Genomic DNA, 56,224 nt, shown 5'->3' on the forward strand with positions numbered 1-56,224 from the left:
GGGGCGTGGTCACCCATGTGGTGCACGAATTGATTCCGGGCAAGCTTACCGCGCTGCTGCGCAGCCGCGACTAGGGGAGGGGCCATGTTCGGATTAGTTGACGGCAACAACTTCTACGTGTCCTGCGAGCGGGTTTTTCAGCCCCGCCTCGACGGCCGCCCTGTCGTGGTCCTGAGCAACAACGACGGCAACGTGGTCAGCCGCTCCCCCGAGGCCAAGCAGCTCGGCATTGCCATGGGCGCCCCGTACTTCGAGGTGCGCCAGCTGCTGCGCCAGCACCAGGGCCACGCCCTGAGTTCCAACTACGCCCTCTACGGCGACATGTCGCGCCGGGTCATGGCCCGCCTGGCCGACCAGGTGCCGGCCGTGGAAGTCTACAGCATTGACGAGGCCTTCCTGGACCTGCACGGTCTCACCACCTTCTGCGGCACCCTCGACGTACGCGCCCAGCGCATCCGCCGCGACGTGCTGGCCTGCACCGGTATTCCTACCTGCGTGGGCATGGCCCCCACCAAGACCCTGGCCAAAGCCGCCAACCGCCTGGCCAAGAAATACCCCGAACTACACGGTATCCTACGCCTCGATACCAACAGCCGCCGGGAGCGGGCCCTGCGGGCCCTGCCCGCCGCCGACGTCTGGGGCATTGGCCGCCAGTGCGCCCACCTACTCACGGCCCACGGCATCCGCACGGCCTGGGAACTGGCCGGCGTATCCGAGGCCTGGGCCCGCAAGCACCTGGGTGGGGTCGTGGGGTGGCGCCTCATCCAGGAGCTGCGCGGCCAGCCCTGCCAGGGCCTGCAGCCCTCCGAAGATGGCACCCTGGCCCGCCAAAGCATCAGCTGCTCCCGCTCGTTCGGCCAGCGCCTCACCGCCTTCGACGACCTCTGGGGCGCCGTCACCACGTACCTCAGCCGCGCCGCCGAAAAGCTGCGCGCCCAGGGCGACCAGGCCCACATCCTAACGGTGTTCATCAGCCAGGACCGCTACGACACCTGCCTGCCGCCGCCCTACACCCGCTCCACCACGCTTACCCTGCCCAGCGGCCCCACCAGCAACACCCTGCAGCTGCTGGCCTACGCCCGCCATCTGCTGGAACGACTCTACGAGCCGGGCCGCCAGTACGTGAAAGCCGGCGTCGTGCTCGACGGCCTGGAGCCCCCCGGCCGGGGCCAGCAGCTGAGCCTGTTCGCCCCGCCCGCTGGAGCAGTGCTACCCGCCCCCGACGCCGGCCGCGCCCAGCAGCTCATGCGCAGCCTCGACGCGCTCAACCGTCAATTCGGCCGCGGCACCGTGCGCCCCGCCGCCACCGCCGTATCGGGCGACCAGCCCGCCCCCTGGCTGGGCAAGGCCCAGCACCGTAGCCAGGCTTACACCACCCGGTTTGACGACCTGATGATTATCCTCTAACCTAACTTGTTGCTGCATGCCTACCCGCAAAAAAGCTTCGCAAACCCTTGTCCTCGATGCCGACCAGGTAGAAGGCGTGGAGCAAGTAGACGCGCCCGACCACGCCGATGACGTAGTAGCCTCCCTTTGCCCCAGCTGCGGTGAGCTGCTGGCCTGGCACGAGGTGGCTTGCAGTCCTGCTGCGGCTTCGACTTCCCCATCGGCTACCGCCGAGCAGAATGTTGAGGACGCTCCTGTCTTAACCCGCAGCGGCTTTGCCTTCGCGCTGGGCCAGCCCGTGCAGCCCGCGCCCGAGGCTCCAGCCAGCCCCGTTGTCTGGCGTGGGCAAGTCAAAGCGCGCCACCCCCGCACCGGCTTGGTGCACCGCGTCAACGTGTACCGGCTCGACAACGGCTATTGGGACTGCTACTATGAGGCAGAATTGTCGGTCGCGTGACCGGTTCTTTTTGCCGAACCGTGCGAGTTGCTGAATTTTAGCGGGAATATGGCATTACGGACCTGCGCATCATCGGAGTTTGCGAATGATACAGGCCTTTGCCTACCGGTAAACTCCTCTCACCTGCATGAAACTTATTCAATCCCACGAGGTGCCGAGCAAGCTGCTTGACGTTATCCTATCGGCTCAAAAAGAACTGGTCATCGTATCTCCTTATGTCAATCTAACCTATACCAAGTCCGTTTCCAACGCCCTGGTAGCTGCCCGCAACCGCGGCGTGCAGATAGCTTTTTACATCCGGGAGGATCAAAACAGTGCCGTAAGCAAAGAGCAGGTGCAAAGTATGGGCATTATGCCCCGGCCTATTCCCAACTTGCACGCCAAGCTGTATTACAACGAAACGGCGGGCATCCTCACCTCGCTCAATCTGCTGAGCAGCTCCATCGGCAACTCCATTGAAATCGGTGCCCAACTGGAAACTCCCGAGGAACTGGCCGAGCTGCGCCGCTTCGTGGAGCAGTTTATCGCTCCTTTCGACCCTGAATCGTTACCCGCCATTTCCCCTTCTAAACCAACCTCGGCGGCAGTACCAGCGCCGATGAGCCGCGAGGAGCGCGAGTTTGCGGAGCAAGAGTTCGGCGCCATCCTGGCCGACTACCTGGCTTCCCATGTGGACCGGCGATGCTCCATCGAGGGCAACCCCAAACACTTATCCATCCGGGCACTCGGCAATACCTTTTCGGTGAACATCGAAGGTTATTCCAGCCCGAAGCTGATTGTGCAAGGCATTCTGTCAAGCGCTGAAGCAGACCGTTTCCCCATAAAATCCGCTAAACATTTTCGCCTGCAAGACTTCGATTACTCCGTGAAGCGGGGAGGCAAGGGCTACTACGACCAGGCGCAGGCAGTGCGAAAAGCGACGCTTTCTGCCGGCACCTTCAACAAGCTCAGCTACGCAGAAAAAAAGCAGCTGCTGCCGCACATTGCCGAAATACTGACAGCTACCCGCAACTTCAAAGACGATTACAGGAATTAAATTTTATTTGCTTCATGCCCCGTTACGTAGCCTTTAGCACTGAGCAAAATCAGCGTGACAATAACCCTCTGCAAGCCTACGCATTGAGTGGCAGTGACTTGCTTCCTATGTATTTCGGTGCTATTAATAGTGTTAATATCCTGCTAGGTGAGAATAATTCGGGTAAGAGCCGCTTCATGCGTGAAGTAATGCGCAGTGTAGATGTTAAAACTATAATTGACAATGGAAATATTGTTAATATCTCAGATGTCGCTCGACTTATAACTAAGAAAGTCGATAATATAAAAAAGGATCTGGACGTAGTTGTTAAAACAAAAAATACTACGAGGAGTAGTAGTTTTGAAAACTCATTCGGAAAAATACTTGCTAATTTCATTGTCTCAAAGAGACAATGAAATTAGATTGAATGAATATTGGAGAAAATTAGAAAATATTGTTCGGAGTATATTAAAGTTTCATGACAGCTTGGGCACAGGGTTGCAAACAGCTATTGACGATGAGAAATTAAGTAATGATATAACTGAGCTTGTCGTTAAAGTAGAGAAGATACGAAACGTCTTCAAAGAAATAGCTGCGGGAACATATCATCATCACAGCAATGGGCATCTTTATAATCACGAACATCATGGCTTTATATTTTCCCCTCCGTTCTGGAAGCAAGATGTATACGGAAGGCCGTTGAATATTACGGAGGCTGCAGAGGGCTTTATGGATGAAGTCGGTAGCATTATATCTGATTTGTCCGCCGTTCAAGCTGAAATGCGCCAACTGAATTCTACGGTAACCAGCCCCACTTCGCGCACTTACATTCCGACCCTCCGCACCGCCCGCACGCTGATTGCCAACAACAAAGCCCGGTTGGAATCCACGAACGACATCTTTCTACATACTACCCAGCACGACTACGACTTAGCCGAGTCGGGAGTAATCGTTGATACCGGTTTCGGGCTGTACGAAGCCGTTGACACCACCCGTAACGCCCGACATACCGGACGCACCAATTTCAAAGCGTTTGAGCAGTTTCTGTCCACCACCTTCTTCAACGGCAAGACGGTAGAGGTAGTGGCCGAGCGGGTGCGGGATGAGCGGGGCGGCAATATTCTGGTATCCGTGGCAGGGGTGGAGCGTGATATTCACGACCTGGGCGACGGTATTCAAGCCATTATCATGCTCCTATACCCGCTGTTCATCGCCCCCGACAAAGCGTGGTTCTTTATCGAGGAGCCCGAAACCCATTTGCACCCCGGCTTTCAGCGCCTGTTCATCGAAACCATTACGTCTAATAGCATCCTGCGCAAAAAGCAGCTCACTATATTCCTTACTACACACTCCAACCACATTCTGGATTTCACCCTCGACGGTGCCAGCCTCATTAACCTTTTTACCTTCCGCCGCCAAGAGGGTAGGGGAGGCCGCTCATCCTTCCAGATTCAGCTGTCCGCGCCCCACGACCTAGAAAACCTGAATGCGCTGGGCGTACAAAACTCCTCCGTGTTCCTGGCTAACTGCACGCTCTGGGTCGAGGGTATCACGGACCGACTGTACCTGCGCGCCTACCTGCAAGCATACTGGAAGCACTTGCAGGAGCAGGGCAAAACGGTGTCGTTGCTGGAAGGCTTGCACTACACCTTTCTTGAATATGCGGGAGCCAACGTGGAGCACTATTATTTCGACAACTTGGCACCGAACGGCCAGATAACTCCGGCCATCCTTGGCAAAATCCGGGCTCTGTCCGTTGCGAACCGCATCATGCTCATTGCCGATCAGGACGCCGGCAAGCAGACGCGCCACGAGGTCCGCACCCGCCAACAACACGCTGGGTTTGTCTACCACATCCTGCCGGTGCGAGAAATTGAAAATTTACTCACGCCGACAGTCTTGGTGGCTGCTTTGCAAGGGTTGTACAAAAAACAATCATTCGACGCCACTGGACTTAAGCAGAGTGAATACAGGAATAAGTACGTCGGCACATACCTCCGCGGCAAGTTCCCAACCCTGCCCGATGGTTTTGCACCGGCCAAGGGCAGTGGCAGCATCGGAAGCAGCATGAAGCGCAAATTTGCCGAGGAAGCAGTGAAGCATATCACCTGGGAATCTATGAGCCCAGCCGCCCGCAGCATCACCAAGGAGGTACATGAGTTCATCATGGCTCACAATCCCCGCTTGGGTTCTAACTAGGTACTGCCTATCTGCCTGGTCTCCACTCCGCTGAAACTTGCTAGTTTCGCACTCCGCCCGTCCCGCTAATAACCTATTGCCTGCCAAGTCTAGTTGCCTGTAACACCGTAGTGTTTCCTTTGGTACTATCCCATGCCGGCTACTCCCGACCTCATTACCTGGACCTTTAAGGGCCACCAGTATAATGTCCTGCAAGGCCATTACGGCTTTCAGCAAGGCACCGACCACGTAGGCCGACCTAGCACCACCGTACGCCCACTCGTCGTCACGCTCACCCTCGACGCCTCCGACGAAGACGCCCGCCTGGCCGCCTACATGCTCGACCCCTACCAGCGGGCCAGTAGCCAGTTGGAGCAGCGCCGCTCCGACGGCTCGGTGCTGCACCGCCTCCACATCCAGGCGGCCCACTGCGTAGGCCTGCGCGGCCACTTCCACCCCGCCGATCCGGCGGGGTGGCCGGGCGAAACGCTGACCCTGCGCCTCACGGCCGCCGCCCTTACCCTCGATGGGGCCACCATCGAGTCGCATAGCGTGCTGCCCTGGGATGCACCGGAAGAAGTGCGTCGCCGTGCCCGCATCCTCGGCGACGAAACCAACCTGACCGCCGCCCGCGCCGTGCCTAAGCCTAGTGGCAAACCATTACGGGTGCAGGTCCCGGCCCCAAGCGTGCCGCCTCTGCTCACCAGCAATGCCGATAAAGGGGTGTATGGGGAGCATATTTCCGACGTCTACATGCGGGCTCAGGGCCATACCAAACTCAACGATGGCGGCGTTCTGACGCCCCGGCCACCCGGTGGGGCTCCACGTGGTAACGGCATTGATGGAGTGTGGAAGCACGGCCACCCGCCGCCCGACTATATCATCACCGAAGCCAAATATGGCTCCTCCCGCCTGGGCATGACGCAGGACGGCCGTCAGATGAGCAACGGGTGGGTGGCCGGTAGCAACCGGCTGCGTAATGCCGTAGGCCGGGCCAACGAGCTGCGGGTGCTGGCCGCTATGCGCCGCACCGGCTCGGTAGAGAAGCGGCTGCACCACATTGACGCCGCCGGGCAACTGACCGAAAAGATTATTCTATGAGCCGCAACACGATGATAACGCGCGAACCGCTTCAAACCGCCGCCTACTTCGACCGCGACATTCAGTTGCTCCAGGACGAGTTACTGGCAGTAGAGGAAGACAAGCAGCTGCCGGCCGCGGAGGTGCAGCTGGATATGGTGTATTTCTGCGAATTCAAGTACCGCTACGAACTGCTGTTTCTACACTACTCACGCGGCGCCTCCCTGGAAACGCTGGCTGCCGACTTTCCGGCTATGGTGGCAGCACTGGAGGCCTATAAGCAGCAGCCCGCTAGCGAAGACATCTTTTTCAACGGGGAACTAGACGAATATACCCTGGCGTTGGCCTTGGTGTCCATGGCGCTGCTGCTCCACGTTGAGCGGGACGTGTTTGCCCGATTGGTGGCGGGTATCGGGGCAAACGGACAAGACTACCTGGTGGAATGGCTGATTGGTCGCCGCCTGGAAAACCGCCCCAGGGTCAACCGCTTGTTGTTTCCCAAAGTGTACGGCCGGTTGCGGGATGCCATTCAGGGCCCAATGGATTTGCAATCAGCTTTGCTGACATCCTATCTGGGCGGCTGGTACGAGAGCATGAACACCACTTGGTACAACGCCCACCTGGGCGCCGATGGCGGCTTTACCGGCTACTGGTGCTGGGAAGCTGCTGCCGTGGCCTACGCATTGGGTGCCGATGATACCGAGCTGCAAGCTATGCGCTTCTATCCCAAAGATTTGGCCGACTACGCTTTCGGCCGCGTCAAACGACCGGCATAAAAACAAAGAAGCCCGGCCTCTGGTGCCGTCTACCGGCGAGAGCTCACGGTTATTCATTAGGATTCCCACTGATTGCAGAGTGCTGACGCTGACTGCCGGTACCTACGTGCTGCGTCTCACCGGCTCCAACTCTGCCCCCCTGCATACCCGCCTGGTGCTTACTCAGTAGGATAGGAGCAGCATCAACTCAAATAAAACGGCCACCCAATAGGGGTGGCCGTTTTATTTGATCTATAGAATATCAGGTACTTATCCGTGTTCTACATTCCACACCTGCACGCCAGTACGGATGGTGAAAAGCGAGCCAGTTAGGAGATATAGAGAGGGAAGATTTATTCAATTTAAATACTGAAGACCCCCCGTATAAACAAGTTGGGTTTGCTCGCCGCGCCCGGTTCGCGGCAGGCAGCCGCCACGCGGCTGCGCAAATCAAGCGAATACGGTTTCATGTTCCACTCTACGTAGCAGCCCGTAGCGAGGACGAACTGTTCCCGAATCTGCTATAATTGTCGCTACTGCCCCCTGATACTAAAATATAAAACCCACAATTTTATTTTCTTTGTGGCTGAATGGTCTCTCTGTGTATAGTTGTCTCGGACTATTGTTTTCGTGTTTAATCGTAACGTTTACACTTTAGAATACTTGTTAAAAATGTACAAAAGAGTCACGAGCGTGCCCTGGGCGCTTGTACTTCTAATCAGTTTACTGACTACTCAAGTAACCTGGGCACAGTCTTCCGTTCCTTGTGGTGACTTAGTGACCCTGAGTGCGCCTGTTCCTAGAGCCAACGCGAATATGGGAACGGCAACCAGTGTCAGTTCCCGGTTCGCAATTGCTTCCAGCACCTTTCTTGGGCAGGCGGCAGGCGAGGCCCATATCTACGAGTACATAGGGGGCGTATGGGTGTTTCGTCAGACGCTTGCTCCAACTGGTTCTTTGCCAGCGGACTTCTTTGGCGGTAGTCTGTATATCGATGACGTAACCGCCTTGGTCGGGGCCTATGGCTATACGCGCCCAAGCACCCCTCCTTCCGCAAGTGGAGCGGTTTACGTATTCACCCGTACGGGCTCTATCTGGACGCAAACCGGGCTAATTCTTAACCCCTCAAGAACTCTGGGTAGCTTCGGGTGGACGCTGGACAAGAGTGGATCAACGGCAGTGGTGGGCTACAACACCGGGCTGGGAAACGGGGAGGTACACCTGTTCCGCCAACCTGCCCAAGCCACCGAGCCTTGGCAGCGCATTACCACTTTTCAGGCGCCAACCAGCAGTGTCAATTATGATTATGGCTATAGCGTTGCAATTCACGACAATGAGCTGGTTGTGGGGGCAGTAGACCGATTCGGTCAGCGTCAGGCATCCGCCAGCTTTTACCACCAGACGTCCCCAGGTAATTGGCAGTTAGTTCAAACAGAGGTGTATCCGAAGGGGCAACTCACCGCTACTACCGTGGCAGTGCATGGGCGTTTTGCTGCCATTGGCTCCGATTCAAATATTGGGGTGCGCATCTATGAGCGAACGACCACGGGCTGGCAATTGCGCCAGACCCTTTTTAGCCCGGATGGTCCCCGTGGCAGATATGGCCAAACAGTATCCATGAATGGTCATGTCTTGCTGGTCAGTAACGGTATTGGCCCGGTTGACTCTTCCCCTGGCGTAGTCTACCGCTACGAGCTTGCGCAGAATACGTGGACTCTGCAGCGGCGATATGAGCCCCCACAACCCCGTGCGTTCGATGGCTTTGGTGCATCCTCCGATGTAGATGACAATTCCGATAACATAATTATTGGGGGCGTCAGCCGCCTGTCGGGAGGTATGCAGCGGGCTGGACAGGCCTTTGTCCTCGGGCAACCAGCCATACAGCCCGCCGGACCTTTTTGCCTTTCTAACCCTCCAGTAGCCTTACAGGCTTCTGCCACGGGTGGAGTCTGGTCCGGCCCAGGCATCAGCAACCCGGCAACTGGCCAGTTCTCGCCTACGCTGGCCGGGGTAGGAACGCACCAGATAATCTACTCCCTCCTCAGCGGCAGTTGCCAGTTCCAGGATACAATAGCTATTGCAGTGGGAGCAGAAGTGCAGATTCTGCGGCCAACCCTTCCTGCTTTAACTTGTTTGCGTGATACCGTGATTCAATTGCGAACAAACCTACCGGGAGGCACCTGGCAAGGGCCTGGCTTGTTGCCCGGAAACACCGGCCAATTCAGTTCCGCACTGGCCGGTCCCGGACGACATACGCTTACCTACCTATCCGCTAACGCTGCGGTTTGTCGCTCCCAGGATACACTCAGCATAGCTGTCGTCCCGCCCTCGGTCCGTATTCTGTCCCAGCCTCCGGAGCTATGTCGCCTCGATACCGCCTTGGTGCTGCGGGCATCCGTAGCCGGAGGTACCTGGAGTGGCCCTGCCGGCAGCGTTTCCGCAACGGGCCTCTTTAATGTGGCCACGGCTGGCCCCGGACAGCACCTTGTTCGCTACCACCTCGGCACCGGCCGCTGCGCCGCCGCCGATTCACTGACTATCACCGTGCGTCCGCTGCTGACGCCGCAGCTGCAGCCTACCGGTCCGTTGGTGTTGCGCTGTGGCACAACATCTACCGAGTTGCGACTGGCTGCGGCCCCGGCCCCCGGTAGTGCTGTGCAGTGGCAGCAGGCACCGGGGCCCTCAGGGCCGTGGCAGCCTGTTAGTTCTACCTCGAATATTTCTTGGACGGCCACGCAGGCTGGATGGTACCGGGTCCAAACTACGAGCGACAATTGCCAGGCCGTTTCCGCCCCGGTGCAGGTACGTATTGAACCCCTCTCGGCCCGACAGATTCCCAACATCTTTACGCCCAATGCCGATCAGGTTAACGATGTGTTTGAGTTGCGGCTGCCCTACGCCCGTACGTTCCATCTGCAAATCTTCGACCGATGGGGGCGGCTAATTTTCACTTCCCGACAATATGGCAACTTCTGGGACGGGCTAGGAGCGGCCGATGGCGTCTATTATTATCTGGCCAAATACACGACCGACTGCGACGCGGCTGAGCAGACGGTTAAAGGTCACGTCACGCTCATGCGGTAACGAATCCTAATGTTGGGTAGGCTTTTCCATTTATCCCCGCTTACCACAGGCAACCCAAGGGGCAGCACCCATTAGTCTCGGACTTAACAAATAGGCGCGGAGTTTTTGCGAGCCACTCCCAGAGAACGGCTCATTCCATAATGCCTGACAGGCTAGCCGCTGGGTCCTATCACCGCGAAAGGCAGGCGAAGATGACGGGCTTCAACGGGTTTCTCGGAGGGGTGCAGTTTTTTGAGATAGTGAACTACAAAAACAGCCACCCAAGGGGTGGCCGTTTTTGTATTCCCTGAATCCTGTCTTACAAAGAAACTCCATCCTCGCGCTCCACAATTTCCGGCCTCCGTGCCAGCTCCTGACTACTCGGCTCCACTGCCACCGACGACACGGCCGCCGCCACACTCCCCGCCAGCACTAGGTACCCACCAATGGTTACGACCACCGTCGGCAGCGCCACCGGCGCCGTGGCAATGACGCCGCCCACCGCCGCCAACACCGCCCCAATGGTGCGCACCTTGCGAAAGAACCGGGGCGTGGGTAGCGTCACCCGGTCCAGAACCGTTAGTTTCTTGTCCATAATTGAAAAGGAAAGAAGAGTGAAAAACGGGCTGCCACCCGGCCGCCCGGTTGTGCTCAGGCCCCCTGGGGGCCGTTGTGTTGTTCCAGCCGGGCCAGAATCCGGTCGGCCCACCGGTTGCGCTCCACTTGCTCCTTGTAGGCGTCCGAGAGGTTGCGGGTGCGTTCCTCCACCAAGGCCATCGTTTTGTCGATGTGGCCCAGCCGCTCGGTGAGCTTGAGCACCAGCTCGGTCATCTGCTGGCGCAGGGCCTCGCGCTGCTCCAGGCTTTCGGTGCGCAGCCGCTCGATGTCCAGGCGCAATTCGTCGCGCAGTTTGGCCTCCCGCGCTACCGCCGAGACGTGGTACTCGTCCACGCGCAGAGTTAAGGCCTCCGACTTCTGCTCATTCGTGCGGCAGGTGGCTTTCAGCGTTTCCACGTCGCGCCAGCTCTTCACGAAGTAGAGCAGCACCGCCACCGAGCCGCCAACCACGGACGTTACCACGCCCCAGTTCTCCAGCACCAGGTTAGCCACGGCCCGGCCCTCCCTTCTGCGGCATCAGCACCTCAAAATGTGGCCGGTCCTGCATCTTCCAGTCCCCACCCCACACTACCCGCGCGTCGGCGTACTTCATCAATCGTGCAAACTTGCGCAGCAGCAACCCCGACCACGACACCGATCCATCCGCCAATACAAAGGCCACATCTATAGCCGGCGTGGGCGGGCCCTGATTGTGGTTGGATTCGCCGCCCCGCTTATAGGTCACGATTGGCCCCGGCTTGGAACGGCCCTGCGCGTATAGCTCGTTTTGGCGCTCCGGGCTCCGGTAGCACTCTGTGATGATGGGCCGCCCAAGCAACGACAGTACCGGGTCACCCAGCCACCGACTCAGCGCATGCGCGTAGGCCGCCGCCAAGTGCGGTGCAGCCTGGGCCAGTCGCACGGCTTGGGCAGCCCCTTGTTTCGGGCTTAGTGTCGGTGGCCGACGAGGCAGAGAAGGCGTAGCAGCAGGCATGACGCATTTTGATGTAGTTAACACTGTAAAGGTTATCTATGTTACATTAAAATGCAATAGCCTGTTGTCGCGTATTTGTGTAAGCATAATTGTACTTTGGTGGGCGCTGCCTGCGGCCCGGGCTGTTCAGGGCTCCGCTTCGCTGCGGTGCTGCACACCCGGCCGGGGCCCCGACGCTGCCGGCCCAGTAGCCCCGACGGTAGCCGCCGCGACGCCCCGTCCGGCCCTTCCCATCCCTAGCGCATCCCGGCCGATTCTGCCTGCTCCGGCGGCGACGTTGTTGTTCTGCGCGGCGGCCCCGGGCCCGAAAAAGGCCCCCGGCCGCCGCTACCAGCGCCCACCGCCCCGGCCCGCCTCCCGCTGGTCGGCCCGCCTCTTGCCTGCCCCATGTACACCTTGCGCCCGCCCCCCGCACCGGCCCAGGCGGCCCATTCGCAAGGTCGCCGGCTCCCGTTCGTCTCCACCTCCCAAGCGGGCCGCCTGGCCGTTTTCCACCCGCAGTTACATACCCGTCACATAAGAAAACCCCGTTTTCAGCCGATACAGACCGAAAACGAGCCGCAAAATCACATAACCGTCACATAAGAATGCAGCCCAGAAGCGGCTAGGGCGGCTACAGCGGCTGCTCAGACAACAGGCCTTGACTCTGGCTCACAGGTACACGCCGCATTGGGCTTCGCGCTTTGAAGAACGTTTCGCGCGGCGGCTTTCATGCCCCGCCTTCCGCTGGTCGGCCGGGCATCGGCCTCGGCCCCAAGCGCAGCTTCAGCGGCTTGCAGCGGCGGCAGCGGCTTAGCGACTTGGGGCCTCATAAGGTGCCCTTCGGGCGAGTGTTTTTCTGGGGGCGGCCCCCCAGACCCCCAATCATTCAGTGGTAGCAGGTCGGCCGGGCCACCCCACCGGCCCGCCACAGCGCCAGCGGGGCACCGCCACGCCACGCGCAGGCGCAGGCGTCGGGCGGTACTCGGCTAGGGTTGGCGGCTGTGCGTGTCGTAGGGGGCTTAGTTTGACCGCACCGGCCCGGCTGTGGACCACCCAAGACATTCCCGGTCTGGGTACCATGGCTTGGTTTGACCGCACCGGCCCGGCTCAGCTGCACCCGTCAGCTTCGGCGGTAGTGGCCACCACCGCCACCCACAGCGGGGCAGGCCTACAGGCCCAGCCCGCCGGCCACTGGGCCCGCACTGGGCGTCGGCTTCACCAGCCACTCCAGCCGCTTGCCCAGCCGGGTCGCCTTCCGGGCCGCGTCCAGTGTGCCCCGGCTCACCCCGTCCCAGCACACCAGCACCAGGTCAGCATCGGCCACTATCCGCCCGTTGCGCACCAGCGGGGCAGCGCGGCCGTGGGCGGCATAATCGGGCAGGTGCTCGGTCAGGGGCACCAGGTTGCGCATGGCCCAGCTGGCCGCCAAGGCGTCCACGCCAGCGGCCCCGCCGCTCACCACTTCGGCTAGCTCGCCGGCACCGTGCAGGGCATCTAGGCGGGCCAGCAGGGCGGGACAATGCGCCAGGGCGCGGCTGCCCACCACACCTGCTATTTTTTGTATCTTTTTCATATAACAATATACGTATTTGCTTACTGTTTTGATGTAAAATTCAGTACATTGTTTTCCTGTTTTAATATATAATTTTACATCAAAATGCGTATATTTGGGTAGTAGTTCGGGAGAGGCCCGGACGCCCGCGCTGCCAAAGGCCACGGCCGCGCACTCTACACCTAACATCTACAGGCTATGCTTACCCCCTTGCAGTTCTCGCAGCTCGTTTCCGCCGCTTGGAGCGGCCCGGCCGTGGCCCACCATGCCACCATTAGCCATTATGTGGCCCCGGGCGGTTACCACTATACCCAGTACCAGGTTTCCTACCACCCCAGTCAAGGTGGCTGCCACTTCTCGCAGCAGGAGTGCCCGTTCCAGGCCGTAGCCGCCGCCGTAGCCGCCGCCGCTGCGGCCGGGGTTCCGGTCAGCCGCCACCACGCCCAGCGCACCATTGCCCGCACGGTCGCCGCCCTGTGCGGGGTACAGCTCACCCGCCCCGGCTTCGCCTGCCGGGCCCGCCGCCACCGTGTAGCCCGCTTGCTTTATGCGTAGCCAGGCCACCACCGTAGCACCCGCCCCGGTTGGGGTGGGTGGCTACAACCGCCGCCGCTGCTTCCCCGAGCGCGAAATGCAAGTGCCGCTGTTTGGCGGGCTGCGTCAGGTGCAGGCGGCCGTTTCCTACTATGTGCAGTGGGTTTCCGCTGATGAGTTCCAGTGGTCCAGCCGCAAGCAGCCCCACGTTCGGCTGCGCGGCGTGTACTGCCTGCGCACCAGCCGCCTGCTTTATGTTGGAGCGGCCCGGGAGCAGGCCCTACAGGAGCAGCTAGAGGCGCAACTATTCGAGGAGGGCCAGCTATGAGCACCACCCCCGCAACGCAGGCAGGCCGCTGGTACGCGGCCTGCCTCTACGCCGGCTTTTGTGGGTGGGCCGTAGTGCGCGACGTAGCCCAGCCCGGCACCACGTTTGGCGGCCCCGGCCGCTACCAGCAAGAGGCCGCGCCAGAAGCCTACGCCACCCACGAGCAGGCCCAGGCCGCCGCTGCCGCCCTGAATCAGCCGGAGCCCAGCCGCTGGGACGATATGCAGCCCGCCGACTGGGACGAGGACGACGACACCCCCCACGACTACGGCCGTGACTACGCGGAGAAGCTACAGGGCGACTTCTACAGCCAAGCATACGACTGACACGGCCACCGGGGGCCACGCCGACAAGTGGCCCCATTCCTTTATCACCATCAACTACTTCCCCCATGGCCAAACAACCCACTACCGCCCCCGCCACTACCGTTACGCCCACCGCTACGGCCGCCACCCCCACGCCCAGCCGGGCCTACCTCACCGCCACCGTGAACGAGGAAACGGGCGAGGTGACCGAAACCAGCCGCTTCCGCTACCTGCCCGGCCACCCCAAGCAAATCCGTGCCGACCTCAAAGCCGGCGTGTTCAACGTCGGCGGCTCAACGGTGCTCGGCAAGACGCTCAGCTTTATTCCGGTAGCCCTGCGCATCTTCGCCGACAACATCCTCAGCATGGGCCGCAAGGTGTGGGCCGAGCTGTTTTTCGTGGACGAATCGGGCGCCGTCTGCGCCGTGCTGTTCCACGGCTACAGCGTCGAAAACCTGCAAAAGCTTAACGCCAGCCTGTTCTATGACGACCTGAAGCTGACGGATGTAGTACTGACCTGCACCCCGCAGAAGAAGCAGACCGAAAAGGACGGCAAGCCCGCTACCTACTACATCGTAGAGTTCAGCTATACCCCCGCCGACCCGGGCGAGGTGCAGGCCCGCCAGGAGTTTGCCCAGGATTTCGACCTCTACCGCGAGGAAACCCTGACCGGCACCGCCGAGCTGCGCATCTGCCAGGGCTACCGCCTGCCGGCCACCTACCATGCCGAGCAGCCCGCCCAGCTCGACGCCGCGCCGGCCGCCGAAGCTGCTACCGTAACTCAGTAATTCACCGGCCCCCGACCCGCCACTAGCAGGGGAGGGGGCCACTTTTTTCTATCCGCCATGTTTCACACCGTCACTGCCCACCCCGGCATCACCCAGGCCGCGCACCGCGCCCTGCCCTTCGTCAGCAATACCGACCTGAGCAACCTCAAAAACGAGGCCCTGGGCCTCACCCGCACCGGCAACCCCCAGGCCCTGAGCTTCGGCGTTGCCTTCCACGAAGCCGTACTGGAGCCCCACCGCTACCACGCCCCGCAGGACCTACCTCCGGCACAACTACAGTTGCTCGATACGCTGGCCGCCGCCGTACGCCGCCAACGCTACTGCCGCGACCTGCTGTACCGGGGCACCGCCGAGCTGACCCACACCGCCACCCACACCGAAACCGGCCTGACTGTCAAGATTCGCCCCGACCTGCTGGTGGTGACGCCCCGCCTGGGCCGCCGGGTGTTGGTAGACTTCAAAACTACCTCCTGCCAGGACTACGCGCACTTCGTCGGCACCATCGAACAGTACGACTACGACCGCCAGGCCGCTTTCTACTCCGACGTGCTGGGTGCCGACAGGTTCCTGTTCGTGGGCGTGCAGAAGAAGGCGCCCTATGCTATTTGGCTGGTGGAGCTGTCGGCCGACGCCTACAGCATGGAGCAGGGCCGCAAGAAGTACCGCCGGCTGTTGAAGCTCTACGCCGAGCAGGCGGCAGTACCGGTAAGCCTGGCCCACCTCTAACCACAGTGGCCACTCCCGCCGGCCCCGCCGCCTGCTCCGGAAACACCACGGGCGGCAGCGGGGGCCAACAACTACACCACAGAAAAAGCCGGCCCCCACGATGGGAGCCGGCTTTTTTCATACTGGTTTCCTCGGGCTACCCCTGAGTAGTCGGGATGGTAAACGGCAGCACGGCCGCGTTACCGTTGCTGTCTGCTGCCTTCAGCTGGTGCATGGACCCGGGCGTTAGGCCGTACACGTTGATAAGTTGGCTGCCGTAGCTGGCCACTACCTGGAAGCGCGCATCATCGTCCACTGTGATGAGGCAGGGCGGGTTACCCGGAGCATTGAACTCCTGCCCGTACTTGATGTCGAACGATAGTTCGTACTCGTCGCTGCCGACTTTGGAAAAATACAGCCCCTCCAACGACATGGCCGAGGCCGGATTCACCCCACCCGAAGCCGTAATCACCGCCCCCGGCAGCTCAAAGCCCGGCGTCAGGGCATCCACAATGTAGCAGCTATCCTGCACCAGTTGCGTAAGCGAGTTGAACGAGCTGGTAGGCTTGAATACTGTATAGCCGGTACCCGCCCCGTTAAAGCCGTAGATAGCCCGCACCTTGTTTTTCCAGGGTGCCGCGGCCAGGGCCACGTTAGCACCTGCGAACAGAATACCCGTCAGGTTTTTCGTGATGTTGTTCATCGTATGGAAATAAGTGAAAAGGTGAAAAAAAGCCGGCCCCGGCTACTGCCCGGGCCGGCCTGCAGGATAGGGAGGCGGCCCTGCTTACATCTGCACAGCTGCAAAGTTCACCACGGCCGCGAAGCTGCCCGTATGAGTTACTCCGCCCGTCGTGAAGCTGAATAGCTTGCCGGTATAGCGGTCCAGGCAGGCCACCGAAGCCACCTGCTGACCACCCACGAACACGTCCATGGTAGCTGGTGCCGAACCTCCATCAGGCAGGGCGTTGAAGCGCAGCACGTCCCCGGCTGAGGCCGCCAGCGTTACGCCCGCACCTTCCCCGTTCGGCCCGTTCAGTGCCGTATCATAAAGCGCTTCCACGCTGCCGCCACCGCCGGGGGCACCATCCGCCGGCTTCTCCCCGAACACCGCTTCCGGCGCCAGTATGGCCCCGCCGTTCCCGTTGGGTGTGGGGTTGAACAGCTGAGGTTCTGCGCCTGGGGTGCTTTCGGCCATCAGCCCGCTGAGCTGTCCACCCAGGTTCGCTACCCGCACCTCATGCACCAACAGCGTTTCCGTGCTGATGTCCACGCCATACAGCGTATTGAGCCGGTTGATGCGGATACGGGCGTCCTCGGCCCCGGCCAGCGCAGCCACGAGAGCCGTGGCATATTTTCGCACGCGGGCGTCAAAGCGGGCCCGCAGTTTCAGCGCATCCTTCGTGCGCTTGTCGGCTTGTTTCTGATAGGCAGTTCTCGTTGCCATAGTTGTGGTAAGTCGAGTTGAAAAAATACAATCCAAGCGGCAGGCTGGGTGCCAACGGCTTCTGGTAGGCTTCTCCTAGCTTCCTCCTAGTCTTCTCCCAGCCGCCCCTTCTGGCCTAAACACAAAACTGCCCCGACCAGTGAGCCAGTCGGGGCGGTCTGTCTGCCTGCTAGTAGGCTACTTGCGCCTGCGACGTGGACGAAGCATCCGAACCGTCCGCCCGATGGGCGAAGGCAAAAGCCATCAGGTTAGCGGCCTGGACACCCGCCAGCGAGTCATCTTCCATAACGATGCTACCATCACCACGGGTAACGTCCTCGTCCGAGGCAGCCACCACGCGGCCCGTAGCTTTGTTCACCACCACGGCCTTCACAACGTCCGTTTCCAGGGCCGTGTTGCTATTGGTGTTGTCGGCGAAGCTCACCGTTACCTTGCCGCCCTGGGCGTCCAGTACGGCGCCCACGCCGGCCAGCGGCTCCACCGAGCCTCCCGACAGCACCAACTTCGAGTAATCGATGCTGGCTACATGCATAGCGTCGGCCGTGGTGTTGATGAAGTTCAGCTGCACGAAGCGGTTGTAGGCCGATTTGCCCCCCTGCGAAAGCAGGCCCATTTGGGCCGCACCCGCGAACTTGCGGAACAAGTCGGCCAGCAGCTTAAAGCGACTGCGCGTGTTCTGCTGCGCGGGCGTATTACTGTTGTTGCTGGCAATTTTCTGCCGAATCTGGTTGCCGGAAGCCCCGCCCGAGAAAGTGAGGTTGCCCAGGCTACCCGTAATGTTGCCCAGCGGGCTGTAAATGCGTGCCATAATGGAAGGGAAATGAGATGAGAGAAAGAGAAAATGTTGGCTGACTATTCGCGCAGACGCCTAGGGCAGCCAACCCAGGCCCGCGCTTTTTCTTGCTTGTTGTAGGCCCGCCACACCCCCGGCCGGACTGCCAAAGCCGTACCGCACTGCCACAGGCCCCGGTACGTGTGCCGGGCCACTTGCTGCAGCACCGCCCAGCGCGGCGTAGGCTGGCCGGGCTCGTAGGCCCAGGCCCAGCCCCGTGCCACCAGCAGGCTGTCTACCCGCAGCCACCGCCGACTGCCCCCGGCCATCAGCACGCCCACCCGCAGCCCCGTCAGGGGCCGCCCGTAGGAATCGGGCGCCCCCCGATCCGCCTCCAGCAACCGGCCCCGCAGCAGCCGCGCCACCGAGTCGGCCGCTTGCCGGCCGAAGGGCTGACTCAGCTCCGGCGCGTCCACCCCGCGCAGCCGAACCCGAACCAGCCCGGCCGGCAGCAGCACCTCGTAGGTGTCCCCGTCCAGTACCCGCTGCACACTCCCATACTCCGGACCTGAACCTCGGCGAGCGGCCGCGGGTGTTAGCCTCGGGGCCGGCGGCTTCGCCAGCACCGAGGCCCGTACTACCTGTCTCACGGACCAGGAAGTTGCTGACGTACATAGAAGTGTGAAAAACAGGGCTTTCATGGACGCAAGTATAGATAAATTTGCACTAAAATAGACAAAATGTACAGTGAAATGAAATTCTGGCCTCCTTAAAGGTCCCGGATAGTGCCCTATGCTTGGCTCCTTGCCCCTCCCTCTGTTTTTCCTGTTCTGCCCGACGACACCGCCACGTACAAAAACGGCCCGCCAAGTGGGCGGGCCGCATAGGTGAAGCCGAGGGAGGTGTTCAGGCCGCCGCGGGCTCCACGGCGCAGATTTGGCTATCCAGGGCCCCCGCGTTATCCGAGGTAGCCCCCTGACCGTCCCAGATGCGCCGCATGGTCTGGTGCTGGAAGTCCTCCATAATCTTGGCGTACACCAGCGTGGTCTTAATGTTGGCGTGGCCCATAATGCGCTGCAGCACCTCCACCGGCATCCCACGGAGCAGGCTTTGTGTGGCGAAGGTGTGCCGGGCCGTGTGCATGGTTACCAGCTCGCGCAGGGCCGCCGCTCGCTTGCGCACCTGCCCACCCATTACGTCCACCTGTTCCACCGCCCGCTCCAGGCCCGCCAGCAGTGCAATCCGCTTCAGGTACCGATTCATCACCTGGTTCTGATACACCGGCAGCAGCCGCGCCCCGGCCCCAGCCCGCTCCGGACCCGCGTACCGCTCCAGCAGCGCCGCGGCCGCCGCGGTCAGGTACACGCTGACTTTCGTGCGGGTTTTGGTCTGGGTCAGCCGCAGCACCCGCCCCGAGCCATCGGGCAGCGCCTCCACATTGCCCCCGTGCAGCTGCAGCACGTCCGAGTAGCGCAGGCCCGTGTAGCAGCAGAACAAAAACACGTCCCGCACGGGCGCCAGCGTCGTCGGCAGCACGGCCACCCGCAGCCGTTCCAGCTCCTGAGCCGAGAGAAATACCTTGTCCGTTTCCTCGTAGGCCACCCGCAGCCGCCGCGGCTCCACTTGCAGCCGCTGCCCCCGCTCATCCCGCAGGTAGCCGAACAGCCGCCGCAGGTCCTTGCCCACGGTGTACAGGGAGTTCGGGCTTAGCTCCCGTTCGGTGCGCAGGTAGGCCAGCAGGGCGTCATGCGTGGCCAGGTCGTAGCCGCTCACCGTCAGCTGCCGGCCGGCCCACGCCTCAAAGTCCCGCAGCCAGTTACTCGTCACCAGGTAGTGGCGCAGGGTATTCCACATCAGCCCGCGCCCGCGCATCACCTCCCGAAACCGCCGCAGCTCCTCCACCACCAGCAGTTCTGGAGCAGGCTGCTCTACTGCCGCCGGCCGCAGCGCGGCTTTGAGCCCGGCTACCGTGGGCACCTCGCCCGCGGCCCGCACCCCGCGCCACCATTTCAGCACGTTGCCCGCCATCAGCTTCAGTAGGTCATTTGCCTCTTCGGCCAGTGGGTAGGAGCGGCGGAATTGTTGCCGGTCCTCGTTCCAATCGGCTGGCTTGCACTTCTCGCCCGTAGAGCAGGCCAGCCGCGCTCCATCAAAATACACGACCATTTGCACCGGGCATTCTCCGGCCTTGTTTTGCTTCTGCTTGCGCAGCACGAATTGGGTAACCATACTGGGTAGCGTATAGGGTAGCGTGGTTCACGCCCCGAAGTGGAAGATTCGCGCCCAGGAGTACCGATGCCCCCAAACGCAAAAAACCCGGAAACCGGCTTTCGCAGCGCGAGAAGCAAGTTTCCGGGCATTCCGGTATGGTAAAGATGAGCCCCCTGCCGGGATCGAACCAGCGACCTACTGATTACAAGTCAGTTGCTCTACCAGCTGAGCTAAGGAGGCGTTAAGGTGGGACAAAAGTAGTAGTTGAACGGAAAGGAGCAAAAGGTTTAGCTAGAAATTCTACGCGAATGGAAGTAAGTGCCTGAGCTGCCGAAAAATAAAAAACGCCTTCGGCACAAGACCAAAGGCGTTTTCTGCGGTGGTAGCGCCAAGCAGGGGGTTAGCTTCGGATAAGGCGCAGCTGTTTTTTCAAGCCATCTATTTGCGCCTGCGCTTCAGTGATGCGGCCCTGATACTCTTCGCGCAGCTGATTAGCATTTTTAGAGCGGGCAAAAAACTCCAGGTTGGTCTTCAGAGTGGAAATATCGTTTTCCAGCTCGTTGATTTCCCGCCGCAGGGCCTGTTCTTTCTTATACAAGTGCTGCTGGGCGTCGGGGCCCGCTTTGAGGCGCTCTACCTGCAGAGCCAGCAGCAGATCCTGCCGCTCAGAGGCTGGCAGGCCCGGCACCTTGTCCAGGTATTTTGCCATCAGGCTCTGGAATTTTTCCTCGGCGCGGTCGGCGTGGCGGGCGGCTCCATCAAAAGCACGCCACGCCTGCACTAGCTCCTGAAAGCCCTCCACGGTGCCGGGCTGGTCGGGGGAGAGGGCCGCAACTACCTCGGCTATCTGACTCAGGTGCTGGGCCTGCTCCTGACCAAGCTGCTGGGCTTGGTGCTCCCGCTGGCGGCTTTCCTCTTTCTTGCGGTCGAAGAACGCGTCGCAGGCCGTGCGGAAGCGGTTCCACACTTTGTCGGACTGCTTTTCCGGAACCCGCCCAATGAGTTTCCACTCCTTCTGCAGCCGGATAACGGTTTCCCGGGTTTCTTCCCAGTTCGGATTCTGCAGGGCGGCCTCGGCCTGTTCGCACAGGTCCAGCTTACGCTTCAGGTTAGCGTTTTTTTCCTCGTCGAGGGCCTTGAAAAATTGATTCTTACGCTGAAAGAATCCTTTGTACGCCCCCCAGAACTGCTTGTTCATGGCCTCGGCCTTGTCGCGCGGCACCAGGCCGGCCGCATCCCAGGCTTCCTTCAGCTTCTGCAGCTCATCGGTTTTGGTGCGCCACTCATTCACCCGTTCCGTCTGGAACTCGGCGTAGGGCCGAAGCTGGTCGAGCAGGGCCGTTTTGCGCTCCAGATTGGTATTCTCCTGGGTTTGACGCGCCGTGAGAAATTCCTTCTTGCGGTCATGCACCTGCTCGGAGGCCTGCAGAAAGCGCTGCCAGAGCGTTTCGCGCTGCTCATTCGGGACGGGGCCGATGTGCTTCCACTCCTCGTGCAGCTGCCGCAGCTCCTGCAGCGCCTTGTTGATGCTGGGTTGTTGCTGCAGGGCCTCGGCCCGGGCAATGAGAGCTTCCTTGGCTTCCAGGTTGCGCCGCCGGTCCAGCTCTTTCATTTCAAAGAACAGGCCGCGGTTGTTGTAGTAAATATCCAGCAGGGCATGGTAGCTGTTCCACAACTCCTGGGCCTCTTTTTGAGGCACCGGACCGGTGGCTTTCCAGTCGTTTTGCAGGGCCTTAATGCGGGCGGAACTGTCCTTGGTTTCGGCCGATTCCACTAACTGCCGGAGCTGGGTGAGCAGCTGCTGTTTATGGGCCAGGTTTTTGGTGCGCTGCTCATCCTCTGCTTTGGCGTCGCGGGCGCGGTTATCCCGGAATTCCTGGAGCGCTTTGGCTAGCTCAGCCTGGCCGGCGGGCCCGGCGTAGCTGAATTCTTCGGCCGGGCCACCCTCGGCCGTAAAGCGTTGCCGGGCCGCCGTGCGCTCGGCTTGCAGGGCCGTGTCGTAGAGGCGGTGCAACTCAAAAATCTGCTTCCGGTTCTGGCGGGCATCGGGGCGCTGAAGCAGGGAAAGCAGGTGAGCGGCCTGCTCCGGCAGGGAGAGAGTAGCAAAATCGGGGGCGCCCGGTTCGGGCACGTATTCTTCGTCCTCGTCCGTTGAAGCCGCCGCGTCGGAAGAAGTAGGCAGTGAGCCTACCGTAGGCGCTGCCTCCAGGGCAGCTTCCACGCTTTGGGTGGCAGAAACTTCTACCACTGGAGTTACGTGGGGTGGTTCGGCTTCAGCAGGCGTGGGCGGAGCGGCCTCCTGCAGGGGCGGGGAGGTTGGGTCAGGGGTAGAGGCCACCGGCGCCGGGGGGGTAGGCGCGCCGTAGTGAGCAACAGCGCGGGCTTCGCCGGCCGAGTGGATGGGCGCGGCCGCCGCGGCGGCTTGGGCAGGAACGTGAGCGGCTGACTCGGCCGTTGCCGCCGCTTCCGGGCTTTCGGCATCCGTTGCGGCGGGGATGGAAGCCGGAGCGGTAGCTGGCGTACCAGGCTCAGCACTGGCCGCGGCCGGAGCCTGCCGGCTGCGGATTTCGGCTAGCCGGCGGTCCAGAATGCTCTGGGGCGATTCCGCTTCGTTGCCGGAATCAGTAGGGGTAGGGGCGTCTTGTTCGGGTAGCATAAAAGTCAGCAGAAGAACCCCGGAAAAGGGGGAGTGGGCGCTTAATTAAGGCGGGGGTCGGTGGGGTAGTTGGACAAAACGCGGTAGCGGCCGCCTTTTTCGCGCAAAATGGACCGCCAGAAGGCATCCGTGTCCAAAGTAAATACTTTCCCGGCAGCATTGGGATGCACAATCCAGACATTTTCCCGCACTTCCTCGGCCAGCTGCCCGGCCGTCCAGCCCGAGTAGCCCATGTACAGGCGCACGGTGTCGGGCCGGATAGTACCGGCCAGCAGATGGTCGAGCAGGGGAGCAAACTCGCCACCCCAGTACACCTCCTGGCCCAGGCTTTCGGCCTGGGGCAAACCGGGCTGCTGGTGCAGATAGTGCAGTGTATCGGGCTGGACGGGGCCCCCAATGCCGAGCGGTATGCGCGCGGCCGGCAGGACGCTGCCCCCGGGCAGCTCCAGCACGTCGCCGAGCTGCAGGGTAGCGGGCCGGTTCAGCACCAGCCCAAAGGAGCCCTCGTCCTCGGAGTGACTGCACAACAGCACCACGGTGCGCTCAAAATTGGGGTCGCCCAGATACGGCTGGGAGATTAACAAACTACCCGGACGAAGACGCGGCATGGGGACAACAATTTAGTGAAGGAAGGCCAGGGCGGGAAGAAAAGAAAGGATGTTCCAGGCCTGGGGGTGGGCGCGAAGCTGCTGGCCCCGTAGCAGAAAGTACGCGAAGCAGGGGGGCAGAGGTTCCGGCCCCCGGGCCTATTATGCTACCTTGCGCCCGAATTAGTTGTTTTAGGCAGTAGTGGTGCTGCGTGTTGGCCCTGCTGTTCGTATTCCGGTCCTACTTCTTATTTCCATGACTGACTCGCAACTGGCCGCCCTGCGCCAGACGTATTCCCAACGCACCCTCACCGAAGCAGACGTGCGGCCCCATGCCGTGGAACAGTTCCGGGTCTGGCTCGACGAGGCTATTGCGGCCCAACTGGAGGAGCCCACGGCCCTGACCCTGGCCACCGTAAACGAGGCCGGGCAGCCGGCGGCCCGGGTTGTGTTGCTTAAAGGCCTGCCCAACGACGAAGGGTTTCTGTTTTTTACCAACTACGATTCGCGCAAGGGACAGGAACTAGCCAGCTCGCCCCTGGCGGCCATGACGTTTTTCTGGCCGGGCCTGGAGCGCCAGGTGCGCGTAGAAGGGCGGGTGGAAAAGGCGCCGGAGTCTGTTTCGACGGAATACTTCCAGAGCCGGCCGCGGGGTAGCCAGGTCGGCGCCTGGGCCTCGCCCCAGAGCCAGCCGATTCGGAGCCGCGAGGAGCTGGAGCAGCGTGAGCAGGAAGTCGAGCGGCGCTTTGCCGGTCAGGAGCCGCTGCCGCGCCCTCCCCACTGGGGCGGCTACCTGCTGCGGCCCCAGCGCGTGGAGTTCTGGCAGGGGCGCCCCTCCCGCCTCCACGACCGGATTGTGTACGAGCGGGTGGGCCTCCAGGACTGGCGCCTGAGCCGGCTGGCACCCTGAGGCGGCGGCCGCGGCTGTGGCCTCAGGTGCAGGAAGGCAGCGGGCGGGGTAGGGAAGCGGCCCTGCCCAAGCCGGCCGCGCCGTCCTTGGTGGCTACCTCATCCTCTTTATTTCTTCACTACCTCATCACTTACTCCGTTGCCTGATATTCAACCCGTCCGGGGCTGGCGCTACCATCCCACGCTCAGCCAGCAGATTGACGAGTATGTTTCGCCCCTCTTCGACGTGGTATCGCCGAAGCAGCGGGAGGCCTTGTACCGTAACCCGCTCAACAGCATTCATTTATCGGTGCCACGGGGCGAGCACCCGGCCGAGGCAGCGCGCCAGCGCCTGCTGCAATGGCAGCAGCAGGGCGTGCTGGTGCAGGATGAGCTGCCGGGCATCTACGCCTACTATCAGTATTTCCGGCTGCCGGGCAGCCCCCGCGAGTACTGTCGGAAGGGGTTTATGTGCCACATCCGGGCCACGGAGTGGGAGGAAAACGTGGTGCTGCGTCACGAAAACACCCTGCCCGTGGCCGTTAACGACCGGGCCGAGCTGTTGGCCTGCACCCAGTTCCAGACCAGTGCGACCCACGGCCTCTACCGCGACGAGGACTTCGAGCTGGAAGCCTACCTGGACGAGGCCATCCGGAACCCGCTGTATCAGACGGAGGAAGACTACCAGGGAGCCCGCGATGTGCTGGCCGTAATTCAGGACGCGCGCGTGATCCGGCGGTTTCAGCAGGTGCTGGCCGGGCGGGAGGTGATTCTGGCCGACGGGCACCACCGCTACGAGGGCTCCCTGGCCTACCGGCGGGCCCGGCGGGCGGCGGCCGGCGCGGCGTACACCGGTGCGGAAGCCTGGAACTTTCACCTGATGTACCTAACCAACGCCGCCGCCGACGACTTACGCATTCTGCCTACCCACCGGCTGCTGCTGGAGCTACCCGGGGGCCTGACGACGGAGCAGCTGCTAACCCGCCTGACGCCCTACTTCACCCTGCTGCCCCTCGATGACCCCTACGACCTGCCCGAGCGTATTGCGGGCAAGCCGTGGGCCTTTGGCCTGTACCTGGGCCAGGGGCAGAGTTACAAGCTGCGCCTGCGGCCGGAGGTACACCCCCACCTGGACTGGGCCACTACCCCCGAAGTAAAAGCCCTGGATCTGACGGTGCTGCATTACTTCGTGCTGGAAAAAGCCCTGGGCATCGTCGGCCCCGAGGCCCAGCGCCAATGGACCGGGGTAGCCTACGTGCGCAGCTTTTCCGAGTGCCTGAGCCGGGTAGACCGGGGCGAGGCGCGGGCCGCCCTCATCACCAATGAGGTGAGCATGGCGGAAGTGGAGCGCGTTTGCCATTCGGGGGCGGTGATGCCGCCTAAGTCCACCTTTTTCTATCCCAAAACCATCGGCGGATTTCTGTTCAGCAGCATCCGCGACGAGGAAACGACTTCGCCCTTTTATGCTGCCTTCCGCTCCTGATGTAACGGCCGCCCCGCTGGCGCCCCGGCTCCGGCTGGTGCTGGCTTCCAACTCGCCCCGCCGCCGCCAACTGCTCCGGGAGCTGGGCCTGAGCTACGAGGTGCGGCTGCGGGAAGTCGAGGAAAACTTTCCGCCCCACCTGGTTCGGGCGGAGGTAGCCGAGTATCTGGCCGCCCACAAAGCCGCCGCTTACGCGCCTGATCTGGCCCCGGATGAGCTGGTTATCACGGCCGACACCATCGTGTGTCTCGACCACGACGTGCTCAACAAACCCGCCGACGCGGCCGAGGCCGTGCAAATGCTCCAGCGCCTGCAGGGCCGCGCCCACGACGTGTATACGGGCGTGTGCCTGCTCTGCGGCGACGGCCGCCGGGTGGTGTTTTCCGACCAGACCCGGGTGCACTTCCGCTCCCTTTCGCGGGCAGAAATCGAGCATTACGTGGCCACCTACTCCCCCCTGGACAAGGCCGGCGCCTACGGGGCCCAGGATTGGATCGGGATGGTGGCCGTAACCCGCCTGGAGGGCTCTTACTTTAACGTGATGGGGTTGCCCGTGCACCGGGTTTGGGAGGAGCTGGAAAAACTGGGGGCCGTACGTCTCGGATGATAGCGGTGAGGGGGCGTGTGGCGAAGAGCCGCCGGTGCCCCGGGCGCGCATGTGGCCGGGATTAGCGTACTTCGTGGTCTGGCTACTTTACTTGTTCTGCCCGTATGCTGCCCGTTTCCGCCCCTGCTTCCGTTCTGCACCGCCTGCGTCAGGAAACCCAGCCCTACCACGCTGCCCTGGAGCAGAGCGCGTTCAACCGCGCGCTGATGGCGGGCACCATCACCTCCGACGTCACGACGCATTTTCTCTCCCGGTTATACGGCTTTCTGCGACCCTATGAGGCCGCGCTGCGGGCGCATGCGTTTCCGGCCGAATGGGAGGTAGCGGCCCGCTGCCGGGCCCATCTGATTGAGCAGGACCTGGCGCAGGCCGCCGGCTTGCCCCAGTGCCCCGACATGCCCCCCCTGCGCACCCGGGCGCAGCTGCTGGGGGCTCTGTACGTGGTGGAGGGCTCCACGCTGGGCGGGCAGATAATTACCCGGCAGTTGGCCCGGGCCGGCATTACCGCCCGCACGTACTTTACCGGGTACGCCGAGCAGACCGGGGCCCGGTGGAAAAGCTTCTGCGGGCTGCTGAGTGCCGCCGCCCTCCACCCAGCCGACCAGGACCAAGTGGTGCAGTCGGCTATTGTTACGTTTCAAAAGCTACACGCGTGGATCGAGCAACCGTAATTAACTCTGATGAGCCCCTGCTCAACGCACCCGTCACCTTGACCAACTGCGACCGGGAGCCCATTCACATTCCCGGCTCGGTGCAGCCCTACGGGTTTCTGCTGTGCCTGGCGGAGGACACCCACCGCATCGTGCATGCCAGTCAGAACACCGAGCAGCTGCTGGGCCTGCCGGCCCGGCAGCTGCTCGGTGAAGGGCTGGAGCTCTTGCTGAACCCGGAGCAGGTAGCCCAGGTCCGGGGGCAGTTTGCTACCCTCACGGAGGCTGCCCGGCTGCTGGGCGTGCGCCTTGACCGGGTGCCGGATCAGCCTTTCTACAAGCTTATTCTACACCGCTACGATCAGCTGCTGTGGCTGGAATTTGAACCCGTAACTGAAACCGCGACCAGCGTGCTGGATCTGCCGGCCCTGAACGTTACCCTAAGCCAGATGCTGACCGCTACCTCCGTGCGGGAGTTCTGCCAGCGGGCCGTGGACGAGGTACGCGCCCTTACCGGCTTCGACCGGGTGCTTATGTACCGCTTTGCCGAGGATGCCAGCGGGGAAGTGGTGGCGGAAGCCAAACGGGAAGACCTGGAGCCCTACCTGGGCCTGCACTACCCCGCCACCGACATTCCGCCGCAGGCCCGGGCGCTGTACCTCAAGAACTGGCTGCGATTTATTCCGGATGTAGCCTACCAGCCGGCTCCGCTCGTGCCCGTGCTCCACCCCACGGCCGCCCGCCCGCCCGACATGACCCACGCGGTGCTGCGCAGCGTATCGCCCGTGCATCTGGAGTATCTGCGCAACATGGGCGTGGCCGCCACCATGACTATTTCCGTGATTCAGGAGGGCCGCCTCTGGGGACTCATGACCTGCCACCACCTCACCCCCCGCCTGATCAGCTACGAGCTGCGCGAGCTGTGCTTGTTTGTCGGCAAAACGTTCTCGGCCCTGCTGGCGACCAAGCAGCAGCACGACGATTACGCTTACCAGCTGCACATCCGCGAAACGCAGGCCCGGCTGTTTGAGCAGGTAAGCCGGCACGCCAACTTCATGGAAGGCCTCTACCGGCACACGCCCACGGTGCAGGATGTCATCGACTGCGGCGGGGCCGCCATCTGTTTTGAGGGCGACATCATCACGCTGGGCACCACCCCCACCACTGACCAGATTCAGGCCCTGCTTCAGTGGCTGCGGGAAAACGTGCGGGGCGATGTATTCAGCACGGATTCCTACGTGCAGCACAACCCTGCCGGGCTGGAGCTGCGCGCTACGGCCAGTGGGCTGCTGGCTATTGCCCTGGCCCATGAGCCCGGCGACTACATCATCTGGTTTCGGCCGGAGCAGGTGCAAACCGTGACCTGGGCCGGCAAAACCCAGAAGGCGCAGGTGCTGCAGGATGGGCAGCTGTACCTCTCGCCGCGCCAGTCATTTGAGGCCTGGAAGCAGACGGTGGACAATACCTCCGCCCCCTGGCGCCCTCTGGAAGTGGCCGCCGCCGGGGAAATCCGCCTTCACCTCTCGGATCTGCGCCTGAAAATAGTGAATGAGCTGCAGGCCCGGGCCGCTATCCTCAGCCGCCTGAATGCGGAGCTGGAGCGCAGCAACAACGAGTTGGATTCTTTTGCCTACGTGGCCTCCCATGACCTGAAGGAGCCCCTGCGCGGGATTCACAACTACTCTATCTTTCTGCTGGAAGACTACGCCGACCAGCTGGACGCCGACGGGGTCAACAAGCTCCAAACCCTGGTGCGTCTCAGCCAGCGCATGGAATCCCTGATTGAGTCGCTGCTGCAGCTCTCGCGGGTAGGGCGGCAGGAACTGGTTATAGCCGAAACCGACTTGGGTGAGGTGGCCACGGAAGTGCTGGAGCTGCTGCAGCCCCGCCTGGAGGAATTGCATACCACTGTCAGCGTGCGGGGCCCGCTGCCGACGCTGCGCTGCGACCGAATCAGGGTGCAGGAGGTGCTGGCTAACCTGCTGACCAACGCCATGCGCTACCACGACTCGCCCGAGGGCCGCGTGACTATTGGGCTGGCTCCGGCCGGCACGCTGGGGCCCCGCGGTACCGGGAACCCTGAGGACTATCACGTGTTGTATGTGCGCGATAATGGCATTGGCATTGACCCCAAGCACCATCACACCATTTTTCGAATCTTTAAGCGCCTGCATGCGCAGGATAAATACGGGGGCGGTACTGGCGCCGGTCTGGCCATTGCCCGTAAAATGGTGGAGCGCCACGATGGCGAAATGTGGGTAGAATCCGTACCAGGTCGTGGAGCTACCTTTTACTTTTCTCTCTCAAAGCATTTATAAAAGTGATTACCTCATTTCTTAAGCCCATTCTGGTGGTGGAAGACAGCGTGGAGGATTTTACGGCGCTGGGGCGGGTATTCCGTAAGCAGGCGCTGCCCAATCCGCTGTTGCGCTGCGAAGACGGCGACCAGGCCCTGGAGTATCTGCAGGGCTACGGCAAGCACCCCGGCTGGCCCCCAACGCTGCCCGCCTTTGTGCTGCTGGACCTGAACCTGCCCGGTACGGATGGGCGCACGGTGCTGGGCATTCTCAAGCAGGACCCGCGGCTGCAGTCGATTCCGGTTATCATTTTCAGCACCTCCTCCAGCAGCCACGACGTGGAGGAGTGCTACCGCTTGGGGGCCAACAGCTACCTCACCAAACCGATTGAGTACGCTTCGCTGGAGGAAAAAATGCAGGTGCTGGTAAGCTACTGGCTGAAAGCGTCGGAATTACCCCCGATGAGCCAGGCATGAGTGGAGCAAAGAAGATTTTGCTGATAGATGACAATGAGCAGGACCGTATGCTCTACAAGCGTTATCTGCGCAAACACCTGGGGCAGGAGCCGTTCCAGGTGTACGAAGCGGCTTCCGGAGAAGAAGGTCTGACCGCCTTTCAGGCCCGGCAGCCCGATTGCATTCTGCTGGACTATAACCTGCCCGATACCGATGGCCTGAGCCTGCTGCTGGCCCTGCAGCGGCTGGCCCCGCCCAACACGTTGTGCGTGGTGATGATTACGGGCGGCGGTAGCGAGCAGCTGGCCGTGCGCGCCCTCAACAACGGGGCCCTGGATTACCTCGTGAAGCAGCACTTTGATCAGGAGCTGTTGGGCAAAACCGTGGTGCACGCCATCGAAAAAAATGAATGGCGCCAGCGCATCAGCCAGCACCACACCCAGCTGGAGGTCGTCAATCAGCAACTGCGCGATTCGCTGCGGGAGCTCACCGAAACGCGCCGGCAGGTGCAGGAGTTTAACCAACAGCTGCAGCGCGCCAACGAGGAGGTGCAGGCCCGCAACCGGGCCCTGGATGCGGCCAACCAGGAGCTGGCCCGCACCAACGCCGACCTCGATAACTTCGTGTACGCCGCCTCCCACGACCTGCGGCAGCCCGTCAACAACCTGCAGGGACTTTTTCAGGAGCTGCGGCGCTCGGCTACTTTCCACGACCCCGAGGAGGCCTACGTGCTGCGTCTGGTGGAGGAATCGTTGCGCGACCTGTCCACCACCATTAACGGCCTGACAGCCGTGGTGCAGGAGGAGCGCCCGCCCGGCGGGGGGCTGACCGAGCCGGTGGATCTGGCCGGCCTGACGGCGGATGTGCTCCATACCCTGCGCCCCCAGCTGCTGGAAACGCAGGCCACCATCCGGACGGAATACACCGCCTTGCCCCGGGTGGTATTTGTGCGGGCTAACCTGCGCACCATTCTGCTTAACCTGATTGCAAATGCCCTGAAGTACCGGCACCCGGCCCGCCTGCCGCACGTGAGCCTGCGCAGCTGGGCGGCCGCGGGGCAGGTAGTACTGGAGGTAGCGGATAACGGCCTGGGCATAGACCTGGAGCGCCACGGTCCGGAGCTGTTCAAGCTGTTTAGGCGCTTTCATCACCAGGCCGGCGAGGGAACCGGGGTAGGGCTATTTCTGGTAAACCGGCTGGTGCAGGGGCAAGGCGGGCGCATTGAGGTGGAAAGCCAGCCCGAGGCGGGTACCACCTTTCGGCTATATATCCCGGCCGGCCCGCTATAGCGGGTCGGTTTTGAGAGAAAGGGGAAGCTCCGGCACGGGCTGGCCGGGGCGGGCGTAGCCGTAGCGCGCTACCGGAGTGGCCGTGTAGTACGTGTCGAGCCCGCTCAGGGCCACGGTGCCGGCCGCGGGCAGATCCAGAGACCCATCGGGGCGCAGGGCAGCCTCGGGCAGGTACAGGTGCAGCACCCGCCCGATGAGCAGCACGGTGCCGTTGGCTTCAATGGGCACTTCCTGCACCAGCTCCAAGCCAATCTGCAGGCGGCTTTCCTGCACGTAGGGGGTAGGAAAGTCGTCCCGAAACTCCGGTGTCAGGCCGCAGGCGGCAAACTCCGATACCTCTGCTTCAAAGTTGGCTGAGGTATAGTGGGCCTCCCGCACTATGCCGGCGTGCACGTGGTTAAGCGTGTAGTAGCGGGTAGCGCGGATGTTGTCGTAGGAGTGGCGCGGCACGCTGGGTGGGCGCATCACCAGGCCCAGCAGAGCCGGATTGGAGCCCAGGTGCACCACCGAGCTGATGATAGCCAGATTGGGCTGCCCCGCCGCATTGGCCGTGCCCAGCAGATTGGCGGATTTGAACCCGGTAATGGCGTTGATCAGATTGAGCCGAAAAACCTTTTCCAGCTCGGCCAGATCAGAAGCGGTGAAATGAGGCATAGAATAGCAGCAAAGGGGGTACGAGAAGCATAACCGCTTCAGCAGGGAAAGGTCAGCATAATTATCGTTTTTATTTTGAAATAATATTCATGATAAAAATAAAATACCGTCACCCCATTAAATCTATTAATGAGGTGACGGTATTTTATTTTTGTAAATAATAAGACGGCCGGGTTAGGGCATCAGAACCTTATCAATTACGTGAATCACGCCGTTGCTCTGCGTTACATCGTAGGTAGAAATCGTGCTGATATTTCCTTTTTCGTCCTGGAGCACAATGTTTTTCGGGCCGTTCATCATGGCCTTCAGCGTGCCGCCGCTTACCGTCTTGAGCGTGGCCGTACCTGTACCCGATTTAATAGCGGCCATAATCTTGTCGGCCGTCAGGTTGCCAGCTACCACGTGGTAGGTCAGGATTTTGGTAAGCGTGGTCTTATTCTCCGGCTTCACCAGGGTTTCCACGGTACCGGCCGGCAGGGCGTTGAACGCAGCGTTGGTGGGCGCAAACACCGTAAAAGGGCCTTTGCCCTGCAGCGTTTCTGCCAGCCCGGCGGCTTTCACGGCCGCTACCAGCGTCGTATGGTCTTTGGAGTTAACGGCGTTTTCAACAATGGTCTTGTTGGGGTACATGGCCTCGCCGCCTACGGCTACGGTACCCGGGGTGAGTTTGGCCTGGGCCACGGCCGAAGTCATGGAAATGGTACCCAGCAGGGCGGCGCAGGCAAACGAAAGCAGGTGCTTTTTCATGACATGAAAAGGAAAGGGTGAGGAGGAAAATATAGTTAACCGCATGTACGCCTCCTTTTATTCACTTGGATTTACCAGCCTGTAAAATATTTTTTTGCTAGCTGCGGAATATTCTGGTTATCTGTCTGAGCGTGCCAAACTATTCTTTGAAGAAAGTTAATTTATGAGTTGGTTAACCGCTTGCGGACCGCTGGAAATAAAAATAAAGCGGCCGCCAGTGCGCCTTTGGATACTACAGATCGTTCAACAGACCTATCGGGGAGTTGGGGAGCTTGGCCGGGCCGGCCGGGTAGTTGCAGTTATGCGAAAAACCAGCCTATATTTGTTGACCCGCTGTTCGGCGGTGAAGGCAGCGCGCGAACGGCTCCTGCCGGAAACAAATAACGGGATAAGCCCGTAAGCCTACCCCGTTACCGTGTTCTATCAGTGGCGTTCCAGCATAAAGGAAACCACCGCGCGAACAAGTCCTCCCAGAGCTGCTTTGCCCAGCTCCAGCAGGACGCGGGCCAAACCAAGCTGCTCGGTTTGTTCCGCTTTCACACGTACCTTCTTCATTGGAGTCAGAAGTTAGGTGTTTGCCCACCTGCTTCTTGAAACCCCGGCTGCGCCAACAGCCGGGGTTTTCGCTTTTCTGAAGCGACCCGCGTTGGTGAGATGGTGTAACCGTGCGTTTGGGGCAAATATACCGGGCGCCGGCTCCGGGCCCGCGCGCCGGTCAGGTTTTAGGCGCGGAAGGGGGGGGGGCAGGGGCCGTGCGGGTGGCGGGCAAAGGCCAATCCGGCGTACTTTTGCCGGCTCATCTTTCCCGCTTGTTTTCTATGCCAACTGCCCCCGAGGAGCTTATTCAGCATACCGCCGACTTTATCCGCGCCAAATTCCTGCACGAAGGCTCCGGCCACGACTGGGAGCACATCCGGCGGGTGTGGCAGGTGGCCCGCGCCCTGGCCCGCCAAACCCCCCAGGCCAATCTGCTCGTGACGGAGCTGGGCGCCCTGCTCCATGACGTGGCCGATTGGAAGTTCCACGATGGGGACGAGGAGGCTGGCCCCCGCGCCGCCCGCCAGTGGCTGGAAAGCCAGCAGACGCCGGAAGCCGTTATTGGGCAGGTAGAGGCCATTATCCGGGAAATCAGCTTTAAGGGCCTGGGGGTGGCTACCCCCATGAGCAGCCTGGAAGGGGAGTTGGTGCAGGACGCCGACCGCCTCGATGCCATCGGGGCCATTGGGGTAGCGCGGGCCTTTGCCTACGGCGGCCACAAAAACCGGCCCCTGCACGACCCCTCGGTGCCGCCGGTGCAGCACGAGAGCTTCGCGAGCTACAAGCAGAATACGGCGCCCACCATCAACCACTTCTACGAGAAGCTGCTGCACCTGCGGGAGCGGCTGAACACGCCCGCCGCCCGCCGGGTAGCCGAGCAGCGCCACGCGTATATGGAGCAGTTTCTGGCCCAGTTCCTGCGCGAGTGGGAAGGCCAGGATGTGGCGGAGCTGTAATTCCTATCTTTACCCCATGGCCTTTTTACCCTCTGTTTCCCGCTGCCTGGCGCCCTTGCTGGTGCTGGTAGCGGTGGCTTCCTGCCGCACTTGTCCCATTGTTTCCTGTCATACCCGCAAGGTGCACCTGCACAGCGGCGTCAAGTACCGGGGCCAGCCCTTATTCAAAAAGCAAAACCCCGCCATTGGCGAAAAAATCAAGGTGCACAAGCAGGAAACGGGCAAGCACAAAAACGACCGGAGCAAGCCGCTGAAATAGCCCGCAAATCGGGCTTCTAGCTAGGTAAAACGGGTTTTTTTGCCTATCTTGCAGGCTTAAAGAAGTTCACTCTCACGGGCCGGCAAGCTCCACTATTCGGGGCTGCCGCCGGCCGACTACACTCTCCCTATGGCGGAAGGCGAAAAGATCATTCCGATAAACATTGAAGATGAGATGCGTGGGGCCTACATCGACTACTCGATGTCGGTTATCATCTCCCGGGCCCTGCCCGACGTGCGCGATGGCCTTAAGCCCGTGCACCGGCGCGTGCTCTACGGCATGTCGGAGCTGGGCGTATCCTACAACAAATCCTATAAGAAGAGCGCCCGTATCGTGGGGGAGGTACTCGGTAAGTACCACCCCCACGGCGACTCCTCGGTGTATGATACCATGGTGCGCATGGCCCAGGACTGGAGCCTGCGCTACCCCCTCGTGGATGGCCAGGGTAACTTCGGTAGCATCGACGGCGACTCGCCGGCGGCCATGCGCTACACCGAGGCCCGCCTCAAGCGCCTCTCCGACGAGATGCTCGGGGACCTGGACAAGGACACGGTGGATTTCCAGCCCAACTTCGACGACTCCCTGGAGGAGCCGTCGGTGATGCCGGCCAAATTCCCGAATCTGCTGGTAAACGGCACTACCGGTATTGCCGTGGGGATGGCCACCAACATGGCCCCGCACAACCTAACGGAGGTAGTGGACGGCATTGTGGCCTACCTGGCCAACCCCGAGATTACCGTGGCCGAGCTGATGGAGCACGTAACGGCTCCCGACTTCCCGACTGGTGGTATCATCTACGGCTACGAGGGCGTCAAGCAGGCCTTCGAAACCGGCCGTGGACGGGTGGTGATGCGCGCCAAGGCGCATTTCGAAACCCTGCCCTCGGGCAAGGAGCAGATCATCGTGACCGAAATTCCCTACATGGTGAATAAGGCCTCGATGATTGAGAAGACAGCAGCCCTGATCAACGAAAAGAAGATCGAGGGCATTGCCGACCTGCGCGACGAATCGGACCGCGACGGTATGCGCATCGTGTACGATCTGAAGCGCGACGCCATGCCCACGGTGGTCCTGAACAACCTGTTCAAGTACACCCAGCTGCAGTCCTCGTTCGGGGTCAACAACGTGGCCCTGGTGAAGGGCCGCCCGATGACGCTCAACCTGAAGGATCTGATTCAGCACTTTGTGGAGCACCGCGCCGATGTAGTGGTGCGCCGGACCCGCTACGAGCTGGCCGAAGCCCAGAAGCGCGCCCACATCCTGGAGGGTCTGCTCATCGCCCTCGACCACCTCGACGAGGTAATTGCCCTGATTCGGGCCTCGCGCGACGGGGATGCGGCCCGCCTGCAGCTGATTGAGCGTTTCTCGCTGAGTGAAGTGCAGGCCCGCGCCATTCTGGACATGCGTCTGCAGCGCCTTACCGGTCTGGAGCGCGACAAGCTGGTGCAGGAGTACAACGAGCTGATGGCGCAGATCGACCACCTGAAAGCCGTGCTGGCCTCGGAAGACCTGCAGCGCGACATCATCCGGCAGGAGCTCATCGACATCAAGGACCGCTACGGCGACGCCCGCCGCACCAGCATCGAGTACGCCGGCGGCGACTTCTCGATGGAGGACATGATTGCCGACGAGAGCATGGTGATTACCATCTCCCGCGAGGGCTACATCAAGCGCACCCCGCTGGATGAGTACCGGGCACAGGGGCGGGGAGGGGTAGGCGCCCGCGGGGCGGCCTCCAAGCAGGATGACTTCACGGAGCATCTGTTTGTGGCCACCACCCACGAGTACCTGCTGTTCTTCACCGAGCTGGGCCGCGTGTTCTGGCTGAAAGTATACGAAGTGCCGGAAGGAGGGAAGAACACCAAAGGCCGCCCGATTCAGAACCTGATTGAGATTCCGCGCGAGGACTCCGTGCGCTCCGTGCTGAACGTGCGCGGCCTGCGCGACCCGGACTACCTCGACAATACCTTCCTGATGTTCTGCACCGAGCAGGGTACCGTGAAGAAAACCCCGCTGGAAGCCTATTCGCGGCCGCGGGCTGCCGGCATCAATGCCATCACCATCAACGAGGGCGACCGGCTGCTGGACGTGCAGCTGCTCAACGGCAACTCGGAGGTAGTGCTGGCTCTGCGCTCGGGCCGTGCCGTGCGTTTCCCCGAAGAGAAAGTGCGCTCCATGGGCCGCACGGCCGCCGGGGTGCGTGGCATCACGCTGGCCGAAGACATGGCCGACGACCGGGTGGTAGGCATGGTGTGCATTGACAAGGACAGCCAGGATGAGCTGCTGGTGGTATCGGAAAACGGCTACGGCAAGCGCAGCCCGCTGGAAGAGTACCGCATTACCAACCGCGGCGGCAAAGGCGTGCGCGCTATGAAACTCACGGACAAAACCGGTCAGCTGGTAGCCATCAAGGCCGTTAGCGACTCGGATGATCTGATGATTATCAACAAGTCGGGCATTACCATCCGTCTGCGGATGAGTGAGCTGCGCAGCATTGGCCGGGCTACCCAGGGAGTGCGGCTGCTGAAAATCAACCAGGGCGACGAAATCTCGTCGGTGGCCAAAGTTGCCGCCGAGGAGAAAGACGCCGAGGCGGAGGAAGCCGGCCTCGACGGGTTGTTCCCGCCGGTTAGTCCGGACGGGGAGGAGCCAGTCGGCGCCGCGCCGGACGCCGGTCTGGAAGACCTGACGGGTCCGGATTCCATCAGCGCTAATTAACTTGCGACGGCAGAACTCATCGGTGAGTTCTGCCGTTTGCGTTGCAATTCCTTTCACTAACCCTGCTCATTCTTCAGTAAGACTCCCATGAAGAAGACTATTTTGACCCTCGTGGCCGCCGCGGCTCTTCACACGGCTTCGGCGCAGAACTCGGCCGTTACCAATGCCATTCTGTTTCAGAAGCAAGGCACGCTGGACAAGGCCCGCACCGAGATTGACAAGGCCATTACCAATGAGAAAACCCAGGGCAAAGCCAAAACCTGGTACACCCGGGGTGAGATTTACGAAGGCATCGTAGCCAGCCCGATCTACGGCAAATCGTTGCCGGCCAGCGAAGGCACCAAAACGGCCTTTGAATCGTATTCGAAAGCCGTAAGCCTGGAAGGCAAAGACAGCGAGTACGGCAAGATGGCCTCGCAAAAGCTCGATGGCCTTTATGGCCTGGCCCTGAACTCGGGGGTAGAGAGCTACAACGGCAAGGACTACGCGAAAGCCATTGAATCGTACCGCATGGCCCAGCAGATCCGGCCTCAGGATTCAACGGCGTATCTGTACGCTGCTTATGCTTCGGAGGCCAACCAGGATTTCACCGGCGCCAAGGAAATGTACAGCAAACTGCAGGGAATTGGCTATAAGTCGCCGCAGATGTACGGCCGCCTGCTGCAGATTGCCCGTCAGGAGAAGGACGACGCGGCAGCTCGTAAAGTACTGCAGGACGCGCTGGCGGCTTATCCTACCAACAAGGGCTTTATGCTCGAAGACCTGAATATGGAGCTGAGCGCCGGCCGCGGCAAAGAAGCCATCAGCAAGATTGAGCGTGCTATTGCCGCTGACCCGACCAACTCCAACCTGTATGCCGTGCTGGGCTCGGTGTATGACCAGGATAAGCAGCCGGCCAAAGCCCTGGAAGCCTATAAAAAGGCGGTGGAAGTGGATCCGAATAACTTCGATGCCAACTTTAACCTAGGGGTGTACAACTACAACAAAGCAGCTGACCTGTACACGCGGGCCAGCAAAATGAGCTTGGCTGAGTACCAGAAGTCGGGCAAGAAGTATGAGGCCGATGGGAAGAAGTTCTTCCAGGAGTCGATTCCGTATTTCGAGAAAGCACTGCAGGCTCAGCCCGATGATCGTTCAACCATTTCGTCGCTCCAGAAAGCCTACCTGCGGGTTGGCCGTACTGCCGACTCGGAGCGGATGGCGGCTAAGCTGGATACAAAGAAATAAAACGAGCTCCTCGGCTCAAGCAGGGGAGTTGATTTACAGCCCGAGGTGCACGAGAAAGCACTTCGGGCTGTTTGCTAAAAACACCACTTAACATAATATAAATTATAAGACAAATAGAATATTTTAGGAACCGGCTGGTCAGCGCGCAATTTCGCCGGATTACATATTGACCAGCCCACTCATCTAACGAGGCTCAGAAAGTGGTCGTAGATTGTCGTCTTAGGTGCGATAGGCAGACGTCCTTGTTCCGTGCAGTTGGTGTATCTGACTTACACGGCGAGTAGCGTGCTGTTTTCTTGTGAAGCTAGAGCCACAGATGCTCTTCCAGCAGCATCAGTTACGTCGGCCAATGCACAAGTCTGAGCCCAGGTTGGTGCGTTGCCAAAAGACTGCGGCTCTATATGGAAGTTGTCAAACTGGCCAGGTCAAACGCGGCTTCGTGTTGCTGCCTCTCGTAGCTGGGTCTTCGGGTACATGCTAAGCTAGAGCACGCTACTAACAACTTGCGTTTTGCTCCCAGGTGCATGCTACTACTAACGAAGTCTGGCTTTTCAGCGGATGAAGTTTTGAAATTGAAAGTGGCGCTGAAGCAGTACAAATAGGTTACGAGGTTACGGAACTTTTAAGCTTTCTCTCCCCTATCCTATTAGACTTTATTTTTGTGCGCTATTAACTGTACGGCGAAAACAATATGATTTAAGGCGTATAAAGGACCTCACATCGTAAATAGAGCTGATAAGTCACATTTAGCTGTTATGGCGGCAGAACAAAGCCAAACGATCAAAATAGATAAACTCTATAGCCTGCCCGCCCCCGCCCCCCTACGGTAGAGGGTATAAAAAATAGGATGTGAATAAAAGAGTAGTAAAATATATAAAGGAGGTATCTATAAGCTCGCATAAGTACATAAAAGCACAAAAAGTATAAATAGGTATTACTTTTGTATATTATTTTGTGCTTTTTATGCCTTTTATGCACTGATTGGTATAACTCTTTCATCTTATACCTCGTACATTTACCGCCTCATCACCCTGACATCTTTTTACACTGTCCTCAGTTATGCCTAAAACAATTGATTACCCCCGTACCAGTTACAGCGGCGCCTGGGAAGTTGCTGAAGTAGTAGATGACACCGGAGGCAAGTGCGCCATTGAAACTGCAGCGCGCAAACTGAATCGCAAAGTCAGTGGCTCCTTTAAGGCCATTATCGGTTCTGCGGTAAAGTTCGGGTTGCTCACCAGTAAGCGAGAGTTGCTTACAACAACCAATCTATTCCGCCGCATCAAGCATGCCTATGATAAGCAGGAGGAAAAAATCTACCACCGCGAAGCTTTCCTCCACCCTCCACTATTCACTCAGATATGCCGTAAATTCAGAAACCGGGAGCTGCCCGTGCATATGTTTGACGTGATGCTTATCCGGGAATTCGGTGTTGAGGAGATAAACGCACAAGGCGTAGCAAAAGCCTTTGTAGACGGAGCACGTATGGCAGGCATCCTGGATGAGCGCAACGTTATTGTGGATATCGACCAGTTAGCGGCTCAACAAACACCCCGACGGGAACTCGCTAGCTCAGAAATGCCCCTGAACATGTTCCGGGCCGGGTCAGTAGCCGTAGCTTCTCCGGAATCAGCCCCGCTGGCCAGCGCCCCCCCCGCAGCCCCCAAAGAACCTACCCCCCATTCTAATGGTATATCTTCGGCGCCGGCATTTGTACCTTCGGGCCGAAACCTGGATGCCGTATCCAGTTTATTTGGCTTGGACACAGCAGACCTGGAAGATAGTACTCCGGCTTCCACTACACCTGCTGCTCTTGTCGGCGCAGGACCAGAGGCAATCTTTACCACACCCCTCCCTTCTGCGGCAACTAGGCCTTCTGGTTCCGGTGCAGCTGGCAGCCTTGCCGAACCAGCTGCCCCGCCCAGCAACACTCTTCCTATCGCCTCTGAGACACCCCAGCGACCCGTAGCACATACGCCCGCAGAACCTTCCGGTACTACCTCAGCAGCTTCTTACACCATCCGGATTATCGGGCCAGGGCTGGATTCTCAGCTCTCTGTGCAGGAACTGGATGATCTTGACATTGTAGAGGCCCTTTTAGAAAAAATACGGCGACGGCTCAAAAGCTAAAACTATCAATCGGGTTGACGCCTAGCGCACAAATCCTGAGACAGTCATCTAAACGTAAAAAATATTGCCTGTTTCTATATTATGTTAACTGCCAAGATTAATTAACACATTACTTCACAATAACTTATGGCATTAGGACCCTATTCGAGGATAGGATCCAGCCGGGAAACAAACCAGTAACCGGATTGCGGGTCGCGGCCCAGGAAGAAAGTATCCAGGGGCGTGACCCGCACTCGGGTGTCCCAGCCGACGGGCAACCGGGTTGTGATGGGAGAAGCGCTAAAAACCGCCACGGGTTTCCGCAAAGCCTGCAGTGTGTCTGCTGTGGGGTACCACACGGCCACGGTACGGCCGGCCGCCCAGACCTGCTTTATAGGCAGGGTATCCAGACTGCGCCAAGTTGCAAGGCCGGCCAGGCCCGCCACGGTGCGCATAGCAGCCATCCGCCGCAGGCCGGGCGTCTGCTTGCGGGCCTCCCAGAGCGGGTACGCAGGCGCCAGCAGGGCTATGATGGCTGCTACGCCGACCAACGTGGCGCTAATCAGCACCCCCACGTTGCTCCGACGTACCCCCCACCCGCAAACCCAGGAAGCCAGCCCCCCAAAGAGCAAAGCACCCAGTATAAACCGGGGAGTTGCCCAACCCAGCCCAGGCAGGTGGCTTAGAACCATGGCTACGGGCAATGCGGCAAAAACTACCGTCAGCAGACTACCCCACCCCCGCACCAGCCAGGCATCCGGACGGGGCCGGGCCGCACCCAGAGTAGTTTCCCAGTACCGCAGCATGCCGGCGCTCAGCAAGGCCAGGGCAGGCATAAGAGGGAGCATATACCGTTCTTTTTTTTCGGGCACCAGGCTCAGTAACACTACCCCACCCAGCACCCACCCCAGCGCCACGGCGTAGGGAATAAACCGCCCGGCCCGGGGCCGGGCGTAGGGCATGATCAGACTAGCCAGCGCGACCAGGGCCCATAAACCCGTGAAGGCAAAGAAGGACCAGTAGTACCACAGGGGCTGCACGTGCCGCTCGCCCCAGGAGGACATTTCTGTGCGGGCTACCTTCAAGGCCACCGGCGCTACTTCCTGCCAGATGTACACCGGCCAGCTGCCCCCCAGCAGCAAGGCGACTATTCCGGCCGCCAGCGTAGCCCACCCGTGCCGCTTTACTTGTCGGCGGTGCTGGGCCTGGGTCAGCAGGTAGGCCCCCACAAAGGGCAACAGCAAGGCATACACCGCAACCGGCCCCTTACTCAGCAGAGAAAGCCCCGCCAGCGCGCCCGCGCCCAACAAGGGCCGCCACGCCCGCCGCGGGCGCTGCCAGCCCCGAACCAACAGCCACAGGCTCCCCATCATCAGGCTAGTGGCGAAGATGTCCCACTGCCCTTCCCGGCCCGTGGTCACGACCAGCAGGCTGCTGGCCAGTACCAAAGCCGCCAGCCAGGCCGTGCGGCCGGGATGACGAGCCTCTCCCGGCGCCGGCCGCGTCAGCTCACGCGCCAGCCCCCAGAAAAACAGAACCAGCAGCGTGGCCGCCAGCCCCGCTGGTACCCGCAGCAGCCCCAGGTCCTCGGTCGGACCAATAAGCTGCTGCCAGGCGGCCACCGCCCAGGTAGGCAGCGGCGGCTTGGCCAGCCGAAGCTCCCCGTTCATGGTCGGAATCAGCCAGGAGCCACCGGCTACCATTTCCCGGGCGGCTACCAAGTTGCGCGCCTCCATCAGGCTGACTTCCGGCGCGCCGGCGTGCAAAAAGAAATTTACCCCGCACACGGCCAGCACCGTTACCCATTGCCCCCACTTCGTTGTTGTAATCCGCATAGAATCCCGTCTGTGTTTCCCAAGGTACCCCCCGCCCGGCTTGGCCCCGTAGCCAGAACCCGCTATCGTCGCCGCAACGTGGCCCGCAGCCGCCGCACGTTGTCCACCTCATAGGAGTCGGGGCCTACCCCAACCACCCGCCGGACGGCCCGGCCGGAGCGCCCGCCAAACACCACTACCTGCTTGCCCAGGGCGCGCACCCAGGCCACCCGCTCGGGGGTAACATCGTCTTTGTGCAGCACCGCGGCTCCCACCGTGGGCAGGCCCGCTAACTCTTGCAGCCCGGTATCAAAACCCTCGGTAAACTCAAACCCCAGCGGCACGGCCGGCAGCAGCCGGCGCAGGTAGTGGAGCGTGGCGGACCGGTTGGTTAGAATGAGCACCCGTTCGGCAGGAAGCTGGTAGCGAGCCAGCAGTTGCTGCAGCCGGCGGGCCAGGGCCGCGCTACGGGCTGCTTCCCCGCTGGAACAGGCATCGTCTTCGTGCAGATCCAGGTGCAGGTAGGGAAATGTGGGGTACTGGGCCAGCTGGGCCAGAAAAGTTTCCAGGGTGATCAGCTGCTCGCGCTGCCGCCAGTTGTGAAGCCAGCCGACGCGGTAGCGCAGGCCGGTAAGCCGGGCCGCCGGGGTCTGGCTGACGCAGCCCGTGCCATCGGTCATGGACTCTAGGGTGTGGTTGTGGTAGAGAACCGGGATGCTGTCCTGGCTTAGGCGCACGTCCACCTCTACCCCATCCGCCCCGCGGCGCAGGGCCCGGCGCAGGCTGCGGAGGCTGCTGGGGGGTAGGGCGTTAAACAAATGCACGAAGCCCGAACCAGCGTGGCCGATGACCAGCGGCCGGGGCGTGACCACCGAAGCATGGGCCGCCGGTTGCGCCAGCAGCCCACCAGCGGGCACAACAAAACTCAGCAGCAGACCTCCGAGCCGGCCCCACCCCGCGGCCCACGAAAATAGCATCATCAGGAAGTACAACAGCAGAACAGAGAAAAGCCGGCCGGATGGCCCCGCCCCAACCCGGGTGAGCCGTCCACTCGCCAAGGTAACCGGAAAAGGGCATTTCCGGTTACATTTGCGCCCCACCCCTCCCGGGCGCTTCTCCCTTCACTTTCCCGCTGCACTTCACGCATGGCTTCCATTCTGGTTACAGGCTGTGCGGGCTTTATTGGCTCGCACCTCGCCGAGCGGCTGCTCCTCGACGGGCACCGCGTGGTGGGCCTGGATAATTTCGACCCTTTTTATGACCGTGCCCGCAAGCAGCAGAACCTGCGCGCCTGTCTCCAGCACCCGCGCTTTACCTTTCATGAAGCCGACCTGCGCCACGGGCTCGATGCGCTGGTAGATGCCCTGCCCGCCGACCCCGTTGAGGTGGTGGTGCACCTGGCGGCCAAGGCGGGGGTAGGCCCTTCGGTGCGGGAACCCATTGCCTACCTGGAAAACAACGTCGTCGGGACGACGCACCTGCTGGAATGGATGCGTCTGCGGGATATCGGGAAGCTGTTTTTTGCTTCTTCGTCCTCGGTGTACGGCAACACCCCCGAGCGGCCCTTCCGCGAGGACGTGAGCCTGCTGGCTTCCTGCATTTCGCCCTACGCGGCCTCCAAGCTCAGCGGCGAGCAGCTCACCTACACCTACCACCACCTCTACGGGCTGTCGGTACTCAATGCCCGCTTCTTTACCGTGTACGGGCCCCGCCAGCGCCCCGACCTGGCCATTCATAAGTTTGTGCGGCTGCTGCGGGCCGGCGAGCCCATTCCGGTGTTCGGCGACGGTACCACGGCCCGCGACTATACCTTTGTGCTCGACACGGTGGACGGTATTGCCCGGGGCGTGGCCTACCTGCTCACCCACGACCAGGTCTATGAAACGATTAACCTGGGCAACAACCGCCCGGTCGCTTTGCTGGAGCTGATTGAGGCCGTTGGGCAGGCCGTGCACACTACCCCCCGGCTGGCCTTCCAACCCATGCAGGCCGGCGACGTGGACGTAACCTACGCCGACATCAGCAAAGCCCAGCGCCTGCTGGGGTACGCCCCCCAAACCACCCTCACGGACGGGCTGCAGGCCTTTGTGCAGTGGATGGACCAGACGGAACCGGTGTTCTAGCCCCCCGGTAGCTGGTCGTTGCTACCCCCGCGTTCAGCGTAAAGGCCCGCCAGCTACGTTCTGGCGGGCCGTTGCTTTTCCTTGACTTCCAGGAAACCTAGAGGGTAGGCGTGCGGGCCAGGCGGGCTTCTTCGCGGCGCAGCAGCACAATGTTGCGGGCGTAGACCACCGTGCCAAAGATGTTGCCGATCAGCAGCACGGCATCCCGCCGCAGCAGGGCGTAAATCAGGATAAGCACCGAGCCCACGAAACTGATCAGCCAGAAACTCAGGGGCAATGACGATTCGCCTTTGCGCTCCGAATACAGCCACTGGTACACGAAGCGCAGCAGAAAGATGGTTTGCCCCACGGCGCCCAGCAGCAGCACCCCGCGCGGAATGCGGCTGCCCAGCATGGCCCGCAGGCTGAAGTGCTGGTTGCCGGCCACAAACCAGCCCAGCATCGCCACCGGAAACACGTAGGCCCCCGCCCGAAACCAGGGATTCAGCTTGCTCCACTCCCCTAGCAGCTGCAGGTTGCGGATGTAGATGGCGTAGCTGATGAGCTGAGCGGCCAGGATGATGGGGTCGTGGCGCAGAATGCCGTACACAATCATCAGAAACGAGGACACCAGGCTGATCTGCCAGAACAAGGTAGGCACCAGCACCCGCTTGGCCCGCTCGCTCTGAATCCACTGCAGCACAATCCGGCTGGAAAACAAGAGCTGCGACACCAGCCCAATGCCCAGCGCCAGGGTTTGCGTGCTCATATCCGGTAGGGCTCCCACTTAGCGGCTGGCGTTACGGAGGTTACCCACCGAAGCTTCTGACGCTTCAGGGGCCGACTGGCGGTGGTGCTCCCCGATTTCGTAGTTTTTCCAGCGGCTGCGGATCCAGCGGAACCCGAACGTGTCGACCAGGGGCTTCCAGGCCCGGTTCCAGAGGTTGTACTTGGCCGTGCCCGCAAAGCGCGGGAAGTGGCGCACCGGCAGCTGCTTCACCCGGCCGCCCTGCAGCTGCACCAGCGCCCCCAGGAAGCGGTGCATGCCGTGAAACAGCGGCAGCCGGCGGGCATAGTCGGTTTTGATAATTTTCAGCGGGCAGCCCGTATCCTGAATGCCGTCGTTGATGAGCGTGCGCCGCACCCCGTTGGCAATCTTGGAGGAAAGCTTCTTGACCAGCGTATCCTGGCGCTTGGCCCGAATGCCGTTCACCATGTCGTACTCCGGGAAAAACGTCAGGAACTCCAGAAAATCCAGCGGGGTGGTTTGAATGTCGGAGTCGATGTAGCCGATCAGGGTGGTGCGGGCGTGGTCGATGCCGGCTTTGATGGCCGTGCTCAGCCCCCGGTTCTGGCTCAGGCTGATAAACTCGTAGTGAGCATCCCGGCCGCACACCTCGCGCAGAATAGCCAGGGAGCCGTCGGTGGAGCCATCATTAACGAACAAGACGGTCGTTTCCACCGGCGTTACGGCCAGAAACTTATCCATCTCCACCACAAACTGCCCCAGGCTTTCTTCTTCGTTGTAAACAGGCACCAGCACCGTCAGGCTTTGCTGGGCTAAATAGGAGGCATTTTCGGGCATACAGACGAACGTAAAACGGGGCGCAAGGTACTCAAGGATTTTTCAGCAGAATACTTCTGCGGAATGCAACCCAAGGGGCTGGGCGGCCTATCTTACTGCCAAGTATCCGAACAAGTTGTATGAATCTGAAATGAATCTGAAATTATACTATCTGGCCGCCCTGGGCCTCGGTATCTCACCACGTTTGCACGCCCAACACCAGCCGGGGCCCGACCTCCCACCGTCCCCCGCCCAAGTAGTAAAAGCCGGCGTGCGCGTATTTAATCAGCCCGATGCGACAGGCACTTACGAGAGACAACTCACACCTCAACTAAGCCTACTGGGGGGCCTGGGATATTTTCGCCAGCGCTATTCCCTCTATGGCCTGTGGTTTAGCCCTGCCGCTGGCCCACGCCAGCCGGAGGAGTTGCGGGGCATTTCTCACTCCTATCACGCCGACCTGCAGTTGCGTTATTATTTCCGGCCGCGCGTTGCCCGGCCGGCCCTCACGGGCTGGTACGCGGCTTTCGCCCTGCAGGGCACCTACCGGCGCACTACGGAAGTGTACGTGGCCTCTGCTACCATTCCGAGCGGTTCCAGCCGCCGCTACGGCAGCACCCAGGTGCAGCCCCAGGTGTATCTGGGCCGGCAATGGGGGCTGGGACCAAGAATAGTGCTGGACACGTTTGTGGGCACTTGCGTTTACCGGCGCGAATCCGTTAACCGGCGCAACCCCAAGGCCCTGTACCTTGATGCAGGCGGGGGCCTGCAGATTGGCTGGCGGTTGTAACGGCGGCGGGCCGGAAATGCCACCGCCGTTCCGGGTAGGGCGAAACGGCGGTGGCGGCTTATTTATCAGTTTACTAGGTTAGTGCCTACCCGCTTACTCCCGCCGAACCCCGCCGGAAATGGTGGTGTGGCGCTGGCGCAGTACCTGCACAATATCTTCCAACGACAGCCCCGAGGCCGTCAGGAGTACCAGCAGGTGGTAGAGTAGGTCGGCGGCCTCCCCTTTCAGGCCTTCCAGGTTTCCGCCTACGGCATCAATCACCGTTTCCACGGCCTCCTCGCCTACTTTCTGGGCAATCTTTGGCATTCCCTTACGCAGCAGCGACACCGTGTAGGATTTGGGGTCTTCGTTGGGGAACTGCTGACGGCGCTGCACCAGCCGCTCCAACTCTGCAATAAAACTGACGGCCGGGGCCGGGTAGGCCGTTTGGTCGGGCTGCTCGAAGCAGCTGGTAGTGCCGCGGTGGCAGGTAGGCCCGTCCGGCAGGGCCCGGATCAGCAGGGCGTCCTGGTCGCAGTCGGGGTGCTGGCTGACTACGGTGAGGTAGTTGCCCGAGGTTTCGCCCTTGGTCCAGAGGCGCTGCTTGGAGCGGGAATAGAAGGTCACGCGGCCCGTTTGCTCGGTCACGCGCCGGGCTTCCTCGTTCTGGTAGCCCAGCATCAGCACCTGGCCCGTCTGAGCATCCTGCACAATCACGGGAATCAGCCCATCGGGCATTTTGGCAAAGTCCATTTTTTTAGTTGTCAGTTGGGAGTTGTCGGTTGTCAGTACTGATGGGGGCCGTTATCATTACTGACAACCGACAACTCCCAACTGACAACTCATATTTACAGCCGCACCGGAATACCATCGGCCCGCAGATGCTCTTTCAGCTCCCGGATGCCAATTTCGCCGAAGTGAAAAATGCTGGCCGCCAGCCCGGCATCGGCGTGGGCCTGCTGGAATACGCGGGTGAAGTCCTGCTTGGAGCCGGCCCCACCGGAAGCTACCACCGGCACCGACACGGCCCGGCTGACGGCCCCGGTAATGTCCAGCGCGAAGCCGTCCTTGGTGCCATCGTTGCTCATGGAGGTCAGCAGTAGCTCGCCGGCGCCCCGCTCCGCCGCCTCCCGGCACCATTGCACCGCGTCGCGGCCGGTATTATGGGTGCCGGCCCGGGTGTAGATCTGCCAGCCGTCGGCATCGTTATAGCGGGCATCGGCGGCTACCACAATGCACTGCGACCCGAAACGGGCGGCCAGCTCGTCAATGAGCTCGGGCCGGGCCAGGGCCGCGGAGTTGATGCTGACCTTGTCGGCCCCGTTCAGCAGCAAGGCTTCCACATCGGCCACGGTACCAATGCCGCCGCCTACGGTGAACGGGATGTCCAGCTCGCGCGCTACGTCGCGCACCAGCGCCACCAGGGTCGCGCGCTTCTGGTTGGTGGCCGTAATATCGAGGAACACCAGCTCGTCGGCGCCCTCGCGGGCGTAGCGGGAAGCCAGGGCCACGGGGTCACCGGCGTCGCGCAGGCCCTCAAACCGGACGCCCTTTACGGTGCGGCCATCCTTTACATCGAGGCAGGGTATAATTCGTTTGGTTAGCATCGGGTGGTCTAAATATGCTGTCATCCTGAGCGGAGCGAAGGACCTTATCACGCCGGCGCGAAGCCGTTGTTATCCTTCAACCGTGATAAGGTCCTTCGCTCCGCTCAGGATGATAAAAGAACCAATCAATAGACGCCCCTATAGCCAGGGCTGCAGTTCGGCCAGGGTAATGGTGCCCTCATAGATGGCCTTGCCAATAATAGCGCCGTGCATGCCGATTGCCGCCAGGGCTTCCACATCGGCTAGGGTGGTAACCCCGCCGCTGGCCACCAGCTGGGCAGCGGGCAGCTGCTCGCGCAATTGCTGGTAGGTAGCCAGCGCGGGGCCCTGCAGCTTGCCATCTTTGCTGACATCGGTGCAGATAAAGGTACTGGCGCCCGCCGTCAGGTAGTCGGCCACGAACTCCTGTAGGGTCCGCTCGCTCTGCTCGGCCCAGGCGTTAATGGAAATAAAGTTGTCGCGGAAATCAGCCCCTACAATGATGCATTCAGCGCCAAAAACGCGCAGCCAACCAGCCACCGTTTCGGGTTCCCGCACGGCAATGCTGCCGGCCGTAATCTGGCGGGCACCCGCCCCGAAGGCTTGGCGCACGGCCTCCTCGCTTTGCAGCCCCCCGCCAAAGTCAATCTCCAGGGCGGTGTGCCGGGCAATGCGCTCCAGCACCGGCAGGTTCACCGGCTGCTTGGCCCGGGCCCCGTCCAGGTCCACCAGGTGAAGGCGCTTTACCCCGTGCTGTTCGAAGCGCTGGGCCACGGCTAGGGGGTCGGAGTCGTAGGTGGTCTGCTGGGAGAAGTCGCCTTCGGTGAGGCGCACGCACTGGCCATTGATGAGGTCAATAGCGGGAATGATTTCCATGGGTGTCTGCTATCTGCTAGAATGATGGGGTAGGAAAACTCTGTGGCGCTTTGGTCTGCCGGCGCAGGTAGTGAAATACTCCCTACCCCCTGTCGGTGGCCAAGGCTGCTAGAGCTTCAGAAAGTTTTCCAGAATCCGCGTCCCGACCGGGCCGCTTTTCTCGGTGTGAAACTGCACGGCGTAGAAGTTCTTATACTGCACGGCGGCACTAAAGGGCGCGGGGTACTCGGCCTGGGCAATGGTGTAGTCCCCGACGGGTGCGTAGTAGCTGTGCACGAAGTACACGTAGTCCTCCTCGCGCAGCCCTTCGAAGAGCGGGGAGCGAAGCGCCTGCAGGTTGTTCCAACCCATGTGCGGCACTTTATACTCCGGAGCGCTGGGGAAGCGAATCACGTTAAAAGGCAAAATTCCGAGCAGGCCGGTACCGCCCCCTTCTTCGCTGTGCTGCCCCAGCAGCTGCATGCCCAGGCAGATGCCCAGGAATGGTTGAGTAAGTGTCGGTAGAAGCTCATCAAGGCCCTGGGCCCGCAGCTCGCGCATGGCCGAAGCGGCTTCGCCTTCACCCGGAAACAAAACCTTATCGGCCCGCCGAATCACTTCGGGCTCCGAGGTCAGGGTAGCCTGTACGCCCAGGCGTTCCAGCGCAAACAGCACAGACTGTACGTTGCCGCCTTTGTAATCAATTACTGCTATTTCCATTTGAAGGATTATAGGCGAATTATGTGTTTACTCATTTGTATAAACATATGGTGTAGCCCCTGTTCTCCTATAATTGCTTAACGCACCTTCCTAACTTTATAAGCAGGGGTGCTTGACGAGCTGCAGACAATGAAGGCTTTACCATATGTTTATACAAATGTTAAAACTACAGAACTCCCTTTGTGCTGGGAATTTCCATCCGGGCGGCGTCCCGTACTAGGGCCATCTTGATAGACTTAGCTACAGCCTTAAATATGGCCTCAATCTTATGATGCTCGTTCTGCCCCTCGGCCTTGATGTTCAGGTTGCAGCGGGCTGCATCGGAGAAGCTTTTAAAGAAATGGTAAAACATTTCCGTGGGCATGTCCCCGATTTTTTCCCGCTTAAACTCCGCATCCCACACCATCCAGGGGCGGCCGGAGAAGTCGATGGCGGCTTGGGCCAGCACGTCGTCCATGGGGAGCAGGAAACCGTAGCGGGCCAGACCGCGCTTGTCGCCGAGGGCCTGGGTGAAGGCCTCGCCCAAGGCAATGGCCGTGTCTTCGATGGTGTGGTGCTCGTCGATGTGCAAGTCACCCTGTACCGAAATTTTCATATCCACGCCCGAGTGCTTGCTGAGCTGATCAAGCATATGATCGAAGAACCCCAGCCCAGTCTGCATCTGCGGACGACCATTTCCATCGAGGTTTATTTCGATGCTGATTTTGGTTTCGTTGGTGTCGCGTTGTACTGCCGCCGTGCGAGCAGGCAACCGCAGGAATTGGTATATCTTTTCCCAGTTGGTTGTCGAGAGAGCGGCGCGGTCATCGGCCTCCCCTTCCGGCCGGATCAGAATAGACTGGCAGCCTAAGTTCTGCGCGAGCTCCACATCGGTGAGCCGGTCGCCGATAACAAAGGAGCCGGCCAGGTCGTAGCCGCTGCCTTCCCCAAGGTATTGCTGCAACATCCCGATGCCGGGCTTGCGGGTAGCCAGGTTTTCGTGCGGAAAGCTCCGGTCGATGTGCTCCCGCGCAAACTCCACTCCTTCCGAGCGCAGAATATCGAGCATCATGGTGTGGGCCGGCCAGAAGGTGTCTTCCGGAAAGCTGTCGGTGCCCAAGCCATCCTGGTTACTTACTAGTACCAGCTCGTAGTCCAGTTCGCGGGCAATGCGCGCCAGTCCGGTGATGGAGCCCGGCACAAACTGAAATTTTTCCCGGCTCAGGGAGTCAACCTGAAAATCGGTGGGCGGCTCAATCAGGATGGTGCCGTCCCGGTCAATGAAAAGAACTTTCTTCATGATAGAGAAATGACCCAGGTGGGGTCAGGTAAAATCGGAGTGTCGTACTGTTGTCGGGCGGGCTTACTCGAACTGTTGGAGCGCCTCCAGCAGTTGCTCATTTTCCTGTGGCGAGCCCACGGTAAGTCGGAGCGTGCCGGCGCAGCCTGGCTGGGTAGTACGGTTGCGCACAATAATGCCACGGCTTACCAGGAAGTCGTACACGGCTGTGGCATCAGGCCGGAAGCGCACCAGCAGGAAATTCGCATCCGAAGGAAATACGGTTTCCACGATGGGCACGGCCGGCAGGCGCTCGGCCAGCCAGTCACGGCCCCGGAGCAGCTGCTGGCGCATACCCTCAAAACGAGCCGCATCGCGCAGAGCCTGCAGGGCGTGCTGTTGGGTAGCTTCCGAAACGTTGTAGGGCGGCTTGATTTTGTTGAGGTAGCCGACAATTTCCGGACTGGCGAAGGCCATGCCCAGGCGCAGGCCGGCCAAGCCCCAGGCCTTGGAGAAGGTTTGCAGAATCACCAGGTTCGGGAACTCCTCCAGGCGCGTGGTCCAGCTGGGAGCTGCAGCGAAATCGGCATAGGCCTCGTCGACTACTACCAGCCCCCGGAAGCCGCGCAGGATTTGCTCGATGGCTTCGGCGTGGAGCAGATTGCCCGTGGGGTTGTTGGGCGAGCACAAAAATACCAGCTTGGCCTCGGAAGCTACTACCCCCGCTACTGTCTCGGAGGAGAGCTGAAAGTCCTCGGTGAGCGGCAGCCGCTCGATGCGCACGTCATTCAGATTAGCGGCTACCTCATACATGCCATAGGTAGGCGGCAGAATCAGAATGCTGTCCTGGCCGGGAGTGCAGGTCAGGCGCACCAGCAGGTCAATGGCTTCGTCGGAGCCGTTGCCCAGAAAAATCTGCTCGGGCCGCACGCCTTTCAGCGGGGCCAGCTCGGCTTTCACGGCCCGCTGCACGGGGTCGGGGTAGCGGTTGAACCGCTCGGGGCCGGCGCTGCCCAGGCTATTCTCGTTGGCGTCGAGCATTACATGCGCCTCTCCCTGAAATTCGTCGCGGGCCGAAGAATAGGGTTTCATGGCCCGGATGTTGGGCCGCACGAGGCTATCGAGGTTAAACATTGATTCTGAATTTAGGATGACCGCACTGCTAGCGCGGATTCTGTTCTATTGACCGCCCAAGCGACTCCAGCCGCAGCGTGATGGCGCGGGCGTGAGCCCGTAGGCCTTCGGCTTCGGCCATCAGCTCCACTACCGGCCCCACCTGGCGCAACCCTTCGGTGGAAAGCCGCTGGAACGTTATCTTTTTCAGAAACGAATCCAGGGATACACCACTGTAGTTGCGGGCGTAGCCGTTGGTGGGCAGCGTGTGGTTGGTACCCGAGGCATAGTCGCCGGCAGCTTCCGGAGTCAGGTGGCCCAGGAATACGGAGCCGGCGCTGGTGACGCCTTCGGCCAATTGCTCGGGGTTCTCAACGGCCAGAATCAGGTGTTCGGGCGCGTACTGATTCGAGAAGTAAAGCATTTCCTCCGGGGTGCGGAGCAGAATGGCGCGGCTTTCCTGCAGGGCCTGAGCGGCTACCTCAGCCCGGGGCAGCTGCTGCAGCTGGCGGGTTACTTCGGCCTGCGTAGCTTCCAGGAGGCTCAGTGAATCCGACAGCAGAATCACCTGCGAATCGGGTCCGTGCTCGGCCTGGCTCAGCAAGTCAGCGGCGACGAAAGCGGGGTTAGCCGAGGCGTCGGCAATAACCAGCACTTCCGAGGGGCCGGCCGGCATGTCAATGGCTACCCCGTAGCGCGTGGCCAACTGCTTGGCGGCCGTCACGTAGCGGTTGCCGGGGCCGAAGATCTTATCAACAGCGGGCACCGAGGCCGTACCGCCGGTAAGGGCCGCCACGGCCTGGGCCCCGCCGGCTTTGATAATGGTGGTAATGCCCAGCAGCTGCGCCGTGAACAGAATCACCGGGTTCACGGAGCCATCGCGCTGGGGCGGGGTGCACAGCACTACCTCCGGGCAGGCGGCCAACCGAGCCGGGACGCCCAGCATCAGCAGGGTACTAAACAGCGGGGCCGTACCGCCCGGAATGTAGAGGCCCACCCGCTGCACCGGCACGGCCCGGCGCCAGCAGTGCACACCCGGCATGGTTTCTACCTGTTCCGGCTGCGGCACCTGGGCCTCGTGAAACCGCAGAATATTCGCGTAGGCCTGACGAATGGCGGCCTGCAGCCCGGCCGGTACTTGCGCGGCCGCGGCGGTAAGTTCATCGAGACTGACGCGCAAACCGCCCGAGAGGTCGGCGCCGTCGAAGCGCTGGGCGTAGTCGAGAAGGGCCGCGTCGCCGCGCTGGCGCACATCCTCAAAAATCTGTTGTACCCGCTCGTCGATGTCCTGAGCCTGCTGGGCCGCGGCCCGCTGCTGCAGGGCGGGCCAGTCCGTTTGGGGGGGGTAAGAAAATAATTGCATGACGTTTTCTGGCTGACGTGTAGTAGTGATTTTACTAATGACTGCAGGTAGACGGCGCGAGTGCACTCCTATATTATAAGGAGTAGCTGCTCGCGGCCTACCCCCGCCGGCTCAGGCAATCATCTTCTCAATCGGCAGCACCAGAATACCCTCGGCACCTACAGCTTTCAGCTGCCCGGTAATGTGCCAGAAATCATCCTCATTGATAACGGACTGCACCGACACCCAGCCTTCCTCGGCCAGCTTGGTCACGGTGGGCGACTTGATACCGGGTAGCAAGGCTTTCACCGCATCCAGCGAGGCCACCGGAGCGTTCAGCAGAATGTACTTGTTGCGGCGGGCCCGGCGCACGGCCTGCATCCGGAACTGTAGCTGCTCCAGCAGCTCCTTTTTCTCGGCGCTCAACTGCTGGTTGGCAATCAGCACGGCTTCGGAGCGAAACACGGTTTCTACTTCCCGCAGCCCGTTGCCTAGCAGCGTAGAGCCGCTGCTCACAATATCACAGATAGCCTCGGCCAGCCCGATGCTGGGGGCAATTTCTACCGAACCGCTAATGGTATGCAGGTTGGCCGTTACGCCCCGCTCCTGCAGGTAGCTACCCAGAATGCGGGGGTAGGACGTGGCAATGTTCTTACCCGAGAGGTCAGCCACGGAGTCGTAGCCGGCAGCGCGGGGCACGGCCAGGCTCAGGCGGCACTTGCTGAAACCAAGCCCTTCGATTTCCAGTTGGGGTAGGCCGGCTTCCACTAGCACGTTTTGCCCCACAATGCCCAGGTCGGCCACGCCATCCTGCACGTAGCCGGGAATATCGTCGTCGCGGAGGTAGAGGATTTCGAGGGGGAAGTTGGTGGCTTCGGTTTTCAGCTTGTACGAGGAGCTGAGGAAGCTGATACCGCACTCCCGAATCAGGTTCAGGGAGTCTTCGCTAAGGCGGCCCGATTTCTGGATGGCCAGACGGAGCATATGGTTAAGTTAAGGGGTGGGACGAAGAACCGACCGCAAGGCAGTTCCTCGTTGTACTTCAGTAAGATTCGGGAGGGAGTCGGGACCCAGGTCGTCGGGAAACGGCAATACACTGCCGGGGCCACCAGTTTGCGGGGGCCGGGGAACCAAGTGCGGTTCGCCCAACGGGGTCAATATGATGCGTGCATTCCTCTAGAAAGAGGAATGATGCCCGTGATGATGATGGTGCTGCTGCGACGCGCTGGACCCGGCCCGGCGGCCCAGGGAGCGGGCGGCCACAGTACGGCAAGGGGTCAGAAACAACGCGGAGAAAAGCATACGGGGCTGGTAGTAGCGGAACAAATGTACGGGCCAACGGGTAGGATGAAAACTTTTCAGCAAAAATTTTACATGAAAGCCGGACCTTTGCGTTTTCCGTGCTTCTGCAACCTGATTTCTGGCATCATTGTTTCAGGAAAATCTGTACCTGAATGCCCGCCTTGGGTTTCGCTCCTTCCACCTACTGCTTTCGCGTATGTATCGTGTCCGGCTTCTGGCTCTTCGTCTGGGATTAGGAATCAGCCTGCTCGGGGCCGCTTCGCTGGCGCAGGCCCAAACGGCGGCCCCTACCCCCGCTGCGGCCGCTGAACCCGCTAGCCCTACCCCTGCCCCGGCTTCAAGCCCTGCCGCCGCCACCGCGCCCGTTACCAGCCAGGCTCCTGCGCCGGCTACGGGCGCCCAGCCCGTGCAGCTGCCCCTACCCCAGGCCAGCCCCCGGGCTTCGGTCACGCAAACCTTTGGCCTCACCGAAGTCACCGTAGACTACCACGCGCCCTCGGTGCGCGGCCGGGCCGTGTGGGGCGGCCTCGTTCCCTACGACCAGATCTGGCGGGCCGGCGCCAATGAAAATACCCTGATCCGGTTTTCGACGCCGGTGCTGCTGCGCGGCCAGACGGTGCCGGCCGGGCAATACTCCTTTTATGTGATGCCCCACCAGGACCGGGACTGGGAACTGGTGCTTAACCGCGTGACTACCCACTGGGGCGCCGAGGGCTACGACCAGCGCGACGATGTTATTCGGGTGCCGGTGATACCCGAAACGGCCCCTTTCCACGAAAACCTGCTGTACTGGTTTTCCGACATCAAATCGACCGGGGCTCACCTCAACCTGACCTGGGAGAAGCGCACGCTCACCCTCCCCATCGAGACGGAAGTACACAAGCAGGTGCTCAGCGGCATCGAACAGGTGCTGCAGCAGAAGCCCGGCGACTGGCAGCTGCTGGCTCAGGCCGCTGATTACCTGGTGCAGAATAACATCGAAGCCGAACGCGCGCTAACGTATATCAATGAGTCGTTGCGCCTGCAGGATGCGGCCTCCAATAACTGGATTAAGGCCCGGCTACTGGCCCAGCAGCAGGATTTCGGTACGGCCATCGTGTACGCCCGCAAGGCCATCAAGCTCGGCGACAAGGAAGATAGCGCCTTCAAGAACCAGCTCCCCAGCATGCGTATTGCCCTTACCGAGTGGCAGGCCAAGGCCTATTAAGTTGGTGATGAGCTGAATGGTGACAGGTGACAGGTCAGGGTAAAGGGAGAAGCTTTTTGGTGGCTTGTCTGACAGGTTTTTATTTCAAGCTGTGGAGGAGTTTTTAGCGCTTTGTCACGCTATTCAGGCGTTGTCGCCTGGGTTGGAATTGGCCCTGCGCCAGCAGGTACGGCAGGAATCCGTGGCCCAGCGGCAGCTCTTGCTCCAGCCCGGCCAGATTGCTCACCGGCTCTACTTTCTGGAAACCGGCCTGGTGCGGGGTTTCTACCTGAAAGACGGCAAGGAAGTAACCGCCTGGTTTATGCAGGAAGGTGACTTTGTTAT

Annotated in this window: 56 protein-coding genes, 1 tRNA gene and 1 pseudogene (2 of these 58 only partly in view); 31 read left to right on the forward strand and 27 right to left on the reverse strand. The window is 61.0% G+C overall.

All coding sequences use genetic code 11. The features are described 5' to 3' along the window. From GGU46_RS12780 to GGU46_RS22460, 10 genes and pseudogenes are all read left to right on the forward strand, one after another. Nucleotides 1-74, forward strand: the end of a protein-coding gene (locus GGU46_RS12780; protein ID WP_183403915.1) for a LexA family protein. Its footprint begins 394 nt before the window's first position; only the last 74 of its 468 coding nucleotides appear in the window; its start codon lies off the left edge, out of view; it ends in the stop codon at nt 72-74. 10 nt (nt 75-84) lie between these two features. Beyond that, entirely contained in the window at nt 85-1,407 is a 1,323-nt protein-coding gene (locus GGU46_RS12785) for a Y-family DNA polymerase (protein ID WP_183403916.1), read from the forward strand. A 16-nt stretch (nt 1,408-1,423) separates the two neighbouring features. Next, nucleotides 1,424-1,843, forward strand: coding sequence for a hypothetical protein (locus GGU46_RS12790; protein ID WP_183403917.1), 420 nt, complete (start codon nt 1,424-1,426; stop codon nt 1,841-1,843). 127 nt (nt 1,844-1,970) lie between these two features. Further along, complete coding sequence (locus GGU46_RS12795) at nt 1,971-2,879, forward strand: phospholipase D-like domain-containing protein (protein WP_183403918.1); 909 nt, start codon at nt 1,971-1,973, stop codon at nt 2,877-2,879. Between the two features lie 14 nt (nt 2,880-2,893). Beyond that, nucleotides 2,894-3,274, forward strand: coding sequence for a hypothetical protein (locus GGU46_RS12800; protein ID WP_183403919.1), 381 nt, complete (start codon nt 2,894-2,896; stop codon nt 3,272-3,274). Nucleotides 3,275-3,638: 364 nt separating this feature from the next. Next, nucleotides 3,639-5,057, forward strand: coding sequence for an ATP-dependent nuclease (locus tag GGU46_RS12805; protein WP_183403920.1), 1,419 nt, complete (start codon nt 3,639-3,641; stop codon nt 5,055-5,057). Nucleotides 5,058-5,189: 132 nt separating this feature from the next. Further along, a complete protein-coding gene (tssD, locus tag GGU46_RS12810) occupies nt 5,190-6,137 on the forward strand; it encodes a type VI secretion system tube protein TssD (RefSeq protein ID WP_183403921.1) in 948 nt (315 codons plus the stop codon). Next, the gene (locus GGU46_RS12815) at nt 6,134-6,892 is read left to right on the forward strand and encodes a PoNe immunity protein domain-containing protein (protein WP_215906343.1); all 759 of its coding nucleotides are present in this window, start codon (nt 6,134-6,136) and stop codon (nt 6,890-6,892) included. The genes tssD and GGU46_RS12815 overlap by 4 nt, the downstream gene beginning before the upstream one ends. A gap of 795 nt (nt 6,893-7,687) precedes the next feature. Next, a pseudogene (locus GGU46_RS22605) lies at nt 7,688-7,936 on the forward strand (hypothetical protein); the annotation flags it as partial. Between the two features lie 1,392 nt (nt 7,937-9,328). Then, a complete protein-coding gene (locus GGU46_RS22460) occupies nt 9,329-9,955 on the forward strand; it encodes a gliding motility-associated C-terminal domain-containing protein (RefSeq protein WP_317171912.1) in 627 nt (208 codons plus the stop codon). A gap of 298 nt (nt 9,956-10,253) precedes the next feature. On the opposite strand, the gene GGU46_RS12825 is transcribed toward GGU46_RS22460, so the two are convergent. The 4 genes from GGU46_RS12825 to GGU46_RS12840 all read right to left on the reverse strand — a co-directional run bounded on the left by GGU46_RS12825 (nt 10,254) and on the right by GGU46_RS12840 (nt 13,080). Then, nucleotides 10,254-10,529: a hypothetical protein gene (locus GGU46_RS12825; protein ID WP_183403924.1), complete on the reverse strand. Its 276-nt coding sequence runs from the start codon at nt 10,527-10,529 to the stop codon at nt 10,254-10,256. Between the two features lie 56 nt (nt 10,530-10,585). Further along, nucleotides 10,586-11,032 carry a hypothetical protein gene (locus GGU46_RS12830; RefSeq protein ID WP_317171913.1) on the reverse strand — a complete coding sequence of 149 codons (447 nt, stop codon included), beginning with the start codon at nt 11,030-11,032 and terminating at the stop codon, nt 10,586-10,588. Nucleotides 11,033-11,036: 4 nt separating this feature from the next. Next, nucleotides 11,037-11,525: a M15 family metallopeptidase gene (locus tag GGU46_RS12835; protein ID WP_183403926.1), complete on the reverse strand. Its 489-nt coding sequence runs from the start codon at nt 11,523-11,525 to the stop codon at nt 11,037-11,039. A gap of 1,150 nt (nt 11,526-12,675) precedes the next feature. Further along, nucleotides 12,676-13,080 carry an SLOG family protein gene (locus GGU46_RS12840; protein WP_183403927.1) on the reverse strand — a complete coding sequence of 135 codons (405 nt, stop codon included), beginning with the start codon at nt 13,078-13,080 and terminating at the stop codon, nt 12,676-12,678. A 177-nt stretch (nt 13,081-13,257) separates the two neighbouring features. Between GGU46_RS12840 and GGU46_RS12845 the strand changes: the two genes are divergently transcribed. The 5 genes from GGU46_RS12845 to GGU46_RS12865 all read left to right on the forward strand — a co-directional run bounded on the left by GGU46_RS12845 (nt 13,258) and on the right by GGU46_RS12865 (nt 15,740). Then, a complete protein-coding gene (locus tag GGU46_RS12845) occupies nt 13,258-13,614 on the forward strand; it encodes a hypothetical protein (protein WP_183403928.1) in 357 nt (118 codons plus the stop codon). Next, entirely contained in the window at nt 13,607-13,921 is a 315-nt protein-coding gene (locus GGU46_RS12850; protein WP_183403929.1) for a hypothetical protein, read from the forward strand. The genes GGU46_RS12845 and GGU46_RS12850 overlap by 8 nt, the downstream gene beginning before the upstream one ends. Then, complete coding sequence (locus GGU46_RS12855; protein ID WP_183403930.1) at nt 13,918-14,247, forward strand: hypothetical protein; 330 nt, start codon at nt 13,918-13,920, stop codon at nt 14,245-14,247. Before GGU46_RS12850 ends, GGU46_RS12855 begins: the two co-directional genes overlap by 4 nt. 65 nt (nt 14,248-14,312) lie before the next feature. Continuing rightward, nucleotides 14,313-15,014 (forward strand): hypothetical protein, encoded by a 702-nt coding sequence (locus tag GGU46_RS12860; protein ID WP_183403931.1) that lies wholly within the window; start codon nt 14,313-14,315, stop codon nt 15,012-15,014. 57 nt (nt 15,015-15,071) lie between these two features. Next, nucleotides 15,072-15,740, forward strand: coding sequence for a PD-(D/E)XK nuclease-like domain-containing protein (locus GGU46_RS12865; RefSeq protein ID WP_183403932.1), 669 nt, complete (start codon nt 15,072-15,074; stop codon nt 15,738-15,740). Between the two features lie 136 nt (nt 15,741-15,876). Here GGU46_RS12865 and GGU46_RS12870 read toward each other — a convergent pair whose 3' ends face one another. The 8 genes from GGU46_RS12870 to GGU46_RS12905 all read right to left on the reverse strand — a co-directional run bounded on the left by GGU46_RS12870 (nt 15,877) and on the right by GGU46_RS12905 (nt 23,389). Then, nucleotides 15,877-16,422, reverse strand: a complete 546-nt coding sequence (locus GGU46_RS12870) for a hypothetical protein (RefSeq protein ID WP_183403933.1) — start codon at nt 16,420-16,422, stop codon at nt 15,877-15,879. A gap of 84 nt (nt 16,423-16,506) precedes the next feature. Next, nucleotides 16,507-17,166 (reverse strand): hypothetical protein, encoded by a 660-nt coding sequence (locus GGU46_RS12875; RefSeq protein WP_183403934.1) that lies wholly within the window; start codon nt 17,164-17,166, stop codon nt 16,507-16,509. Between the two features lie 169 nt (nt 17,167-17,335). Continuing rightward, nucleotides 17,336-17,974, reverse strand: a complete 639-nt coding sequence (locus GGU46_RS12880; RefSeq protein WP_183403935.1) for a DUF6266 family protein — start codon at nt 17,972-17,974, stop codon at nt 17,336-17,338. Between the two features lie 44 nt (nt 17,975-18,018). Then, the gene (locus GGU46_RS12885; RefSeq protein WP_317171914.1) at nt 18,019-18,588 is read right to left on the reverse strand and encodes a thermonuclease family protein; all 570 of its coding nucleotides are present in this window, start codon (nt 18,586-18,588) and stop codon (nt 18,019-18,021) included. A 256-nt stretch (nt 18,589-18,844) separates the two neighbouring features. Next, the gene (locus tag GGU46_RS12890) at nt 18,845-20,167 is read right to left on the reverse strand and encodes a tyrosine-type recombinase/integrase (protein ID WP_183403937.1); all 1,323 of its coding nucleotides are present in this window, start codon (nt 20,165-20,167) and stop codon (nt 18,845-18,847) included. A gap of 149 nt (nt 20,168-20,316) precedes the next feature. Beyond that, nucleotides 20,317-20,389, reverse strand: a tRNA-Thr gene (locus GGU46_RS12895). Between the two features lie 160 nt (nt 20,390-20,549). Next, nucleotides 20,550-22,805, reverse strand: a complete 2,256-nt coding sequence (locus tag GGU46_RS12900) for a DUF349 domain-containing protein (protein ID WP_183403938.1) — start codon at nt 22,803-22,805, stop codon at nt 20,550-20,552. A gap of 41 nt (nt 22,806-22,846) precedes the next feature. Then, complete coding sequence (locus GGU46_RS12905) at nt 22,847-23,389, reverse strand: YqgE/AlgH family protein (protein ID WP_246417669.1); 543 nt, start codon at nt 23,387-23,389, stop codon at nt 22,847-22,849. Nucleotides 23,390-23,648: 259 nt separating this feature from the next. Here GGU46_RS12905 and pdxH point away from each other — a divergent pair, with 259 nt between their 5' ends. The 7 genes from pdxH (at nt 23,649) to GGU46_RS12940 (ending at nt 31,061) form a co-directional block, all read left to right on the forward strand. Further along, complete coding sequence (gene pdxH, locus GGU46_RS12910; protein WP_183403940.1) at nt 23,649-24,302, forward strand: pyridoxamine 5'-phosphate oxidase; 654 nt, start codon at nt 23,649-23,651, stop codon at nt 24,300-24,302. Nucleotides 24,303-24,440: 138 nt separating this feature from the next. Beyond that, nucleotides 24,441-25,763: a DUF1015 domain-containing protein gene (locus GGU46_RS12915; RefSeq protein ID WP_183403941.1), complete on the forward strand. Its 1,323-nt coding sequence runs from the start codon at nt 24,441-24,443 to the stop codon at nt 25,761-25,763. Further along, entirely contained in the window at nt 25,744-26,370 is a 627-nt protein-coding gene (locus GGU46_RS12920) for a Maf family nucleotide pyrophosphatase (protein ID WP_183403942.1), read from the forward strand. The genes GGU46_RS12915 and GGU46_RS12920 overlap by 20 nt, the downstream gene beginning before the upstream one ends. A gap of 104 nt (nt 26,371-26,474) precedes the next feature. After that, complete coding sequence (locus GGU46_RS12925) at nt 26,475-27,041, forward strand: biliverdin-producing heme oxygenase (RefSeq protein ID WP_183403943.1); 567 nt, start codon at nt 26,475-26,477, stop codon at nt 27,039-27,041. After that, nucleotides 27,023-29,338, forward strand: a complete 2,316-nt coding sequence (locus GGU46_RS12930) for an ATP-binding protein (protein ID WP_183403944.1) — start codon at nt 27,023-27,025, stop codon at nt 29,336-29,338. Before GGU46_RS12925 ends, GGU46_RS12930 begins: the two co-directional genes overlap by 19 nt. Before the next feature lie 2 nt (nt 29,339-29,340). Further along, on the forward strand, nt 29,341-29,793 hold the full coding sequence (locus GGU46_RS12935) for a response regulator (protein WP_183403945.1): 453 nt from the start codon (nt 29,341-29,343) through the stop codon (nt 29,791-29,793). Then, on the forward strand, nt 29,790-31,061 hold the full coding sequence (locus GGU46_RS12940; protein WP_183403946.1) for an ATP-binding response regulator: 1,272 nt from the start codon (nt 29,790-29,792) through the stop codon (nt 31,059-31,061). The genes GGU46_RS12935 and GGU46_RS12940 overlap by 4 nt, the downstream gene beginning before the upstream one ends. Here GGU46_RS12940 and GGU46_RS12945 read toward each other — a convergent pair. The 3 genes from GGU46_RS12945 to GGU46_RS22325 all read right to left on the reverse strand — a co-directional run bounded on the left by GGU46_RS12945 (nt 31,056) and on the right by GGU46_RS22325 (nt 33,017). Further along, on the reverse strand, nt 31,056-31,715 hold the full coding sequence (locus GGU46_RS12945) for a flavin reductase family protein (RefSeq protein WP_183403947.1): 660 nt from the start codon (nt 31,713-31,715) through the stop codon (nt 31,056-31,058). The two genes, GGU46_RS12940 and GGU46_RS12945, sit on opposite strands and share 6 nt — an antisense overlap. Nucleotides 31,716-31,889: 174 nt before the next feature. Next, nucleotides 31,890-32,462, reverse strand: a complete 573-nt coding sequence (locus tag GGU46_RS12950) for a fasciclin domain-containing protein (RefSeq protein WP_183403948.1) — start codon at nt 32,460-32,462, stop codon at nt 31,890-31,892. A gap of 423 nt (nt 32,463-32,885) precedes the next feature. Next, nucleotides 32,886-33,017 carry a hypothetical protein gene (locus GGU46_RS22325; protein ID WP_262890944.1) on the reverse strand — a complete coding sequence of 44 codons (132 nt, stop codon included), beginning with the start codon at nt 33,015-33,017 and terminating at the stop codon, nt 32,886-32,888. A gap of 263 nt (nt 33,018-33,280) precedes the next feature. Between GGU46_RS22325 and GGU46_RS12955 the strand changes: the two genes are divergently transcribed. The 5 genes from GGU46_RS12955 to GGU46_RS12975 all read left to right on the forward strand — a co-directional run bounded on the left by GGU46_RS12955 (nt 33,281) and on the right by GGU46_RS12975 (nt 40,289). After that, nucleotides 33,281-33,955, forward strand: a complete 675-nt coding sequence (locus GGU46_RS12955) for an HD domain-containing protein (RefSeq protein ID WP_183403949.1) — start codon at nt 33,281-33,283, stop codon at nt 33,953-33,955. A gap of 16 nt (nt 33,956-33,971) precedes the next feature. Further along, nucleotides 33,972-34,214: a hypothetical protein gene (locus tag GGU46_RS12960; RefSeq protein ID WP_139921932.1), complete on the forward strand. Its 243-nt coding sequence runs from the start codon at nt 33,972-33,974 to the stop codon at nt 34,212-34,214. Between the two features lie 129 nt (nt 34,215-34,343). Then, on the forward strand, nt 34,344-36,932 hold the full coding sequence (gene gyrA, locus GGU46_RS12965; protein WP_183403950.1) for a DNA gyrase subunit A: 2,589 nt from the start codon (nt 34,344-34,346) through the stop codon (nt 36,930-36,932). An 87-nt stretch (nt 36,933-37,019) separates the two neighbouring features. Continuing rightward, the gene (locus GGU46_RS12970) at nt 37,020-38,159 is read left to right on the forward strand and encodes a tetratricopeptide repeat protein (RefSeq protein WP_183403951.1); all 1,140 of its coding nucleotides are present in this window, start codon (nt 37,020-37,022) and stop codon (nt 38,157-38,159) included. A 1,059-nt stretch (nt 38,160-39,218) separates the two neighbouring features. Beyond that, complete coding sequence (locus GGU46_RS12975; RefSeq protein WP_183403952.1) at nt 39,219-40,289, forward strand: hypothetical protein; 1,071 nt, start codon at nt 39,219-39,221, stop codon at nt 40,287-40,289. A 140-nt stretch (nt 40,290-40,429) separates the two neighbouring features. On the opposite strand, the gene GGU46_RS12980 is transcribed toward GGU46_RS12975, so the two are convergent. Both GGU46_RS12980 and GGU46_RS12985 read right to left on the reverse strand, forming a co-directional pair. Then, complete coding sequence (locus GGU46_RS12980; RefSeq protein WP_183403953.1) at nt 40,430-42,103, reverse strand: ArnT family glycosyltransferase; 1,674 nt, start codon at nt 42,101-42,103, stop codon at nt 40,430-40,432. A gap of 62 nt (nt 42,104-42,165) precedes the next feature. Further along, a complete protein-coding gene (locus tag GGU46_RS12985) occupies nt 42,166-43,062 on the reverse strand; it encodes a glycerophosphodiester phosphodiesterase (RefSeq protein ID WP_183403954.1) in 897 nt (298 codons plus the stop codon). 165 nt (nt 43,063-43,227) lie between these two features. On the opposite strand from GGU46_RS12985, the gene GGU46_RS12990 reads away from it, so the two are divergent. Continuing rightward, on the forward strand, nt 43,228-44,205 hold the full coding sequence (locus GGU46_RS12990; protein ID WP_183403955.1) for a GDP-mannose 4,6-dehydratase: 978 nt from the start codon (nt 43,228-43,230) through the stop codon (nt 44,203-44,205). A 97-nt stretch (nt 44,206-44,302) separates the two neighbouring features. Here the strand turns inward: GGU46_RS12990 and GGU46_RS12995 are convergent, their stop codons facing one another. Both GGU46_RS12995 and GGU46_RS13000 read right to left on the reverse strand, forming a co-directional pair. Next, nucleotides 44,303-44,953 carry a lipid-A-disaccharide synthase N-terminal domain-containing protein gene (locus tag GGU46_RS12995; protein WP_183403956.1) on the reverse strand — a complete coding sequence of 217 codons (651 nt, stop codon included), beginning with the start codon at nt 44,951-44,953 and terminating at the stop codon, nt 44,303-44,305. A gap of 18 nt (nt 44,954-44,971) precedes the next feature. Continuing rightward, nucleotides 44,972-45,769, reverse strand: a complete 798-nt coding sequence (locus GGU46_RS13000) for a glycosyltransferase (RefSeq protein ID WP_183403957.1) — start codon at nt 45,767-45,769, stop codon at nt 44,972-44,974. Nucleotides 45,770-45,899: 130 nt separating this feature from the next. Between GGU46_RS13000 and GGU46_RS13005 the strand changes: the two genes are divergently transcribed. Further along, a complete protein-coding gene (locus tag GGU46_RS13005; protein ID WP_183403958.1) occupies nt 45,900-46,538 on the forward strand; it encodes a hypothetical protein in 639 nt (212 codons plus the stop codon). 93 nt (nt 46,539-46,631) lie between these two features. On the opposite strand, the gene hisIE is transcribed toward GGU46_RS13005, so the two are convergent. From hisIE to hisG, 8 genes are all read right to left on the reverse strand, one after another. Then, entirely contained in the window at nt 46,632-47,306 is a 675-nt protein-coding gene (gene hisIE, locus GGU46_RS13010; protein ID WP_317171919.1) for a bifunctional phosphoribosyl-AMP cyclohydrolase/phosphoribosyl-ATP diphosphatase HisIE, read from the reverse strand. A 59-nt stretch (nt 47,307-47,365) separates the two neighbouring features. Continuing rightward, nucleotides 47,366-48,124: an imidazole glycerol phosphate synthase subunit HisF gene (gene hisF, locus GGU46_RS13015; RefSeq protein WP_183403959.1), complete on the reverse strand. Its 759-nt coding sequence runs from the start codon at nt 48,122-48,124 to the stop codon at nt 47,366-47,368. 138 nt (nt 48,125-48,262) lie between these two features. After that, nucleotides 48,263-48,979 (reverse strand): 1-(5-phosphoribosyl)-5-[(5-phosphoribosylamino)methylideneamino]imidazole-4-carboxamide isomerase, encoded by a 717-nt coding sequence (hisA, locus tag GGU46_RS13020; protein WP_183403960.1) that lies wholly within the window; start codon nt 48,977-48,979, stop codon nt 48,263-48,265. A 108-nt stretch (nt 48,980-49,087) separates the two neighbouring features. Continuing rightward, nucleotides 49,088-49,678: an imidazole glycerol phosphate synthase subunit HisH gene (gene hisH / locus GGU46_RS13025; protein ID WP_183403961.1), complete on the reverse strand. Its 591-nt coding sequence runs from the start codon at nt 49,676-49,678 to the stop codon at nt 49,088-49,090. 166 nt (nt 49,679-49,844) lie between these two features. Continuing rightward, a complete protein-coding gene (gene hisB, locus GGU46_RS13030; RefSeq protein WP_183403962.1) occupies nt 49,845-50,957 on the reverse strand; it encodes a bifunctional histidinol-phosphatase/imidazoleglycerol-phosphate dehydratase HisB in 1,113 nt (370 codons plus the stop codon). Nucleotides 50,958-51,020: 63 nt separating this feature from the next. Continuing rightward, the gene (gene hisC, locus GGU46_RS13035; RefSeq protein ID WP_183403963.1) at nt 51,021-52,070 is read right to left on the reverse strand and encodes a histidinol-phosphate transaminase; all 1,050 of its coding nucleotides are present in this window, start codon (nt 52,068-52,070) and stop codon (nt 51,021-51,023) included. A 28-nt stretch (nt 52,071-52,098) separates the two neighbouring features. Further along, entirely contained in the window at nt 52,099-53,412 is a 1,314-nt protein-coding gene (gene hisD, locus GGU46_RS13040) for a histidinol dehydrogenase (RefSeq protein ID WP_183403964.1), read from the reverse strand. Nucleotides 53,413-53,523: 111 nt separating this feature from the next. Next, nucleotides 53,524-54,375, reverse strand: coding sequence for an ATP phosphoribosyltransferase (gene hisG, locus GGU46_RS13045; RefSeq protein ID WP_139921964.1), 852 nt, complete (start codon nt 54,373-54,375; stop codon nt 53,524-53,526). Between the two features lie 514 nt (nt 54,376-54,889). On the opposite strand from hisG, the gene GGU46_RS13050 reads away from it, so the two are divergent. Further along, the gene (locus tag GGU46_RS13050; RefSeq protein ID WP_183403965.1) at nt 54,890-55,900 is read left to right on the forward strand and encodes a DUF2911 domain-containing protein; all 1,011 of its coding nucleotides are present in this window, start codon (nt 54,890-54,892) and stop codon (nt 55,898-55,900) included. Between the two features lie 91 nt (nt 55,901-55,991). Beyond that, a protein-coding gene (locus tag GGU46_RS13055) for a Crp/Fnr family transcriptional regulator (protein WP_183403966.1) crosses the window boundary here: on the forward strand, nt 55,992-56,224 show its beginning. Its footprint extends 334 nt past the window's final position; the window shows 233 of its 567 coding nt (coding positions 1-233); it begins with the start codon at nt 55,992-55,994; the stop codon falls past the right edge of the window.

Origin of the sequence: Hymenobacter latericoloratus, assembly GCF_014199535.1 — a bacterium.
Lineage (GTDB): Bacteria > Bacteroidota > Bacteroidia > Cytophagales > Hymenobacteraceae > Hymenobacter > Hymenobacter latericoloratus.

Coding starts and splice junctions, on each gene's coding strand:
- GGU46_RS12795 (WP_183403918.1), top strand. CDS start 1,971: ATGAAACTTATTCAATCCCACGAGGTGCCGAGCAAGCTGCTTGACGTT.
- hisH (WP_183403961.1), bottom strand. CDS start 49,678: ATGGAAATAGCAGTAATTGATTACAAAGGCGGCAACGTACAGTCTGTG.
- GGU46_RS12990 (WP_183403955.1), top strand. CDS start 43,228: ATGGCTTCCATTCTGGTTACAGGCTGTGCGGGCTTTATTGGCTCGCAC.
- GGU46_RS12960 (WP_139921932.1), top strand. CDS start 33,972: ATGGCCTTTTTACCCTCTGTTTCCCGCTGCCTGGCGCCCTTGCTGGTG.
- GGU46_RS12845 (WP_183403928.1), top strand. CDS start 13,258: ATGCTTACCCCCTTGCAGTTCTCGCAGCTCGTTTCCGCCGCTTGGAGC.
- GGU46_RS12840 (WP_183403927.1), bottom strand. CDS start 13,080: ATGAAAAAGATACAAAAAATAGCAGGTGTGGTGGGCAGCCGCGCCCTG.
- hisD (WP_183403964.1), bottom strand. CDS start 53,412: ATGCAATTATTTTCTTACCCCCCCCAAACGGACTGGCCCGCCCTGCAG.
- GGU46_RS12950 (WP_183403948.1), bottom strand. CDS start 32,462: ATGAAAAAGCACCTGCTTTCGTTTGCCTGCGCCGCCCTGCTGGGTACC.
- GGU46_RS12790 (WP_183403917.1), top strand. CDS start 1,424: ATGCCTACCCGCAAAAAAGCTTCGCAAACCCTTGTCCTCGATGCCGAC.
- GGU46_RS13050 (WP_183403965.1), top strand. CDS start 54,890: ATGTATCGTGTCCGGCTTCTGGCTCTTCGTCTGGGATTAGGAATCAGC.
- GGU46_RS12865 (WP_183403932.1), top strand. CDS start 15,072: ATGTTTCACACCGTCACTGCCCACCCCGGCATCACCCAGGCCGCGCAC.
- pdxH (WP_183403940.1), top strand. CDS start 23,649: ATGACTGACTCGCAACTGGCCGCCCTGCGCCAGACGTATTCCCAACGC.
- hisB (WP_183403962.1), bottom strand. CDS start 50,957: ATGAAGAAAGTTCTTTTCATTGACCGGGACGGCACCATCCTGATTGAG.
- GGU46_RS12815 (WP_215906343.1), top strand. CDS start 6,134: ATGAGCCGCAACACGATGATAACGCGCGAACCGCTTCAAACCGCCGCC.
- GGU46_RS12785 (WP_183403916.1), top strand. CDS start 85: ATGTTCGGATTAGTTGACGGCAACAACTTCTACGTGTCCTGCGAGCGG.
- GGU46_RS12875 (WP_183403934.1), bottom strand. CDS start 17,166: ATGGCAACGAGAACTGCCTATCAGAAACAAGCCGACAAGCGCACGAAG.
- tssD (WP_183403921.1), top strand. CDS start 5,190: ATGCCGGCTACTCCCGACCTCATTACCTGGACCTTTAAGGGCCACCAG.
- GGU46_RS12800 (WP_183403919.1), top strand. CDS start 2,894: ATGCCCCGTTACGTAGCCTTTAGCACTGAGCAAAATCAGCGTGACAAT.
- GGU46_RS12955 (WP_183403949.1), top strand. CDS start 33,281: ATGCCAACTGCCCCCGAGGAGCTTATTCAGCATACCGCCGACTTTATC.
- hisG (WP_139921964.1), bottom strand. CDS start 54,375: ATGCTCCGTCTGGCCATCCAGAAATCGGGCCGCCTTAGCGAAGACTCC.
- gyrA (WP_183403950.1), top strand. CDS start 34,344: ATGGCGGAAGGCGAAAAGATCATTCCGATAAACATTGAAGATGAGATG.
- GGU46_RS12855 (WP_183403930.1), top strand. CDS start 13,918: ATGAGCACCACCCCCGCAACGCAGGCAGGCCGCTGGTACGCGGCCTGC.
- GGU46_RS12945 (WP_183403947.1), bottom strand. CDS start 31,715: ATGCCTCATTTCACCGCTTCTGATCTGGCCGAGCTGGAAAAGGTTTTT.
- GGU46_RS12900 (WP_183403938.1), bottom strand. CDS start 22,805: ATGCTACCCGAACAAGACGCCCCTACCCCTACTGATTCCGGCAACGAA.
- GGU46_RS12920 (WP_183403942.1), top strand. CDS start 25,744: ATGCTGCCTTCCGCTCCTGATGTAACGGCCGCCCCGCTGGCGCCCCGG.
- GGU46_RS22325 (WP_262890944.1), bottom strand. CDS start 33,017: ATGAAGAAGGTACGTGTGAAAGCGGAACAAACCGAGCAGCTTGGTTTG.
- GGU46_RS12880 (WP_183403935.1), bottom strand. CDS start 17,974: ATGGCACGCATTTACAGCCCGCTGGGCAACATTACGGGTAGCCTGGGC.
- GGU46_RS12985 (WP_183403954.1), bottom strand. CDS start 43,062: ATGATGCTATTTTCGTGGGCCGCGGGGTGGGGCCGGCTCGGAGGTCTG.
- hisC (WP_183403963.1), bottom strand. CDS start 52,070: ATGTTTAACCTCGATAGCCTCGTGCGGCCCAACATCCGGGCCATGAAA.
- GGU46_RS12890 (WP_183403937.1), bottom strand. CDS start 20,167: ATGGTTACCCAATTCGTGCTGCGCAAGCAGAAGCAAAACAAGGCCGGA.
- GGU46_RS12975 (WP_183403952.1), top strand. CDS start 39,219: ATGCCTAAAACAATTGATTACCCCCGTACCAGTTACAGCGGCGCCTGG.
- GGU46_RS12995 (WP_183403956.1), bottom strand. CDS start 44,953: ATGAGCACGCAAACCCTGGCGCTGGGCATTGGGCTGGTGTCGCAGCTC.
- GGU46_RS13000 (WP_183403957.1), bottom strand. CDS start 45,769: ATGCCCGAAAATGCCTCCTATTTAGCCCAGCAAAGCCTGACGGTGCTG.
- GGU46_RS12805 (WP_183403920.1), top strand. CDS start 3,639: ATGCGCCAACTGAATTCTACGGTAACCAGCCCCACTTCGCGCACTTAC.
- GGU46_RS12835 (WP_183403926.1), bottom strand. CDS start 11,525: ATGCCTGCTGCTACGCCTTCTCTGCCTCGTCGGCCACCGACACTAAGC.
- hisA (WP_183403960.1), bottom strand. CDS start 48,979: ATGGAAATCATTCCCGCTATTGACCTCATCAATGGCCAGTGCGTGCGC.
- GGU46_RS12970 (WP_183403951.1), top strand. CDS start 37,020: ATGAAGAAGACTATTTTGACCCTCGTGGCCGCCGCGGCTCTTCACACG.
- GGU46_RS12940 (WP_183403946.1), top strand. CDS start 29,790: ATGAGTGGAGCAAAGAAGATTTTGCTGATAGATGACAATGAGCAGGAC.
- GGU46_RS12850 (WP_183403929.1), top strand. CDS start 13,607: ATGCGTAGCCAGGCCACCACCGTAGCACCCGCCCCGGTTGGGGTGGGT.
- GGU46_RS12925 (WP_183403943.1), top strand. CDS start 26,475: ATGCTGCCCGTTTCCGCCCCTGCTTCCGTTCTGCACCGCCTGCGTCAG.
- GGU46_RS12870 (WP_183403933.1), bottom strand. CDS start 16,422: ATGAACAACATCACGAAAAACCTGACGGGTATTCTGTTCGCAGGTGCT.
- GGU46_RS12980 (WP_183403953.1), bottom strand. CDS start 42,103: ATGCGGATTACAACAACGAAGTGGGGGCAATGGGTAACGGTGCTGGCC.
- hisF (WP_183403959.1), bottom strand. CDS start 48,124: ATGCTAACCAAACGAATTATACCCTGCCTCGATGTAAAGGATGGCCGC.
- GGU46_RS12860 (WP_183403931.1), top strand. CDS start 14,313: ATGGCCAAACAACCCACTACCGCCCCCGCCACTACCGTTACGCCCACC.
- GGU46_RS13005 (WP_183403958.1), top strand. CDS start 45,900: ATGAATCTGAAATTATACTATCTGGCCGCCCTGGGCCTCGGTATCTCA.
- GGU46_RS12825 (WP_183403924.1), bottom strand. CDS start 10,529: ATGGACAAGAAACTAACGGTTCTGGACCGGGTGACGCTACCCACGCCC.